The 57,671-nt window shown below is 44.6% G+C and carries 52 protein-coding genes (1 of these 52 running past the window's edge); 25 read left to right on the plus strand and 27 right to left on the minus strand.

Features of this window, described 5'->3' with window-relative positions:
• Positions 1-316 precede the first annotated feature (316 nt).
• Together DN752_RS11860 and DN752_RS25345 are read left to right on the plus strand one after the other, a co-directional pair.
• Positions 317-982: a class I SAM-dependent methyltransferase gene (locus tag DN752_RS11860; protein WP_112784140.1), complete on the plus strand. Its 666-nt coding sequence runs from the start codon at positions 317-319 to the stop codon at positions 980-982.
• Between the two features lie 101 nt (positions 983-1,083).
• Positions 1,084-1,182, plus strand: coding sequence for a DUF418 domain-containing protein (locus DN752_RS25345; protein WP_112786521.1), 99 nt, complete (start codon positions 1,084-1,086; stop codon positions 1,180-1,182).
• 71 nt (positions 1,183-1,253) lie between these two features.
• Here the strand turns inward: DN752_RS25345 and DN752_RS11870 are convergent, their stop codons facing one another.
• From DN752_RS11870 to DN752_RS11920, 11 genes are all read right to left on the minus strand, one after another.
• A complete protein-coding gene (locus DN752_RS11870) occupies positions 1,254-1,511 on the minus strand; it encodes a hypothetical protein (RefSeq protein ID WP_112784141.1) in 258 nt (85 codons plus the stop codon).
• A gap of 202 nt (positions 1,512-1,713) precedes the next feature.
• Complete coding sequence (locus DN752_RS11875; RefSeq protein ID WP_112784142.1) at positions 1,714-2,046, minus strand: hypothetical protein; 333 nt, start codon at positions 2,044-2,046, stop codon at positions 1,714-1,716.
• Positions 2,047-2,061: 15 nt separating this feature from the next.
• On the minus strand, positions 2,062-2,532 hold the full coding sequence (locus DN752_RS11880; protein ID WP_162633198.1) for a hypothetical protein: 471 nt from the start codon (positions 2,530-2,532) through the stop codon (positions 2,062-2,064).
• Positions 2,533-2,742: 210 nt separating this feature from the next.
• Positions 2,743-3,558, minus strand: coding sequence for a GNAT family N-acetyltransferase (locus DN752_RS24915; protein ID WP_245949518.1), 816 nt, complete (start codon positions 3,556-3,558; stop codon positions 2,743-2,745).
• Positions 3,559-3,640: 82 nt separating this feature from the next.
• Complete coding sequence (locus tag DN752_RS11890; protein ID WP_112784144.1) at positions 3,641-5,320, minus strand: N-acyl-D-amino-acid deacylase family protein; 1,680 nt, start codon at positions 5,318-5,320, stop codon at positions 3,641-3,643.
• A 104-nt stretch (positions 5,321-5,424) separates the two neighbouring features.
• Positions 5,425-5,832: a hypothetical protein gene (locus DN752_RS11895; protein ID WP_112784145.1), complete on the minus strand. Its 408-nt coding sequence runs from the start codon at positions 5,830-5,832 to the stop codon at positions 5,425-5,427.
• A gap of 1 nt (position 5,833) precedes the next feature.
• Positions 5,834-6,163, minus strand: coding sequence for a hypothetical protein (locus DN752_RS11900; protein ID WP_112784146.1), 330 nt, complete (start codon positions 6,161-6,163; stop codon positions 5,834-5,836).
• Between the two features lie 439 nt (positions 6,164-6,602).
• Positions 6,603-7,187 carry a sugar O-acetyltransferase gene (locus tag DN752_RS11905; protein WP_112784147.1) on the minus strand — a complete coding sequence of 195 codons (585 nt, stop codon included), beginning with the start codon at positions 7,185-7,187 and terminating at the stop codon, positions 6,603-6,605.
• An 84-nt stretch (positions 7,188-7,271) separates the two neighbouring features.
• A complete protein-coding gene (locus DN752_RS11910; protein WP_112784148.1) occupies positions 7,272-7,685 on the minus strand; it encodes a response regulator in 414 nt (137 codons plus the stop codon).
• Between the two features lie 14 nt (positions 7,686-7,699).
• Positions 7,700-9,469 (minus strand): PAS domain-containing sensor histidine kinase, encoded by a 1,770-nt coding sequence (locus DN752_RS11915; protein WP_112784149.1) that lies wholly within the window; start codon positions 9,467-9,469, stop codon positions 7,700-7,702.
• A gap of 232 nt (positions 9,470-9,701) precedes the next feature.
• Positions 9,702-10,175 carry a DoxX family protein gene (locus tag DN752_RS11920; protein WP_112784150.1) on the minus strand — a complete coding sequence of 158 codons (474 nt, stop codon included), beginning with the start codon at positions 10,173-10,175 and terminating at the stop codon, positions 9,702-9,704.
• Positions 10,176-10,396: 221 nt separating this feature from the next.
• On the opposite strand from DN752_RS11920, the gene DN752_RS11925 reads away from it, so the two are divergent.
• Both DN752_RS11925 and DN752_RS11930 read left to right on the plus strand, forming a co-directional pair.
• Complete coding sequence (locus tag DN752_RS11925) at positions 10,397-11,110, plus strand: ZIP family metal transporter (protein WP_112784151.1); 714 nt, start codon at positions 10,397-10,399, stop codon at positions 11,108-11,110.
• Positions 11,111-11,136: 26 nt separating this feature from the next.
• The gene (locus tag DN752_RS11930; RefSeq protein WP_112784152.1) at positions 11,137-11,706 is read left to right on the plus strand and encodes a pentapeptide repeat-containing protein; all 570 of its coding nucleotides are present in this window, start codon (positions 11,137-11,139) and stop codon (positions 11,704-11,706) included.
• Positions 11,707-13,032: 1,326 nt separating this feature from the next.
• Here DN752_RS11930 and recG read toward each other — a convergent pair.
• Positions 13,033-15,126 (minus strand): ATP-dependent DNA helicase RecG, encoded by a 2,094-nt coding sequence (gene recG, locus DN752_RS11935; protein ID WP_112784153.1) that lies wholly within the window; start codon positions 15,124-15,126, stop codon positions 13,033-13,035.
• An 87-nt stretch (positions 15,127-15,213) separates the two neighbouring features.
• Complete coding sequence (locus tag DN752_RS11940; RefSeq protein WP_112784154.1) at positions 15,214-16,401, minus strand: RsmB/NOP family class I SAM-dependent RNA methyltransferase; 1,188 nt, start codon at positions 16,399-16,401, stop codon at positions 15,214-15,216.
• A gap of 1,567 nt (positions 16,402-17,968) precedes the next feature.
• Between DN752_RS11940 and DN752_RS11945 the strand changes: the two genes are divergently transcribed.
• Complete coding sequence (locus DN752_RS11945; protein WP_112784155.1) at positions 17,969-20,023, plus strand: alpha-L-fucosidase; 2,055 nt, start codon at positions 17,969-17,971, stop codon at positions 20,021-20,023.
• Positions 20,024-20,235: 212 nt separating this feature from the next.
• Here DN752_RS11945 and DN752_RS11950 read toward each other — a convergent pair whose 3' ends face one another.
• Positions 20,236-20,922, minus strand: coding sequence for a peptidoglycan DD-metalloendopeptidase family protein (locus DN752_RS11950; protein WP_112784156.1), 687 nt, complete (start codon positions 20,920-20,922; stop codon positions 20,236-20,238).
• Between the two features lie 57 nt (positions 20,923-20,979).
• On the opposite strand from DN752_RS11950, the gene DN752_RS11955 reads away from it, so the two are divergent.
• From DN752_RS11955 to DN752_RS11980, 6 genes are all read left to right on the plus strand, one after another.
• Positions 20,980-21,939, plus strand: a complete 960-nt coding sequence (locus tag DN752_RS11955; protein ID WP_112784157.1) for a pyridoxal-phosphate dependent enzyme — start codon at positions 20,980-20,982, stop codon at positions 21,937-21,939.
• Between the two features lie 456 nt (positions 21,940-22,395).
• A complete protein-coding gene (locus DN752_RS11960) occupies positions 22,396-22,656 on the plus strand; it encodes a hypothetical protein (protein ID WP_162633199.1) in 261 nt (86 codons plus the stop codon).
• Positions 22,657-23,422: 766 nt separating this feature from the next.
• Positions 23,423-24,691: a serine hydroxymethyltransferase gene (gene glyA, locus DN752_RS11965; protein ID WP_112784159.1), complete on the plus strand. Its 1,269-nt coding sequence runs from the start codon at positions 23,423-23,425 to the stop codon at positions 24,689-24,691.
• 16 nt (positions 24,692-24,707) lie between these two features.
• The gene (gene tatC, locus DN752_RS11970; protein WP_112784160.1) at positions 24,708-25,550 is read left to right on the plus strand and encodes a twin-arginine translocase subunit TatC; all 843 of its coding nucleotides are present in this window, start codon (positions 24,708-24,710) and stop codon (positions 25,548-25,550) included.
• 12 nt (positions 25,551-25,562) lie between these two features.
• Complete coding sequence (rpiB, locus tag DN752_RS11975) at positions 25,563-26,000, plus strand: ribose 5-phosphate isomerase B (RefSeq protein ID WP_112784161.1); 438 nt, start codon at positions 25,563-25,565, stop codon at positions 25,998-26,000.
• Between the two features lie 748 nt (positions 26,001-26,748).
• Positions 26,749-27,081: a hypothetical protein gene (locus DN752_RS11980; RefSeq protein ID WP_162633200.1), complete on the plus strand. Its 333-nt coding sequence runs from the start codon at positions 26,749-26,751 to the stop codon at positions 27,079-27,081.
• Positions 27,082-27,393: 312 nt separating this feature from the next.
• Here the strand turns inward: DN752_RS11980 and DN752_RS11985 are convergent, their stop codons facing one another.
• The 3 genes from DN752_RS11985 to DN752_RS11995 form a co-directional block, all read right to left on the minus strand.
• Complete coding sequence (locus tag DN752_RS11985; protein WP_317048532.1) at positions 27,394-27,828, minus strand: outer membrane insertion C- signal; 435 nt, start codon at positions 27,826-27,828, stop codon at positions 27,394-27,396.
• Between the two features lie 181 nt (positions 27,829-28,009).
• Positions 28,010-28,642: a uridine kinase gene (gene udk, locus DN752_RS11990; RefSeq protein WP_112784164.1), complete on the minus strand. Its 633-nt coding sequence runs from the start codon at positions 28,640-28,642 to the stop codon at positions 28,010-28,012.
• A 174-nt stretch (positions 28,643-28,816) separates the two neighbouring features.
• Positions 28,817-29,395 (minus strand): non-canonical purine NTP diphosphatase, encoded by a 579-nt coding sequence (locus tag DN752_RS11995; protein WP_112786523.1) that lies wholly within the window; start codon positions 29,393-29,395, stop codon positions 28,817-28,819.
• 521 nt (positions 29,396-29,916) lie between these two features.
• Between DN752_RS11995 and DN752_RS24480 the strand changes: the two genes are divergently transcribed.
• From DN752_RS24480 to DN752_RS12035, 9 genes are all read left to right on the plus strand, one after another.
• Positions 29,917-30,159, plus strand: coding sequence for a hypothetical protein (locus DN752_RS24480; protein ID WP_162633201.1), 243 nt, complete (start codon positions 29,917-29,919; stop codon positions 30,157-30,159).
• Positions 30,160-30,418: 259 nt separating this feature from the next.
• The gene (locus DN752_RS12000; protein ID WP_245949519.1) at positions 30,419-30,775 is read left to right on the plus strand and encodes a hypothetical protein; all 357 of its coding nucleotides are present in this window, start codon (positions 30,419-30,421) and stop codon (positions 30,773-30,775) included.
• A gap of 102 nt (positions 30,776-30,877) precedes the next feature.
• Positions 30,878-33,847, plus strand: a complete 2,970-nt coding sequence (secDF, locus tag DN752_RS12005; protein WP_112784166.1) for a protein translocase subunit SecDF — start codon at positions 30,878-30,880, stop codon at positions 33,845-33,847.
• A 734-nt stretch (positions 33,848-34,581) separates the two neighbouring features.
• Positions 34,582-35,247 carry a hypothetical protein gene (locus DN752_RS12010; RefSeq protein ID WP_112784167.1) on the plus strand — a complete coding sequence of 222 codons (666 nt, stop codon included), beginning with the start codon at positions 34,582-34,584 and terminating at the stop codon, positions 35,245-35,247.
• Positions 35,248-35,332: 85 nt separating this feature from the next.
• Complete coding sequence (locus DN752_RS12015) at positions 35,333-35,740, plus strand: hypothetical protein (RefSeq protein ID WP_112784168.1); 408 nt, start codon at positions 35,333-35,335, stop codon at positions 35,738-35,740.
• 207 nt (positions 35,741-35,947) lie between these two features.
• Positions 35,948-36,508 carry a hypothetical protein gene (locus tag DN752_RS12020; RefSeq protein WP_245949520.1) on the plus strand — a complete coding sequence of 187 codons (561 nt, stop codon included), beginning with the start codon at positions 35,948-35,950 and terminating at the stop codon, positions 36,506-36,508.
• A 1-nt stretch (position 36,509) separates the two neighbouring features.
• Positions 36,510-37,268, plus strand: coding sequence for a sensor histidine kinase (locus DN752_RS12025; protein ID WP_112784170.1), 759 nt, complete (start codon positions 36,510-36,512; stop codon positions 37,266-37,268).
• A 155-nt stretch (positions 37,269-37,423) separates the two neighbouring features.
• Positions 37,424-38,050, plus strand: coding sequence for a response regulator transcription factor (locus tag DN752_RS12030; RefSeq protein WP_112784171.1), 627 nt, complete (start codon positions 37,424-37,426; stop codon positions 38,048-38,050).
• A complete protein-coding gene (locus tag DN752_RS12035) occupies positions 38,051-39,082 on the plus strand; it encodes an oxidoreductase (RefSeq protein WP_112784172.1) in 1,032 nt (343 codons plus the stop codon). It abuts the gene before it with no gap.
• A gap of 65 nt (positions 39,083-39,147) precedes the next feature.
• Here the strand turns inward: DN752_RS12035 and DN752_RS12040 are convergent, their stop codons facing one another.
• Positions 39,148-39,471, minus strand: a complete 324-nt coding sequence (locus DN752_RS12040) for a Rieske (2Fe-2S) protein (protein WP_112784173.1) — start codon at positions 39,469-39,471, stop codon at positions 39,148-39,150.
• Between the two features lie 132 nt (positions 39,472-39,603).
• On the opposite strand from DN752_RS12040, the gene DN752_RS12045 reads away from it, so the two are divergent.
• Positions 39,604-40,374: a hypothetical protein gene (locus DN752_RS12045; protein WP_112784174.1), complete on the plus strand. Its 771-nt coding sequence runs from the start codon at positions 39,604-39,606 to the stop codon at positions 40,372-40,374.
• Positions 40,375-40,918: 544 nt separating this feature from the next.
• Here DN752_RS12045 and recF read toward each other — a convergent pair.
• Entirely contained in the window at positions 40,919-42,031 is a 1,113-nt protein-coding gene (gene recF / locus DN752_RS12050; RefSeq protein ID WP_112784175.1) for a DNA replication/repair protein RecF, read from the minus strand.
• A gap of 316 nt (positions 42,032-42,347) precedes the next feature.
• Here recF and DN752_RS12055 point away from each other — a divergent pair, with 316 nt between their 5' ends.
• The 4 genes from DN752_RS12055 (at position 42,348) to DN752_RS24485 (ending at position 45,416) form a co-directional block, all read left to right on the plus strand.
• Entirely contained in the window at positions 42,348-42,752 is a 405-nt protein-coding gene (locus DN752_RS12055) for a DUF4783 domain-containing protein (RefSeq protein WP_245949521.1), read from the plus strand.
• Between the two features lie 89 nt (positions 42,753-42,841).
• Positions 42,842-43,699, plus strand: coding sequence for a carboxylating nicotinate-nucleotide diphosphorylase (nadC, locus tag DN752_RS12060; protein WP_112784177.1), 858 nt, complete (start codon positions 42,842-42,844; stop codon positions 43,697-43,699).
• 27 nt (positions 43,700-43,726) lie between these two features.
• Positions 43,727-44,497 carry a LytR/AlgR family response regulator transcription factor gene (locus tag DN752_RS12065; RefSeq protein WP_112784178.1) on the plus strand — a complete coding sequence of 257 codons (771 nt, stop codon included), beginning with the start codon at positions 43,727-43,729 and terminating at the stop codon, positions 44,495-44,497.
• Between the two features lie 637 nt (positions 44,498-45,134).
• Positions 45,135-45,416, plus strand: a complete 282-nt coding sequence (locus tag DN752_RS24485) for a hypothetical protein (RefSeq protein ID WP_162633202.1) — start codon at positions 45,135-45,137, stop codon at positions 45,414-45,416.
• 233 nt (positions 45,417-45,649) lie between these two features.
• On the opposite strand, the gene DN752_RS12075 is transcribed toward DN752_RS24485, so the two are convergent.
• The 8 genes from DN752_RS12075 to DN752_RS12110 form a co-directional block, all read right to left on the minus strand.
• Entirely contained in the window at positions 45,650-47,437 is a 1,788-nt protein-coding gene (locus tag DN752_RS12075) for an ABC transporter ATP-binding protein (RefSeq protein ID WP_112784180.1), read from the minus strand.
• Between the two features lie 123 nt (positions 47,438-47,560).
• On the minus strand, positions 47,561-47,884 hold the full coding sequence (locus DN752_RS12080) for a DUF6787 family protein (RefSeq protein ID WP_112784181.1): 324 nt from the start codon (positions 47,882-47,884) through the stop codon (positions 47,561-47,563).
• 388 nt (positions 47,885-48,272) lie between these two features.
• Positions 48,273-50,270 (minus strand): RagB/SusD family nutrient uptake outer membrane protein, encoded by a 1,998-nt coding sequence (locus DN752_RS12085; RefSeq protein WP_112784182.1) that lies wholly within the window; start codon positions 50,268-50,270, stop codon positions 48,273-48,275.
• Between the two features lie 31 nt (positions 50,271-50,301).
• A complete protein-coding gene (locus DN752_RS12090; RefSeq protein WP_112784183.1) occupies positions 50,302-53,811 on the minus strand; it encodes a TonB-dependent receptor in 3,510 nt (1,169 codons plus the stop codon).
• Positions 53,812-53,929: 118 nt separating this feature from the next.
• A complete protein-coding gene (locus DN752_RS12095; protein ID WP_112784184.1) occupies positions 53,930-55,000 on the minus strand; it encodes a FecR family protein in 1,071 nt (356 codons plus the stop codon).
• Between the two features lie 153 nt (positions 55,001-55,153).
• Positions 55,154-55,726, minus strand: a complete 573-nt coding sequence (locus DN752_RS12100; RefSeq protein ID WP_162633203.1) for an RNA polymerase sigma factor — start codon at positions 55,724-55,726, stop codon at positions 55,154-55,156.
• A 658-nt stretch (positions 55,727-56,384) separates the two neighbouring features.
• Positions 56,385-57,470, minus strand: coding sequence for a pectate lyase (gene pelA / locus DN752_RS12105; RefSeq protein ID WP_245949522.1), 1,086 nt, complete (start codon positions 57,468-57,470; stop codon positions 56,385-56,387).
• Positions 57,467-57,671, minus strand: the final stretch of a protein-coding gene (locus tag DN752_RS12110) for a glycoside hydrolase family 28 protein (protein ID WP_112786525.1). It continues 1,412 nt past the right edge of the window; the window shows 205 of its 1,617 coding nt (coding positions 1,413-1,617); the start codon falls outside the window, past its right edge; its stop codon occupies positions 57,467-57,469. Before DN752_RS12110 ends, pelA begins: the two co-directional genes overlap by 4 nt.

Below are 57,671 nucleotides of genomic sequence, written 5' to 3' on the forward strand. Positions count from 1 at the left end.
GCTGTTCCACGACGCGAGCTAATTCATTTTTTTAACGGCCTGCTCATTTTTCTTAAACCGGTCTCACCAAGGGACCTCCTTAACCTTCGAAATCATATTATGTAATTGTTCCACTACGTGCAAAATCACGGATAGTCATTTAATAAAAAAGGATAAAGTTCATCAAAACAATCAACGTTCCGCGACAAGAATCAAACATAAAAAAGAACTCCTTGCACGAAAAAGGGGAAATGCCCTTAACTAAACGGTATTGCACTCGGTTTATGGGCTAGTGCTATGCGCTATAATCAACTTTATTTTCTAACTTTATTCACCTATGGAAAAGTCATTTACCGAAGAAGAACTCAAGGCCATTGCTTCCCAGCTGAGCCACCCAAAAGGGGAGATGGGCATCGATGTGGCCGCAACCATGCATGAGTCGAACATTTCCATGACTGAAAAGGCCATTGAGCTGCTTCATTTGGAAAGTGGTGACAGGGTGCTGGAGCTGGGACATGGGAGTGCAATGCATGTGAGCCAGCTTTTGGAGGAGCAGGAAAACCTGCATTATACCGGTCTGGAAGTTTCAGAACTCATGCACCTTGAAGCCAAGAAGCATAACGCCCGGTGGGTTGATAGGGGAAAAACGGCTTTTCACTTGTATGATGGAGAGAGTGCTCCGTTTGAGTCGGGTATTTTCGATAAGATTTTTACGGTCAATACCATTTATTTTTGGAAAGATCCTGTGAAGACGGCAAAGGAATTGGAGAGGCTATTGGCTGATGAGGGGAGTTTGGTGATTGCTTTTGCGCAGAAGCAGTTTATGGAAAACCTGCCTTTTGCCCAGTATGGTTTTACCTTTTACGATGACGAAGATGTCATGGAGCTGATGGGAAAGGTTGGCCTGGTGCCTTTGGAACAATCCGATGTGACCGAAACCGTCAAGAGCAAAGCCATGGAAGAGGTGCAGCGGGAATTTACCGTGATGCGTTTTTCTCGATAGGATTTCTTGTAGTACGAGTACTGAGCTTTTTGTTTTTTTTATGAGCACCCAATGAAATTAGACCACTTGGTAACCCCCACTTCTGACCGTTCGCGCATTGAATTGATCGATGTTTTAGGCTTCAGTATTTCAGGTATGGTCCGCTGGAGTGGTTGTGGAGAGTGCTGAGTTACGGAAAATGGATGAGGATAAAACGTTAGCTGATATGCTTTCTTACAAAATAGGAAAAGCTGCTCTAACGCACTCTAGAGAGAAAAAATGGCCTTGACAATTAACTTATAAGTCCGATAATCATTATCACCATTATTACCAAAAGCACTACGATCTTTAGGACCAAAAACCCTTTCCATTCGAATAAACTACGCACGCGGCTTTTATGGAGGACTTCATCCTTGGTGAGTTGAGGGGCATTTTGGTCATGCTCGATGAGTGTATGGTCATTGCCATATACATCTTTGTAAAGTTCCAGTGTTTTTCTGGGCTTGCGCTTGTAGTCCTCTTTGCGCATCCCAAACCCCATATATCCCATGTCCGTTCATTTAATTGGTTAAAAAAAGTACCTACCTCACGATCTTAGCGGACAGAATTGTCAGCAGTACTCCGCTATGGTGATATCGAAAACAGCCTGATTTTGTCCGCCGCGGCGGATCAGACCGCAATAGATAGGCTAATGCCTATTCCGGGTTACACCTAAGGCTATGGAATATACAAAAAATAAATGGTAGTTGGACTTATATCAATTTCCAACCCAGTGCTGTATTGACCGTGGCCTTGACCACGTCCAAGGCGGCATTGATCGCACCTTCTACGGCCAATATGCCCAGGCCTTCGATGGTAAGTAAAACGATGCGCGCACTGCTTTTTTGGATTTCCAAGTAGTGCTTGGCTTGTTCCTCGGTGATTTTTCCTTGGAGTTTCAGCTCCCCGATGAGTTTGATATTGTTGGCCAGTACTTTCAGCTCATTTTCTGCAAAAGGTTGGGCTTCTTCCCAGTGATTGGTCAGGACACTTTGGGCAGCCGTGACCATTTTTTCGAATATTTCCTCTGTGTTGATCTCGGGCATAATGGGATGGGTTTATCAGTTTTCGTACTTTTCTCCACGTTTGAGGGCCATTTGCAGTCGGATGATGGCCGTAAAGGCTGAGTTAAAGGCGGATTTCAATGGAGGCAGTTGTTCGGCAGATGCAAATCCCATCTTGTGCAAAGCCTCAAGGTTGGACAGCATGTTTTGCAATTCCTTCACCTGCTCCTGGACAATGCGGTTTTTATCCACTGCAGCTGCTCTTACTGACAAGGTGTTCAGGTCCACTTTGGCTTCATCAAAGAATGTTTGGTAATGTTCATAAGCTGCCTCATCGGTGCCGATGGTTCGCTCCAACTGGACAAAATACGTTGCTACTTTTTCTTCAAGTTCCGTTACCTTTTCATCTGTAATGGGATCGTATTCACTGATCAGGCGCACAGAGGTACAGGCATACCCACAAGACAATACTAGCAGGAGTAAGCCTATAATTTTCCCTTGTACAGAAACTACTTTGGATAATTTCATGTCGTTGTCTTCTAAAAACAATTATGATTATCCGCAATGATACTAGTAATAACAGGAAAATTAAAAAAGTGCTCACAGAAAACATGGAAATCTCAGAAAAACCTTATTTCATTCTGGGAGTTCTGTGCCTTCCGTGAGCAATAAAACCTACTGGCAATAAAGCGTATAATCAAAAAAACAATTTTTGACTATCTCATTTTCTTGCAACCTTCAGTGTTCCTTTCCCTCGTATTTCCACATCGGTACCGTTTTACCGGCATGTTCAAAGCCCATTTTTTCGTAAAATGACACTGCCTGAAACTCGGCAGTAAGCATTTGCATGTGGAATCCCGTATATTTTTCGAGCATCCTTTGCATTATTTTGCGGCCGATGCCTTTACCTTGGTGACTGGGCAAAACCAACAAATGCGGAAAATATACCACCAAATACCCATCAGAAATGGCATTGCCCAACCCCACCAGCTGATCGTTTTCCCAAGCAGTGACCAAACTATCCGAATGGGTAAGGCCATTGTAGAGAACGTCAGGTTTATTGGCGGCACTCCATTGGTTTTTTTGGTAGAGAGGCAGTAGGTCTTCCAAGGTAAAATGGCGACTTTCTGAAATTTGCACTGTTGTTTTTTCCATGATGATATAATCAATTCCTCCTTTGACGAAGGTTTGCGGGGTTTTTTGAAGTCCAAATTTTTTGTAGAATGCTGTTTTGTCCGCACGTGCATTGCACCAGATGCGATGGACTCCTTCTTTTTCCAAATACGAAACCACATGCTGAAGCAAGATGCTTCCCAAGCCTTTGCCCTGTTGGGATGTTTCAGTGGCAAATTTTCTAAACTGGGCCTCGCCATTTTTTATAAATACCGATATGACTGTGCAGAGTTTGTCCTCCTGTATCAAACCAAAATGTTGGCCTTGGCGGTCCTCTTCTAGTTTGACATAGTCAATCGGCTGATTTGGCCACATCACGCGGTGGCGAAGGTCCCAAGTGTCTTCCGGGCGGATGGTGATGATTTGGTAACTATGTTTCATTGACTGCTTTGATCTAAGATGGATGATAGGTGTTTACTAATTGATAATGGATAACACCAATTTAATTACTGAACAACGAATGCTAATGATGTCCTTTCCAACCGGGGCCACGGACGACCCTGCCGGGAAAAGCACCTGTGTGTTCACCATGGCGAAGTACTAGCTGGCCATTTACCAAAACATGGACCATTCCTTCCGCATATTGGTGTGGCTGGTCAAAGGTCGCCTTGTCCTGGATTTTTGCTGGATCAAAAATAGCCAAATCTGCGTAAAAACCCGCTTTTAGCAATCCCCTTCCCTTGATGTTGAGATTGGTAGCGGGCAAGTGGGTCAATTTATAAATGGCCTCTTCTAAGGGGATTACTTTTTCCTCACGGACGTATTTTCCCAATAGCCTTGCGAAGTTGCCATAGGCCCGTGGATGTGTACTGGACTTGAGGAAGATCCCTTCAGCAGCCATCGATTGGGCATCAGAGCCAAAACTCATCCAAGGAAGCTGCAGTTGTTGTTGGACATTCTTTTCGTCCATCAGAAAATAGACTGTTCCTACACGGCTGCCGTCTTCCACTACGAGATCCATGGCCGTTTCTTCGGGAGATTTACCTCTTAGTTTGGCCACTTCTGCCAGCGTTTTGCCAGTGAGGTGTTTTAGACTATCGTTTTTAAAACCGACTAAAATCATCTTTTCTGCTGAGCCGGCCGCTTGCATGAGGCTTTCCCAAGTGATGGCGGGGCTTTTCATTTCGTCCAGGACTTTTTTGCGGATCTTAGGATCTTGGAGCCGCTTTGCCCAAGCATCATATCCGCCTTCTTGTACCCAAGGCGGCATGGCCGCATCCAGACCGGTGGCACCTGCCGTGTAGGTGTACATATCCGTGGTGATGTGGAGGCCGGCACTTCTGGCAGAATCGATCTTGCTGATCACCGCATCCAGCTTGCTCCAGTTGGCAGCACCGCTTTGTTTGAGGTGGTAGACTTCTGCGCGGATCGATGCTTCACTAGCAATTTTAATCAATTCATCCAAACTTTCCAACAGTTTGTTTCCTTCACTTCGCAAATGGGAGATATACATCCCATCGTACTCGGAAGCCACTTTGCAAAGTGCGATCAACTCTTCGGTACTGGAATAAAAAGCCGGAGCGTAGATCAGTGATGACCCGATACCCAGCGCTCCTTCTTCCATCGCTTGACGTACCATCATTTTCATGGAGTCGAGTTCTTCTGGACTGGGAGCGCGGTCTTCATAGCCCACCGTATTGACCCGCAAGGTGGTCGCTCCTACGAAGGAGGCAACATTAGTGGAGACACCTTTGTTTTCCAGAAATTCCAGGTACTCACCCAAGGTGGTCCACGGAATATCATAGGTGATGTGGCCTTGATCTTCGATCATTTCTCGACGGGTAGCAGGTGTCAGTGGTCCCCAGGAGCTGCCTTCACCAAAAACTTCGAGCGTCACACCCTGCTTGATATCACTCATGGAGCGGCCATCTTCGATCAGCGACTCCACGGCCCAGCTGAGCATATTGATAAATCCCGGAGCGACCACTAGCCCTTCGGCATCGATTTCCTGTGCCGCGGTCTGATCAGATAGATCACCAAGGGCTGCGATGGTGTCTGCATTGATGCCGATATCTGCCATGAATGCGGAATTTCCACTACCGTCCACGATTTTACCATTCCGGACGATGGTGTCAAAGTCTTTTGGATGGCTACAAGAGAATAGAAGGATAAGAAGGAAGAAGAACGGAGGTTTATGCGCCATAGGGATAAGGTTAAAAGCTTAGGGTAAGTTAGGGGAAAAGCAGAAACGCACCAAATGGCCCATAACGCTGATTTTTAACGAAGCATTGTCAACTACTTCCAACGCTAAAAATCTATTGGAACGTTTAAGGCTGTCAATACTGCCGTTAAATCGTCCGTTTGATAACCTGGCCAAACGGTAAATAGGGAGTTCTTTCTACCATCTTGGGTTACTAATTTGAAAGTCCCGAATCCCAGAAAGGATGTGACGTATATTTTCTTAATATCCTTAAGATAGAAATATAGTTTGTGTTCTTTATGTATAAAGAAGCTCCAGAAAAGAAACAAGGCACAAAATCTACCCAAAATAGTCCAGAGCAATATTTCGACGGTTCCATATTGATCAGCAAATAACACATTGATGGTGGCGCTCACAAGGACCAATGCAACTTGTATCTGCGGCATATGTCTATTGACGGTGCCTGTGTTATCAAAGCTGATGGTATCGCTCGATTGATCATGATATGCTTTCATCTCATTGAAAGGGATTGTGGGTTACTTCTGGCTGATCCTCGATTTCTACTTCGATTCCTCCGATCCATTTGGCAATCAGGTTATAAACCAAGCAGCCAATGGCGGTCATCACAAAGGCAATTCCGGCGTAAATAAATGGCAAAAGCACGAAGAAGATACCTCTTGCACCTAATCCATGAAGAAAATGGCTGTGATCTGAAAACCCGCTTAACCCGACTACGGTCATTATGAGCCCAAAGGGTATCATAATAATGGCCATAAAGACAAAATAAATAATGGCGAACATGGAGGCGGTCTGTACCACCCCAAAACGTTTGATTCTTTTTTTCATGATAGCAATAAATAATATCTATATCCGCAATGACACCAGTAATCATAGAGATATTGAATAGGTTCTTACAGAAACCACGGAAACTTAAGAAAAGCCTTATTTTATTCCGGGTATTCTGAGATTTCCGTGAGAAATAAAATCTACTGGCAAGAACAGCCTATAATCAAATAACTAATAAAAATTGTTCTCTACTGTTAATATACAAAATATTCTGTTAATGACGAGGGGATCGAAGCGATGCTAAATGTATCTCATTTCGTGATGGAAAAAAATACACATAGTTTAAGTAAATTATATTAGATACTTATTAAAAATCACCATACATTATTTACAGTATAATGGCATTTTTTGTCAATTAGTTTACAAAAATATACAGTTAGTTTTCATTTATACACGATTTAGTCTTTATCAAAAGAAGTTTTGCTATAAACAGCAATTATCAAATATCCTTGATCACCTTGCAGGGATTGCCAAAGGCAAGTACATCACTTGGAATGTTTTTGGTCACCACCGAACCGGCGCCAATGGTCACATTATCGCCAATGCTTACACCGGGCATGATACAGACATTTCCACCGATCCAGACATTATCGCCTATCGTCACTGGCTTGCTGGAGGTGCGATAGATGGGCTCGCCCTCTTTTCTTTCGGAGGGAGTTTTTATTCTTTCAGAAGCCTTTAGTGGGTGAGTGGCGGTGTAGATTTGTACGCCGGGTGCGATCAGGCCATTTTTGCCTATTTTGATGAGGTTGTCATCCAAGAATGTACAGTTCATGTTTACAAAAGTCTCGTCACCGATATGGATATTTTCACCGTAATCGCAGTAAAATGGCGCTTCTATCCAGACGTTTATTCCTTTAGCGCCCAAGAGGCTGGAGAGAATGGCCTTTCTATCATCCATTTTTTCAGAATCCAGGGCATTATAACTCTTGATCAATTTTCTGGCCCTGTGGTACTGAGTGATCAGTTCTTGATCGAGTGTGTTGTACAGCTGGCCGGCGAGCATTTTTTCTTTTTCTGTCATAGTTATTAGTAATACGATAATGTGACGTTTCGCCCCTAATGACAGTGCTGGATCTCTCGTTATGAGTAGATAGAATGCCAGTGCTTAGCGATCAGAGAAATGCTTTTTGATGATATCATTGATTTTTTCATAAGTGAGTGGTTTGCTATGGTATTCACTTATTTCCTGAAAGGTTTTGGCTTTTTCGTCATCATCAGGGTTAAGGCTGGTTGTGAGCATTACAATAACGTTCTTTGCCTTTTGGTGATGGGGGAGTTTTTTATATTCTTCCAAAAAATCCCACCCACTGATTCCTGGCATATTGATGTCCAGAAAGATGAGCTCAGGACGAGTATTTTCGTCACTATTGACATTATTCAGGTATTCTAGCGCTGCCATGCCACTTTGTACGGCTACGATGCTTTCTACCTGCCCAGTTCTTTTTAGGATGATTTCATTGATGAAATTGGTGGGTTCATCATCATCAATGAGCAATACACATTTGATTTTTCTGTTCATGGATTTCTAATTTGTTAGTTGGGTATAGTAAAATAAAATATACTACCCTTACCTACTTCGGACTCTACCCAGATTTTACCTCCGTGAAGTTCTACAATTTTTTGACAATGTGCCAATCCAATGCCAGTGCCTTCATAGGAATTTCTGTTGTGAAGGCGTTGGAAGATAATAAAAATACGCTCTTTGTATTTTTTTTCAATGCCTATTCCGTTGTCTTTGACAGAAAAGAGCCAGTGTCCCTTTTCACGTCTTGCATCGATCCATACTTCTGGAGGGGTTAGGTTTTGATGAAACTTGATGGCATTGGTGATCAGGTTTTGGAACAGCAATCGTAACTCGGTGGCATTTCCTTTTATATGCGGGAGTGTGGTACTATGGATGGTAGCATTTTCATTTTTTATCTGGGAACTAAGGTCGATTTTGATATTGTCCAAGAGCTCATTGCAGTTGACCTCGACAGCTGTACGCTCTCTTCCTATCCGACTATAATCCAATAGACCCTTGATGAGCTGTCGCATTCTTCCGGTGGCCTCAGTGATGTACTGCATACTTTTGATACCTGTCTCGTCAAACTGATGGGAGTAGTTTTCGGCTAGGAAGTCGGTAAAGCTCATTACGGTCTGCAAGGGTTCTTGCAGGTCATGTGAAGCTACGAAGGCAAATTGCTCAAGCTCTTTGTTTTTGACCTGTAGCTTTTTGTTGAAATCCTGAAGTTCTTTTTTGACAGCAGCTTTTTCACTGGTATCACGAATTACGGCGATGGCAAGTGCTCCATCTTCGGTTTCTAGTGGGCTGAGGGATATCTCTACTGGAAATTCCTCGCCGGATTTCCGTACGCCGGAAAGCTCCAATCCTGATGCCATGGGCCGGGTTTCTGCTGAGTGGAAGAATTCATCGCGATGGTTGGTGTGGCGATGATGGTAGCGCATGGGTACGAGGATTTCTATTTTGTTGCCGATCAGTTCTTTTTTGCTATAACCAAAAATGTTTACCACCTGCTCATTGACCAGCTGGATATCTCCGTGCTTGTCGGCGAGGATAATCGCATCAGGAGCACTTTCCAGCAATCCTTTAAACTTGTTTTCTGCCTTTTTCCTGTCGGTGATATTTCTGATGGCTGCCGATACGAAAAGCCCATCATCTGTTTTCAGCGGGCTGAGAGAAATTTCTACCGGAAAGGTAGACCCATCTTTTCGCTTGCCATAGAGCTCTGTAACTTGCCCCATACTGACACAGTTTTCTTGGTTTTTCTTAAGCAGGCTAATGTATTTATCAGGAATGAGCATTTCCAATTCGCATCCCAAAAGCTCGTCTTTTGTATAACCAAACTGGTTTTCAGTTTGTGCATTCACCAAGACGATTTGACCTACAGTATTTATAATGACCATAGCATCTGGAGCTGTCTCTACCAAGGCTTGTGCCTTGCTGGCGACTTTGTCCGATTGGGTGAGTTTTCTGAGAATGGCAGAAATAGAGGTGATTTTGCCCGATTGATCAGTAACGGGAGAATACTGGACGGACACCAATTCCTTTTTGCTGTCCCTTCGGTCAATTTCCTGAATGTATGGAGGCAGTTGCTCATTGAAGAGGATGGATTCCCGTAATTGGTCAAAGCCTACTTTATGGGGATCAAATGTGGTCACACTTTGGTAATCCATTCCTACCAAGGAAGACCCTTCACGGTCAAAAAGTTTACTTGCGGCTTTGTTGCAATAAAGGATGATCCCTTTTAGATCAAGACAAATGATAGCATCCTGGGCATTGTTAATTAGTTGTTCGATCACTTATGGTATTGGTAATTATTACTATTTAAATAAACACTTCATCCTATAGTTATTTCATATATACCTTAAATGGCTATAGGAAGAATTGGAGAGGAAGAAGTTTATAATTACCAATATTAATTATTATTTATCGATTTTTTTGCCGCTTATATTTTTTTTTAACCAGTTTACAGTCATTTATGTGTAAATGATGTTACTTAGAATCATCCATTATCAAGTATATTTTGATAGGTTAATGCTGCAATTTTTCCTTGCCGTTTTTAATGACAAACCAACTTGTCCAAGCTATTAGCAGCAGTTGGAAGGGAACTCGAAACCATAGATAATTTACTCCAGGGCCATCGTATTGGCCAGTTTGATAGTTGAGTTGATCCATAGACGCCTTGATATTGGCAGGCAAAACCAACAGAAAGAATAGGATCAGTAGAATTCCTGTTGATTTTCTGTATTTATGTAGGTGAATACCTACAGCCGCAGCCATTTCGATTAGTCCTGTGAAGTAAACCACAAAGGCCTTTTGGGGAATGAAGTGAGGTAGCATTTTGGACATTCCTTCGGTGAACATAAAGTGTCCCATGGCCGTCAAACAAAGCATCACTGAAAGCGCAATTCTACCAGATATAGCCCACGCGAAAGTTTTGGTCCTCCAATAGTGAACAATAACGGCCAAGACAAAAGTGAAAATCAATACATAAAAGGGCAACATGTTGATGTAGGATTTTGGTTGTCTACAAATCTCCTCATTTATGATAAAGCAATCAATGAACCTAGGTTAACTTCATCTATATGTGGTTCCTTTTACATGGCTGTAGCGGAACCTTCTTAAGAAACCCGAAGCATCTAGCGGCCAGTCTAATTAGCCGTGTTTATAGTATGACCACGTGGTTTTTTTTATATTTATCATCTGTCAATCAAATCTTAGTGATTATGGACACATTGGGCAAAATTTTGATTTACGCTGGATTTTCTGGTATTACGGTTTTTATCGGAGCCCTATTGGGCAATGCGTTCAATAATCACATAAAAAAAAGAGTACTAAAATATGAGATTTCACATGCTGCAATTGCCTTTGGAGGAGGAATTATTCTCTCAGCCGTGGCGTTGGTGCTGGTCCCAAAAGGCTTGGAGGAATTGAATTTGTGGCCGATGTTGCTTTCTTTTGGTGCTGGATCGGTGATCTTCTTTGTGATCGACAAGTACCTACAGCAAAAAGGGGGCAAGATGGCTCAATTGCTGGCGATGCTAATGGATTTTGTCCCTGAATCCATTGCGCTGGGAGCTTTGTTTGCCAGTGATCCTTCCACCGGCACGCTATTGGCCATTTTTATTGGTTTACAAAACCTCCCTGAAGCATTCAATTCATTCAGGGATATGGTCCTCAGCGGTTTTACTGCTAAGAAGACACTGATGTTGATGTTTATGCTGAGTTTTGCAGGAATCGGGGGAGCTCTGATCGGTCATTTTTTCCTAAGGGATTACCCGGATGTGACGGCACACCTGATGGTTTTTGCGAGTGGAGGGATTTTGTACCTAATATTTCAGGATATTGCTCCCAGTAGCAAAATGAAGCACCATCATTGGGGAGCTATAGGAGCTTGTGTGGGATTTATGGTAGGGATGATAGGAGAAAAGGTGATTTAGACCTAAATAATTTTTTAAATTCGGGCATGGAAACAGCCTATTTTGAAGGGAAGGAATATCGAGACGAAGATTTTACCTTGTCATTTACTTCGGGGGAATACGAAGAATGCACTTTTGTGGGATGCAAGTTTGCTGGAGTGGATCTCCGTGACGTGGTTTTTTCAGAATGTACCTTTGAGCGCTGTGATTTTAGCAATGCGCAGTTGCTAAACACCAGCTTTAGGGACGTGGAGTTTTCTACTTGTAAGTTGCTGGGCCTCCGGTTTGACAAGTGCAATCCCTTTTTGTTGACATTTAATTTTATCAATTGCCAGCTGGATTTTTCATCCTTTTATGGCTTAAAACTAAAACAGACCAAATTCAAAGCTTGCAAAATGCAAGAAGTAGAATTTGTGGAGGTGGACTTGACCGCTTCTACTTTCCAAAACTGTAACTTGCTACAGGCGGTGTTTGACGGTGCCAATTTGGAAAAAGTGGATTTCAGAACTGCTGAAAATTTTTCCATTGATCCAGAAAGGAACCGATTGAGGAAAGCAGTATTTTCGCTTACCAATGTGACAGGCTTATTGGATAAATACGATATTTCTGTGAAGTGAATATATATCTGCCGTTCCTATGGGCTAAAAATGAGTGGATCTCGCTTGTCCACTGCACGAGTTAACTCATTTTCTTAACACTCCCATCAACTGTCCTAAAATCGAATGCTCCAACGGTCGAATAATGGACTCACATCGAAGCAGCTGATTTTGTCCGCCGCGGCGGGTCAGGCCGCAATAGATAGGCTAATGCATATTCCGGGCAATGTCGTTTAGTTAGTGTGTATCTGGAAATACTGGTTTAATTATTTTTCATGCTAAATTCCAAGATAGTTTTCATCTCATTACCTTTGTTACTTTTTTGCTGCAGGTCAAAAAAGTAACCAAAAAACCCCGCCGCTGTGCATCTATTGGCCTAAAATTAAAACCTTCCCTCATGCAGGCAAACTCCTCCTTTTTAACTGCCAACATTCTTTTTGGCCAGCATTTCGTCAAACCTGTCTAGGCCGCCAGGCTGGCCTGTCTAGCAGCGAGATAGACAAGCCTGCCTTCTTGCCCCCGCTTTTTAATTTCTTAACGCCCAATATCTGCAAGGCGGATCCATTTTATACAATGGACGATCCGTATTGGAAAACCTTCTTAACTAAACGACATTGATATTCTGGGTTAAACTTATCTAAATCATTCTCCCCACTGGGCAGACAGGTGCGATGCTTTATTCGTCCTCTAAACCAACTGGTGTCCTTGCTCTTTCAGCATTTTCTGCGATAGGCTGCTGCTATTCTATTGTACAAACTTGGAGAAAGTGCCAGCGGCACGATGGATTTAGTAACCTGCGGATTCATCCGCTGGATGTTAAGGCCTCCTCCACCTCCAGAAGGAGTGCCAGCGGCACGGATGATAGCTGCCCTACACGAAATTAATGTTAAATGCGTTTGCCCTGGATCTGAACCACAATAACGGTAAATTCATCCAATCGGGTAATAAAAAGAGCTGCTTCGATGAGAGGCAGCCCTTTACAATTAGGGGTTATTAATTAATGTTAGGTAGTATCTTTTTGATCAGGCCGGTACAGGCCTGATCGTTGGTGTGTCGATCAAATAATCCAAATCCATGGTTTCCAGTATGGCCATTGTCCCAGTAAAACGGCACTAGGGAATGGTCCAGCATCGTTTAATTGAACTTTTTCAAAGCTATGGAAAAAGCTGTCGTCATGGGGTGTTCAAATGTTAAGGGAATGGGTGATGTTTGTTTAATTGAGCGGGCAAGGGATGAAAATCCTTTGATGTAGCTTTCAGTGTTTAAATCTGAATGTTAAGGTTTAGCATCCGCATTTAAACCTTCCAACCTTCCAACTTTATCACCTTCAAACCTCCCAAACCCCCTCTAACTGATCCTACTCCAATTGACGGCGTGTTTCTTTTGGTTGTTGATTTGGCGGAGGACCATGGCATGCTGTGGAAGGGTGATTTCGGGATCTTCGGCGATCAGCTGTTGGGCGGCATCGCGGGCCATGGTGAGGATAGGAGCGTCCTTGCTGAGATCGGCGATGATCAGGTCAGCGACGCCGCTTTGTTGGGTGCCCATCAGGTCACCGGGGCCGCGGAGTTTGAGATCCACGTCCGCAATTTCAAAGCCGTTATTGGTGCGCACCATGGTATCCAAGCGTACACGGCTGTCTTTGGACAGTTCGTATTTGCTCATCAGGATACAGTAGGATTGTTCTGCACCTCTACCTACTCGTCCACGCAGCTGGTGGAGCTGGGAAAGTCCAAATCGCTCGGCATTTTCGATCACCATCACAGAGGCGTTAGGGACATTTACGCCCACTTCGATCACCGTGGTGGCCACCATGATTTTGGTTTCGCCCTTGACAAAGCGCTGCATTTCGAAATCCTTATCGGCAGGCTTCATATTGCCATGGACGATGCTGGTGGGGTATTGCGGAAATGCCCGCTGGATGCTTTCATAGCCGTCCATAAGGCTCTTAAGGTCCATTTTTTCGGACTCTTCGATCAAGGGATAGACCACATAGATCTGCCTGCCCAGTTCGATTTCCTTTTTCATAAAGCCAAAGACCTTCAGCCGGTCCTTGTCGTAGCGATGGACCGTTTGGATGGGCTTTCGCCCAGCAGGAAGCTCGTCAATGACCGAAATGTCCAGGTCACCATAAAGAGTCATGGCCAAGGTCCTAGGGATAGGCGTGGCTGTCATGACCAGCACATGGGGATAGTAATTGGGGTTTTTTGCCCATAGTTTTGCCCGCTGTGCCACGCCGAAGCGGTGCTGCTCGTCCACGATGGCGAGTCCGAGATTATGAAACTGGACGATGTCTTCCAGCAGCGCATGTGTACCGATGAGGATATGCAGCTGGCCATTGAGCAGTTCACCATGGATGCGGGTGCGGGCAGATTTTTTGGTGGAGCCAGTGAGTAGGTCGATGCGCAAGCCCATCATGTCCGCAAACTCCTTCAGCCCTTCAAAATGCTGCGTGGCCAAAATCTCCGTGGGAGCCATCAGGCAAGCTTGGGTGCCGGAACTTATGGCGATCAAGGCACAGATAAACGCCACAATGGTCTTCCCACTGCCTACATCTCCTTGGATGAGGCGGTTCATCTGCTTGCCGGAGCGCATGTCCGCAAAGGCTTCTTTGATCACCCGCTTCTGGGCATTGGTCAGGTCAAAGGGCAAGTGATCGGTGTAGAATTTGCCAACAAGCTCCGTTTGGCCAAGTACTTGGCCGCGGTATTTCTCGGTACGGGTAAGTTTTAGCTTTAGCAAGCGCAGCTGGACGAAGAAAAACTCCTCAAACTTTAGCCTAAACCTTGCCCGTTTGAGCCTTTCAGGGTCATCAGGAAAGTGTATCTGTCGGATCGCCTCTTTTTTGGCAATGAGGTTATATTGCTCAATGACGGCATCAGGGAGGGTTTCCTGTATCTGGGGATAGGCATTCTGGAGGAGTAAGTCCATAATGCGGGAAATCCCCTTGCTGTCCAGGTATTTTGCGCGAAGCTTTTCGGTGGTAGGGTAGACGGGCTGGAAGAAGCTCTTTTCCTCTTGGGCAGCCGTCAGTGGTTCCATTTCCGGATGGGCGATGCTGAATTTTCTGCCATAGCGGTTGGGCTTTCCGAAAAATACGTAGGTAGCACCGGTCACTAGGTTTTTGGCCACCCACTGGATGCCTTTGAACCAAGTGAGCTCCATCTCACCCGTTTCATCTTCGATATAGGCCACGAGCCTCTTTTTGCGCGCCATTCCGATGGTCTCCAGCCGTCGGATCTTGCCGATGACCTGCACATGCTCCAAGTGTTCGGAGATTTGGTTGATCTTATAGAATTTGGTGCGGTCTTCGTAGCGGAAGGGATAATGCTGCAGGAGCTCACCAAAAGTGAAAATGCTCAGCTCCTTATTCAGCAATGCTGCTTTTTGGGGGCCGACGCCTTTTAAAAACTCAATTTTGGTATCAAAGAATCCTGGCAATTTTCTGCTTTATTGATGGTCAGAATAAATTTGGCACAATTTAATTTTTAATGAGATGAATTGCTACACTTGTGGTCGTTTACTGCCTTACTTGCGCTGAAGGCGAGCAATGTAGAAGCCATCAAAACCACTTTCATAGGCCAATACTTTCTGGTCCTCCAGTAACTCAAAATCCTGTCCTTTTTCAGATTGCAGGAATTTTTCTACTTGATGCTGGTTTTCAGTGGGCAAAATGCTGCAAGTGGCGTATACCATGATACCGCCCGGCTTGACCATGGAGCAGTAATTTTGGAGGATATCCTGCTGGATGGTTTGTACATTGGAAATGGATTCTGGGCTAAGCTTCCACTTGGTGTCCGGGTTTCTTCTGAGCACGCCCAGACCTGAGCAAGGCACGTCCAGCAGTAGCCGATCGGCAGATTCCTTGAGGCGCTTGATGGTTTTATTATCTTCGATGGTACGGGTTTCGATGATGCTGATGCCATTTCTTCTGGCCCGTAGCTTGGTGTTTTTGAGTTTCCAGCTTTCGATATCCATGGAGAGGACGCGGCCTTTGTCCCCCATCAGGGTGGCAAGGTGAAGGGATTTTCCTCCAGAACCTGCGCAGGCGTCGATGACGCGCATGCCTGGCTCCACCCCGAGTGCATAGGCGACCAATTGGGAAGAGGCATCCTGGATTTCATAAAGGCCTTCTTTAAAAGCCGGGTTGCGGAAGATATTCTGGCGTTTGGCCAATACCAGTGCATCGGGATAGCCTTTTGGAGCGTACGTCTCCACGCCATCTTCTTGGAGTTGGTTCATTAAGGCTTCACGGGTGGTTTTGAGGGTGTTTACCCGGAGGACCACTTGGGCCTGTTCGTTCAGGGCATTGATCTCATCATCCCATTTGTCATCGAGGAGTTCAGCTCCCATTTGGTCCAGCCAGTCCGGAATGGATTGGAGGGTGGCACGGGAAGTAAGGGCTTCGTATTTTCTTTTGACAGTATCGACTTTCACTCCCTCAAACTCATGCCAAGGCGGAAGGATATTGCCTTGGAGCAGCCAGTAGGTTCCAAAAAGGTGGTAAAGATCTTCTGAAGGGCTTACTTCATTGATCAATCGCCACCACCTGACCATTTCATACACAGATTCGGCGATAAAGCCACGGTCCCTAGCACCCCACTTCTTGTTGGATTTTAAGGTTCTTTCGATCACCTTGTCCGCATACTGCTGATCATAAAAGATTTCTTCTATGGCACTGACCACGCCTTTGACCGTATTGGAATATAGCCTCATGAGTTTTTGAATGGTTAAGACAGCAAAGATAGGGAATTTAGAGGACGATGTAGCAAGAAAAAAGTAGGTAGATGCAAGTAGCTAGTAGTGAGTAGTGAGACGTGAGATATGAGTCTTGAGTCTTGAGACAACACGTTTGTCACCCTGAGCGGAGTCGAAGGGTAGTGTAGGACCTCGACCCTACCTGTGGAGGATAGACCATAGCCGTCAGTTTAAATGGATATAGGCAGACCAACTGTCATAATTTAGCTGTTCGGGATTTGAAATCCCGAACCGAGATAATGGGGATTTGAAATCCCCCTAGACCATTTGTGAGGAGCATCGAAATCAATAGGGGGGATATAGATTTTAAGCAACAACATGCGTTAGCCTGACGGTTATGGGAGGATAGACAGGACCGCTCAGCCTGGCCTCACTTAATTTCATTGTAGGCGAGTTTAGGACGAGTAGGCTGGTGACAAGAGGAAAGAAAACATACCGAGTTACTCTCTGCCGAGACGGGAAGGTATAGCCAAGCAATCCCGCTTCCAAACGGCAGGTGGCTATTTTCCACTGTTGCTTTGTTCGCATGACGGATTGATATTGAATATGCGTTAGTAACTGAGCATCCTGCCTAATCCGCCTTTGGCGGAGGGTCATATAGAAGGTGCAGGTGACAACAAAAAATGATTACACACAAAAGGGTAAGTTCCGTAGGAACGGTAGATATAAATGCAAATAGGAACATTTTTTTTAACTGCGTTTGCCCTGCAGCAGGGATGCTCCATTAGGAGCATTAGCTTGGTAATAGAAAGTGGATATAGCATCCCAACAGTGCCGTAGGTACTGGACACTGGGAAGGAAAGTAAATACCCATAGCCTAATCTGCCGAAGCAGTTTTTCGAAAAACCTAACTGCTCAAATGTGATGTACCTACGGCACATTAACAGAGGACTGATGGACATGGCTGTTACCAAGCTTTCATACCTACGGCATGATGCTTTTAAGCCAATAGTAAAAATTTGGTGGTTTTGAGTTTAACCAAGAATAGACATTAGCCTACCTATTGCGGTCTGATCCGCGGCTGACAAAATCAGTCGCTTCGCTGCTGTTTTCGATATCACCATCCGCCGCGGCGGATGCCTCAATCTCCAAACAACCTGATTTTTTTGCTGTTTCAAATCTTCCCGATAGCTGTCGGGACAGGCGATAACAATTCCTAATGCATAAACCGGGTTTAAAAACTCAATGCGAGTGGTTCCGCAGCATAGCTGTCGGAACAACGAGGAAAAGGATAAAATTAACCAAGAGAATCGTATCGAGTATGGACACCGTGCGGGTGGGGCTGCTAGGGGGCAGTATTTCATGTGGTGTTGGTTCTCTGGTCCAGCACCGGCAAGCATATAGTAGCTGTGGGTGGTCTTCGGCTATGTTCAGGTGCCCTTGGCTGTTTTGAGCTGTTACCCAACGGATCTTTCTGATACCATTTTTGCTTGTTCTAATCGTTATTTTTCATTGTTGGTAAAAATTCACTATTCATCATGATCAAATCCTTATATTGGTGGATTAATCTAATATAAAACCCACAATGAAAAGATACTTAGCATTATTACTGGTGGCTATTTCCTGCCAGCAAAAGGAAGTGGCGCCTCCTGCACCTGTGGAGCCCGTGCCCTCAGCTAGGCAATTGGCTTGGCAGGACCTGGAATTCTACGCTTTTGTGCATTTTAATATGAACACCTTTTCCAATATGGAATGGGGGATGGGCGATGAGGATCCGGATACTTTTAATCCCACAGCACTGGACTGCCGCCAATGGGCCAAAGTGGCCAAGGATGCTGGCATGAAAGGCATCATCATCACCGCCAAGCACCATGATGGGTTTTGCCTTTGGCCGACAGCAACTACCGAGCATTCCGTAAAAAATTCCTCTTGGAAAGACGGAAAGGGCGATGTGATCAAAGAACTCTCCGAAGCCTGTAAAGAATATGGGCTTAAATTTGGCGTGTACCTGTCGCCTTGGGACCGGAACAATGCCCACTATGGAACACCGGAATATATTGACATCTTCAGGGCCCAGCTAAGAGAGCTCCTGACCAATTATGGAGAAGTCTTTGAAGTGTGGTTTGACGGGGCCAATGGCGGAACCGGCTACTACGGCGGTGCCAATGAAGAGCGCCGCGTGGACAAAAAGAATTATTATGACTGGGAAAATACCTATAGCATCATCCGCGAACTCCAGCCCAATGCGGTGATCTTTTCGGACGGAGGCCCTGACATTCGCTGGGTAGGAAACGAAGAAGGCCATGCCTATAAAACCACTTGGTCCAATCTCAAGCGGGACGAAGTGTACGGAGGTATGCCGGAATACGCTTCTGAATATTCGGCAGGTCAGGAGGATGGTACCCACTGGGTGCCTGCAGAAGTGGATGTGTCCATTCGTCCAGGTTGGTATTACCATACTTATGAAGACCATAAAGTAAAATCTTTGCCAAAACTCTTGGACATTTACTATGAAAGTTTGGGCCGGAACGGCTCTCTTTTGCTCAATTTTCCCGTGGATCGCAGAGGCTTGATCCACGAGAGGGATGCGGAGCAAGTGCAGAAATTGGCCGATAAGGTCAAAGAGGATTTTGCGCTCAATTTGGCCAGTGAGGAAGGCGAGATAGCGGCATCTGGGACGCGAGGCAATGGATATGAAGCAGCCATGGCCATCGATGATGATGCATCCACCTATTGGGCCACTGCGGATGGGGTTGTATCAGGGGCAATGACGGTTACCTTTGACGAGCCCACTACCTTTAACCGCTTTTTGGCACAGGAGTATATTGCTTTAGGGCAACGTGTGAAAGCCTTTACCGTGGAGGCAGAAACTGAAAGCGGCTGGAAAGAAATTGCCAGTGAGACCACCATTGGATATAAGCGGATTTTGAGATTTCCTGATGTGACGGCCACCGCCGTGCGTTTTACCGTAACGGATGCCAAGGCCTGCCCGACCATCAGTGAGATAGGTGTTTTTAATGCTCCAAAGGTGATTTTGGCTCCATCAATCTCCCGCTCTGTGGCGGGGAAGGTGAGCTTGGAGGCAGTTGATGAAGGAGTAGACATTTATTATACCACGGATGGCAGCACACCGAGCAAGGACAGTAAAAAATATGAAGAGTCCTTTGAGGTGATTACACCAAAGACGGTTCAGGCGATTGTCAGTGACCAAGCTTCTGGCAAGACCAGTGAAGTGGGCCGTGTGGATTTTGATCTGGCCAAGGCAAACTGGAAAGTGGTAAATGGAGCCGATAAGGCGAATCAAGTAATGGATGAAAATGTCCATACCAACTACACCAGTAAGGATGACGAAGTCGTGATAGACCTGGGAGCAGTGGTACCACTGAAAGGCTTTACCTACATGCCGATGCAAAACAGGTACATGTCTGGTGTGATCCAGCAGTATGAGTTTGCTGTAAGCACTAATGGAGCCAATTGGAAGACGGTTAGCAAGGGAGAGTTTGGCAATATTGCGGCTAGTCCAATAGAACAGAAAATTACTTTTGGCTCAGAAAGCGCCCAGTTTATCCGCTTAAGAGCCATCAAAACCGTGGACGGCAATGATGCTTCATTTGCCGAAATTGGAGTGATGACCAAATAAGTTGATGAGCAAATAATAGAAGCCCATCTTCAGCAATGGAGGTGGGTTTTTTGCTGGTACATACTTGAGTGTTTTCAGGCTGTATGGAGATAGCGGCGTCCGCATCGGTGCATCAGGTTGCCATACCTTTGCAAACCTAAAGGCCGTGGCGTAGATAGACCAATGTATAATCCGGCTTTACGTGAAGGTACTTGATTACCCAAGATAGTTGGCTACAGAATGCCACGCATGCCCAACAGCAGTTCAGGGTTAGGGCAGTTGTTTTGGTAATAATCCAGATCCTTTGGTGCACATACTCCCGGATAGTCGCCCCAGTGGTTTTCTAGGTTCTTTATCAGTTGGAAATGAAGATGCGGTGGCCAGTCACCGTTTTCTGGAAAAGGGCCAATGTGGGCAAATTCCTGTCCTTGATGGATGGTTTGGCCGACTTTCAGGCCCTTTAAGTCTGTTTTGGTCAGGTGGCCATAGAGTGAATAGAAGGTAAGTTCTTTGTGTTGATGTGCTAGAATAATGGTGGGGCCGTAGTTGCCAAAGCCTTCGTTGTCTTGGAAGCTATGTACACGGCCTGCCAATGGCGCATAGATGGGATGCCCAGCATCGGTCCAAATGTCCACTCCCAAGTGGAGGGATCTTCTCTCTTGGTCTTCTTTTCCAAACACCTCACTTCGATGGTATATGGCCCTTGGTTCCAAGTATCCTCCTACCCCAAAACGCTTGTTTGGCGCCTCCAGTTGTCTATAAATATATTCGTTAAATACTTCGGTACTAGTGATATCCAAAGTGGCCAATTCTTCGTTTTTGGCAGTAAAATCCAGCAAAACACAGTTCTCCGTATTCAAATTGACCCCTAGAAGTGGGTGAATATCAGCGGTTGTTAGCGAATCTAGTAGTTTTTTCATCTTGGATAATTTGGCGAAATATACACAATTTGGGTTCAAAATGTTAACTTTATACACATGCAACAAACCTTTAGAATACCACAGCTCATTGATATCAAACAGGCCTATCAGCGGATCATGGCCTATATTCACCATACACCGATCATTACTTGTGAAGCCATAGATAATATATCGGGTAGTCAGCTTTATTTTAAATGCGAGAACTTCCAAAAGGTAGGTGCCTTCAAAGCCCGTGGAGCGACCAACGCTATCTTGAAATTGCCTCCTGAGCTGAAGCAAAACGGGGTGGCCACGCACAGCAGTGGTAACCATGCCGCTGCACTGGCACGTGCGGCCAAAGAGACGGGAACCAATGCCTACATCGTGATGCCTTCCTCTGCTCCTGCCATCAAAAAAGCAGCGGTAAAGCATTATGGTGGCAAGATCATCGAATGTGAACCTACGCTAAAAGCACGCGAAGCCACCCTGGAAAAAGTGGTGGAGGAAACAGGCGCTGCATTTATTCCTCCTTATGACTATATGGATGTCATCGAAGGCCAAGCCACTTGCGTCCTCGAGATGTGGGACGAGGGGATTCCTTTTGATGCCATCATCACGCCCGTGGGCGGCGGAGGGCTATTGGCTGGGACGGCTTTGACGACCCATTACCTATCCCCAAAGACTCCTGTGTACGGTGCAGAGCCCAAAGGAGCAGATGATGCCCATCGCAGCCTAAAGGCCAATCGCATCATGCCCATGGATAATCCAGATACCATAGCTGATGGACTGCTCACTTCCCTAGGACAGCGGAATTTTACCATTATATCAAAGCATGTGGAAGACATTTTCACCGTTTCGGATGAAGAGATCATTGCGGCGATGAGGCTGGTCTTTGAACGGATGAAGATCGTCATTGAGCCCAGCAGTGCGGTGCCCTTGGCAGTTGTATTGGCGAATAAGGCGCTTTTTGAAAATAAACGGGTAGGGCTGGTCTTTTCTGGAGGAAATGTGGATGTCAGCAAACTGCCTTTTAAATAAAGGGGAGGTTGTTGGCGTTACCGCTCGGGAATGTACAGGTCCCGATGGATTCAGTGATCAATTGAAAGATTGGAATATTATAATATTTCTACGGGAAACATCATCGGCTCCGTTGTTCCGACAGCTGAGCTGCGGAACCGCTGGTATTGAGTTTTTAAACTCAATACCAGCTATTCGGTGATTTTACGGGAAGCTTGGTACAGAGGATCACCAGACAGGGAGAACGCATTTAAAAAAGTATCCCATTTTGAATATATAGCTGCCGTTCCTATGGGCTAAAAATGAGTGGATCTCGCTTGTCCACTGCACGAGTTAACTCATTTTCTTAACACGCCCATCAACTGTCCTAAAATCGAATGCTCCAACGGTCGAATAATAGACTCACATCGAAGCGGCTGATTTTGTCCGCCGCGGCGGATCAGTCCGCAATAGATAGGCTAATGCATATTCCGGGCAATGTCGTTTAGTTATTGTGTATCTGGAAATATTGGTTTGATTATTTTTCTTGCTAAATTCCAAGATAGTTTTCATCTCTTTACCTTTGTTACTTTTTTGCTGCAGGTCAAAAAAGTAACCAAAAAACCCCGCCGCTGTGCATCTATTGGTCTAAAATTAAAACCTTCCCTCATGCAGGCAAACTCCTTCTTTTTAGCTGCCAACATTCTTTTTGACCAGCATTTCGTCAAACAAGCCTGCCTTCTTGCCCCCGCTTTTTAATTTCTTAACGCCCAATACCTGCAAGGCGGATCCATTTTATACATATAAAAAAAGGCCATGGATTAAAACCATAATTCTCTCAAAGGACGATCCGTATTGGAAAAACCTCTTAACTAAACGACATTGATATTCCGGGTTAAACTCATCTAAATCATTCTCCCCACTTGGGCAGACAGGTGCGATGCTTTATTCGTCCTTTAAACCAACTGATGTCCTTGCCCTTTCAGCATTTTCTGCGATAGGCTGCTGCTATCCTAATGTACAAACTTGGAGAAAGTGCCAGCGGCACGATGGATTTAGTAACCAGCGGATTCATCCGCTGGATGTTAAGGCCTCCTCCACCTCCAGAAGGAGTGCCAGCGGCACGGATGATAGCTGCCCTACACGAAATTAATGTTAAATGCGTTTGCCCTGGATCACCAGACCTTTACTATTGTCTTTAGCGCATCATGATCGTGCCTTAGGTATGAAAGCTTGGTAACCACCTCGAACATCAACCTCTCATCATGTGCCGTAAGTACATCACATTGGAAGACGTTCCGAGAGGAAAATTTGATCAATTAAATTTTTCAAAAGCTATTTGCCTAAGCAATTTCCCAATCAATTGGATAATACATTGTTTCGAACTAATTTTGGGCAGCCAAAAATACATTCGATTTTCCGGAAGTGGTCAGTGGAAGTGAGGTGAAAAGCGAATCATTTCCGATACCCATCGGAAAAGGCCTAAGCACAGACCAAAAAAGACTGTAAAAACAAGATCATACTCATGAAAAGAGACCAGGTAATATTTGACCTTATCCAAAAAGAAGAAGACCGTCAAAAGAGAGGCATCGAGTTGATTGCTTCTGAAAACTTCACCAGCAAGCAGGTGATGGAAGCTGCCGGTAGTGTCCTTACCAACAAATATGCAGAGGGACTTCCCAAGAAGCGTTATTATGGAGGTTGTGAAGTAGTGGATGACATCGAGCAGATAGCCATTGACCGTGCCAAGGAGCTTTTTGGAGCTACTTGGGCAAACGTGCAGCCTCACTCGGGTGCCCAAGCCAATGCAGCGGTATTTTTGGCCTGTCTGAATCCTGGTGATCCTATTCTTGGTTTTGACCTTTCCCATGGTGGGCACCTCACCCATGGCTCTCCGGTAAACTTCTCCGGTAAGAACTATAAGCCGCACTTCTATGGAGTGGAGGAAGAAACCGGTATCATCGATATGGACAAAGTGGCCGAGAAGGCCCGTGAGGTAAATCCCAAACTGATCATCTGTGGTGCTTCTGCCTATAGCCGTGACTGGGACTATGCCCGGTTCAGGGAGATTGCCGATGAAGTAGGCGCATTGCTGCTGGCGGATATCTCTCACCCAGCTGGACTGATAGCCCGTGGTCTATTGAATGATCCATTGGATCACTGCCACATCGTGACCACTACCACGCACAAGACACTCAGGGGTACTCGTGGTGGACTCATCATGATGAGGGATGATTTTGAAAATCCATTTGGTGTCAAGAATCCTAAAGGAGAGCTGAGAAAAATGACCCAGCTATTGGATTCTGCAGTATTCCCAGGCATGCAGGGCGGTCCTTTGGAGCACATCATTGCCGCTAAGGCGGTGGCTTTCCAAGAGGCCCTTTCAGACGAATACATGGAGTACATCCTACAAGTAAAGAAAAATGCTTCCGTGATGGCCGAGGCCTTCGTGGAAAAAGGTTATAAGCTGATTTCTGGTGGCACAGACAATCACCTGATGCTGATCGACCTGCGCAACAAGGACCTTTCCGGTAAAATCGCCGAGGAGACCTTGGGCAAAGTGGACATCACCATCAATAAAAACATGGTGCCTTTCGATACCCGTTCGCCATTTGTGACGTCCGGGATGCGTGTGGGTACCGCCGCCATTACCTCCCGTGGCCTGAAAGAACAAGACATGACCAAGATCGTGGACTTGATCGACAGGGCACTGATGAGCCATGAAGACGAGGCTGCCCTTGCTGAGATCAAGCAGGAAGTCAACGATTGGATGGTTCAATTTCCATTGTATTAAGTAAAGAAGAAACTACGTGGCATTAGATCAATATCGGGAAGAAGAGGAAGAAGACGGCATGTCCTTTTTGGACCATCTGGAGCAACTGCGTTGGCATTTGGTCCGGTCAATAGCTGCCGTGCTGATTTTCTCCGTACTGGCCTTCCTTTCTAAGAGTTTTGTTTTTGGACAGGTGATTTTGGGACCATCCAAGGTGGATTTTTTCACCTACAGGATGCTCTGCAAAGTTTCCGATGCGCTGGGCATTCCGGCGCTGTGTATCCAAGAGCTCCCCTTTATCCTGCAAAGTAGGCAGATGACGGGGCAGTTTTCCATGCACATGACCTCCAGTTTGGTGGTGGGCTTGATCGTGGCTTTCCCTTATGTGTTTTGGGAAGTGTGGCGATTTATCAGCCCAGGGCTCTATTCCAAAGAAAGAAATGCTGCTCGGGGAGCAGTGTTCTTTGTGAGCTTGCTGTTCTTTATGGGGGCTGCTTTTGGATATTATATCCTGTCGCCACTGTCCATTAATTTCCTGTCACATTATCGACTGGATCCTTCCATTGCCAATGAATTTGATATCACTTCGTATATCTCCACCTTGGTGATGTTGGTATTGGCTTCAGCGGTGATGTTCCAGCTTCCGGTGGTGATTTACTTCCTGTCCATGTCGGGACTGGTAAGTGCCGCCATGCTGAAATCCTACAGAAGACATGCCGTGGTCACCATTCTGGTACTATCGGCGGTGATCACTCCGCCAGATGTAATCAGTCAGCTGTTGATCGCCATGCCGATATTGGTGCTGTATGAAGCGGGAATTATGATCGCCAAGCGACTGGAGCGACGACGACGGGAAGAACGAGCAGCAGAAGACTATTAATCCATATCAATCATGTCAAAGAAAATAGCCATCGGCGGAGACCACGCCGGATTCGATTATAAGCAGCAATTAGTAGCCTTTTTGGAAGCGGAGGGTTATGAAGTGAAGGACTTCGGGCCTTTTTCGGATGCTTCCGTGGATTACCCGGATTATGTGCATCCATTGTGTGAGGCCATCGAAGCAGGTGAATTTAAGCTGGGTATCGTGGTTTGCGGTAGTGGTAATGGTGTCGCCATCACTGCCAACAAGCACCAAGGCATCCGTGCCGCCATCTGCTGGAATAAGGACCTGGCCGCCCTCAGCCGCCAGCACAATGATGCCAACGTGATTTCTATTCCCGCGAGGTTCGTGCCGTATGAACTGGCCCAGGAAATGGTCGGCACCTTCCTCAGCACGGAATTTGAAGGCGGAAGGCATGCCAATCGAGTGAATAAGATCGCTTGTAGGTAAAGGGACGATAACTTACGCTTACGAATGAGTAGAATTATAAAAACAATAAAGAAGCCTTGCAGCGGTTAGTTGCAAGGCTTTTTAGTTTTCGGTTCTATCTGGCAGCTAGGCCATAGCAGTCAGTTTAAGCTGTTATCGGTACACTAACTGCCCCAAATACACGAACTTAGCTGTTCGAGATTTGTAATCTCGAACCGGGATAATGGGGATTTGAAATCCCTTTAGACCATTGGTGAATAACACAGACACCAATAAGTATATAGCCTTTCAACAACTTACATTAGTCTGACGGCTATGGGGGCAACTAGGCAGGGTAACCGTCCGCCGTGGCGGACGCTCACACCTCCAAACCAACTGATTTTCTTGCTAAATTCCAAGATGGTTTTCATCTCTTTACCTTTGTCACTTTTTTGCTTCAGGTCAAAAAAGTAACCAAAAAACCCCGCCGCTGTGCATCTATTGGCCTAAAATTAAAACCTTCCCTCATGCAAGCAAACTCCTCCTTTTCTAGCTGCCAACATTCTTTTTGGCTAATATTTCGTCAAACAAGCCTGCCTTTTTGCCCACCCGCTTTTTAATTTCTTAACGCCCAATACCTGCAAGGCGGATCCGATTAATAAGTTTCTTATGGATAAATTATCATCATTATTCCATGTAGTGGTATATTTTCTTAAGTAACCAAGTTGAGCGAGAACTATAAGCCCCCCTGAGCCAAAAAAGGTATGGCTTCCTTATTACGGCCCTTGGTATGCCTGTTTTCCAGCCGATGGTGGCGGCCGTTAAGAAAGGGAGTTGGCTTGCGTCGTGGAACAGCGAGACCCACTCGCTTTTAGGCCGTAGCCATCGGCTGGAAATTAAAATGGGTGACGGATCTCGGTCGCAGGGTAAATCCATGTTCCATTTTAAAAGGCATACCACCGGCCTAGATTTTTTTCTTTCTTTTTTCATCAATAGCCTGCCCCGAAGGCTTTCGGGGGAAAAAAGGAAAAGGATAAGATCCACCAAGATGATCAGGTTTCCCCAGCCAAAGTCAATCAAAAAAAGGGCTTTTAGGTATATGAAAAGAAGGAAATCCCCTTAACTAAACGGCATTGAACCCGGAATATGCATTAGCCTATCTACGCCACGGCGCACAGGTATTGCGACCTTAAACTGCTTAAAAATCAGCCGTTTCACTTTAGTTTTCGGCATAACCGTAGCGGTGCTACGCTAATGCCTCCAAACTAACTGATTTTCTTGCAATTTCAGCTCTCACTACGATTCCTAACGCATAATCCGGGTTTAATCTCGAACAGCTAAGATGGGGTAGGCTTTCCTACTGAGGAAAGTATAAATAAAAAGAGCCTTGAAAATCAAACTTCAAGGCTCTTTTTATTTGATATTCATTTTACGTTTAACGGAACGTGTATTTCAGGCCGATGCCTGCACGTAGATAGGCTGTGTCTGCGTCAGGGATAAACAGTGGACTGGCCTCTAGCAGGAAGCCAAAATTTCTGGTGGAGGGAAATGGCTTTACCAATACGCCCAAAGGAACGCCAAAATAGCCAGAGCTTCCTTCACCAACGTTGATAAGTCCGGCATGGACACCGCTGTAAAAATTCACCTCTTCTTTTTGGATAAAATTGTACCCAAAAGTACCTTCAATATCCACCTCGTTGCCACCTTCCAGTCGGCCTTCGCCAAACATTTTCTTGTCCGGATCACTACCGATGGATAGGTACGTACCGAAATTTTGCTGGTAAATACCGACACTTACTTGTGCCTTGGACTCTTCATGTTGCAGTAATAAAAATACTGTCAATGCTGCGAATAAAAACTTTTTCATCATAGTAATTTATAACTTGGTTTAAAATTGGAGCCAAAAGTACAAACACTTTGCCATTTTTTCGAGGATTACAAATACTCTGCTATTGATGGTTCGGGATTGCAAATATCGAACAGCAGAAACAATAGAAAAATACCAAATAGGTGCTACCGAACAGCGGAACGGATAAAAGTTTGGCTTTTGCTCAAATGCAAGGCTGGTTGTTGATTTTTTCCTTGAGGAAAATCTTGACCATTTCCAGGCCATTGTCGAAGCTGTCGTTGTTAGGAATGATCAGGTCAGCATCGTGCTTGGACGGGTCGATGTATTTTTCATAAGTAGGCATGACGTGCTTTTCGTAGCGGTAGAGCACATCATCTAGGTCATAGCCCCGCTCTACTTTGTCCCGTACGATCCTCCGCTTCAGCTTGATATAATCCTTGGCATCGATAAACACCTTGAGGTCCAGTAGATTGGTCAGTTTGGGCGAATACAGCACGAAAATGCCTTCTACCACCACCACAGGAGCGGGCTTGAATTCCAGCATCTGCGGAGTCTTTGCGGGGTTGTTAAAGGTGTATTCCTGGCGAAAAACATGCTCTCCATGCTGGATTTTCTGTATATCTTCTGCGTAGGCATCAAAATCAAACGAAAAAGGCGTATCGTAATTTTCTATCCCTTCTTCATCCAGCGGCTGCTGGTCGATTGGCTTGTAATAGTTGTCCTGAGAAATCAGGCAGACCTCACCAGGGTCGAAGCTTTGTAGCAGCCTGCTCAGGAAAAGGGTTTTGCCGGAAGCACTTCCCCCTGTGATGCCAACGATATAAGGTTTTCTCATGGTGTATACAATTTCGTGCGTAGGAGTTTTTCTAAATTTATATAACCAGGACTACAAATTAATCCCACAAAAGGGAAATGGCACTGGTGGAGTGAAGCCTGCCTTCCGGTAGGCAGGCCATCTGTGCCCATTAAACGAGACTGCCGCGTCGTACCTCCTCGCAGTGACGGAGGCTTAGCGATAGCTGTTCAAGAAGTGAGTCAACTTGCGCACGGCCTTTCCGCGGTGGCTGATGGCGTTTTTCTGCTCCATGCTGAGCTCCGCAAAGGTTTCCTTATGATCCTCTGGACGGAATATAGGGTCATAGCCAAACCCTCCATCACCTATTCTTTCTTGGATGATCTCACCCTTTGCCGCTCCTCCAAAGCTGTACTCCTCGCCATCGAGGATCAGCGCAATTACCGTTCTAAATTGGGCTTTTCGATCCGTTTTACCTTGCATGTTGTTGAGCAGGAGCTCGACATTCCGTTCATCGCTGCGCGGCTCTCCGGCATACCTGCCAGAATAGACACCAGGTGCCCCGTCCAGTGCGGCCACTTCCAGTCCTGTGTCGTCGGCAAAACAGCTCACCCCGTAGTTATCGAAGACATGCCGGGCTTTTTGGAAGGCGTTGAAGTCCAAGGTGTCACCCGTTTCGGGCAATTCCTCCCGGCAGCCGATTTCCTCGAGTGAGACAATGGTAAATTCCTCGCCCAAAGCGGCCTTTACCTCTTCGATCTTCTTAGGGTTGTTGGTAGCAAAACAAATCTTCATGTTGCAAAAATAAGTAAATTTTTTCCGATGCGAAGAGAGGTACTGTTTAATCTTAAACCCGGAATATGCATAACCCGGGTCTAAGGTGTATTGGAGCCAGCGCATGCCGTAGGCATAAATCGGGTTAAACCCGGAATTAATGCCGTTTAGTTAGTGCGTATTTGGAAATATTGGTTCTATTATTTTTCTGCTAAATTCCAAGGTGGTTTTCATCCCTTTACCTTTGTTACTTTTTTGCTTCAGGTCAAAAAAGTAACCAAAAAACCCCGCCGCTGTGCATCTATTGGCCTAAAATTAAAACCTTCCCTCATGCAGGCAAACTCCTCCTGTCTAAAGCCAAGCAGTCCTATCTAAAGCCAGGTACCTTCTTTAGCTGCCAACATTCTTTTTGACTAGTATTTCGTCAAACAAGCCTGCCTTTTTGCCCACCCGCTTTTTAATTTCTTAACGCCCAATACCTGCAAGGCGGATTCAGTTAATAAGTCCCAAAAAGGTGTTGTTTCCATATGACGGCCCTTGGTATGCCTGTTTTCCAGCCGATGGTGGAGGCCGTTAAGGAAGGGAGTTGGCTCGCGTCGTGGAACAGCGAGACCCACTCACTTTTAGGTCGTAGCCATCGGGTGGAAATTAAAATGGGTGAGGGATCTCGGTCGCAGGGTAAATCCATGTCCCATTTTAAAGGGCATACCACCGGCCTAGATTTTTTTCTTTCTTCATCAATAGCCTGCCCCGAAGGCTTTCGGGGGAAAAAAGGAAAAGGATAAAATCCACCAAGATGATCAGGTTTCCCCAGCCAAAGTCAATCAAAAAAAGGACTTTTATGTATATGAAAAGGAGAAAATCCCCTTAACTAAACGGCATTGAACCCGGGTTAAACAATTCCTTTGTGCCTTAGGGACTTCGTGGCTGAATTTGTTGACTTGACTTGATTGGGATAGCGTCCTAACATTTTTTGTTAAAAAATGCTTTTCTTTTAAAAAATGGCTACATTTGCTGTCTATGAATGGTAAGAAAGGCACAAATATGAAAATTGTTCGCGAAAGGATGTCCGTCCTTTTGGTGGCTATTTGCTGCTTTATCATCTCCAATTCACAGTATTTTTTGAGCACGACGGAGGACAACCCATCCGATAGTGACTGCATCGAATATTCACAGCATTCTGGGGATGAAGATCAGCATGACCAGACATTTTTGGATGTAGCGACAGATGCTGTGGTGGTTCCATTTGCCAGTTTGGTGGCAGAGAGTACCATGAAGTTGATCTATGAGATTATTGGCTTTGAAGAGCAACGTGCCTTGCCACAGGTGACAATGGCACGATATCCCAGTCATTTTTTAGAAATACTCTTGGAGCAGATAGTGGCTCCAAATGCACCGTAAAGTTACTTTTTCTTTTCGCTATTGGTAGGTTTGGACATCAGCCTATCATTTCCATTGAATTTCAATCAACATTAATTAATAGTTATTTCATTTAAGTAGATCATGCAAAACAAAGGGATCATTGTGTTTTTGACAGTGATTGTTACAGCATTGTGCTTGTACTATCTGTCATTTACCTACGTATCGAGTACTGTCCAAGAGGACGCGATTGCCTATGCCACAGACGCAGACGGCAATCTTGATTTCGCAAAGAAGCAATCTTACCTGGATTCGGTCTGGCGTGAGCCGGTGTATAACTTCCTAGGAATAGAATATACCTTTAAGGAAGTAAAAGAAACCGAGCTTGGGCTAGGACTGGACCTTCAAGGGGGTATGCACGTTACCTTGGCTGTTTCTCCGGTGGAGATTGTAAAAGGACTTGCCGGAAACAGCAAAAACGAAGCATTCAATGCCGCTGTGGACGAAGCAGAAGAATTGGGCAGAACTTCCAACGAGAAGTTTGTAGACCTTTTCTATAGCGCTTGGAAAGAAAAGTCTGGCAACAAACAACTGAACACCGTCTATGCTACTGCTGCCAATCGTGGCAGGATTTCGCTGGAATCTTCCGATAGTGAAATCCTCGGCATTATCGATGAAGAGGTAGAAAATGCCATTGACCGTTCTTTTAATATCCTGAGAACGCGTATCGACCGTTTTGGTACTTCCCAACCAAACATCCAGCGGATCCAAGGAACTGGCCGAATCCAAATCGAGCTGCCAGGAGTGGATAACCAAGAGCGGGTAAGGAACCTCCTCCAAGGAGTAGCAAAGCTACAGTTTTGGAGAGTGGCCGAAATCAACGAATATGGTGATGCCCTACAACGCATCAATGCGGCATTGGTCGCTGAGGCCAAAGCCAACAAATCTTCTACTTCCGTAACAGCAGACGAAGATGCTACCGGTGCGGAGTCGGATACCACTAAGACCTCTTTGGAGCAGCAATTGGCTGAAGGAAGTGGTGAGACAGATTCACTTTCTTCAGAAGTGTCTCCCTTATTTTCTCTATTGAAGGCCAATTATGGCCTAGTGTACGATGTGAAGGACACCGTGGCGATCAATAGAATCCTGAACAGGGAAGATATCAAACCGTTGATTCCACGTGGGCTGACCTTTATGTGGTCTGTGAAGCCTCGTGAGGTAGATGGTGAAGAGCTGTTGGAGCTTCATGCCATGGAGACTCCACGAGGTACCGATCAGGCGCCATTGGAGGGTGATGTGATCACCGATGCCAAGCAAGTACTTGACCAAAGCTCCAATCCTGCAGTAAGCATGAGCATGAATGCAGATGGTGCGAGAAAATGGAGAAAAATGACTGCCGAAAATATTGGCAGAAGAATAGCTGTCGTACTTGACAATTATGTCTATACAGCACCCAACATCCTAGGTGAAATCCCTAGTGGACAGTCTGAAATTACCGGTAACTTTACCATGGAAGAAGCCAAAGATTTGGCCAATATCCTAAAGTCAGGTACACTTCCAGCACCAACAAAAATCGTAGAAGAAGCGATCATAGGTCCCACATTGGGTAAGGAGGCACAGTCCCAAGGTATCAATTCCATGGTAGCCGGTCTGGTGATCGTGGTATTGTTCATGATTGCCTATTATGCCAAAGGTGGTTTTGTAGCCATTGCGGCATTGGTGTTCAATATCTTCTTTATCCTAGGGATTCTTGCCCAGTTGGGAACGGCACTCACCTTGCCAGGTATCGCCGGTATTGTATTGACAATCGGTATGTCTATCGATGCCAATGTACTGATCTTCGAAAGGATCAAAGAAGAACTCGCTGCTGGAGCTGGTTTGCTACAGGCGATTTCCAGTGGTTATAACAAGGCATTCAGTGCCATCCTTGATTCCAACGTAACGACCTTCTTGACAGGTGCCATTCTATACGCCCTTGGTCAAGGCCCTGTAAAAGGTTTTGCGATCGTATTGATGATCGGTATTGCTTCCTCTTTCTTCTCTTCTGTATTCATCACGAGAGTGATCGTATACTGGATGAGCAAAAAAGGTGAGCAGAGCAAAATTTCATTTGCTTCTCCATTTGCTAAAAACCTGTTCAGTAACCTGAACATTGACTTCTTGGGCAAGCGAAAAGTAGCGTACCTTATTTCTACAGGTATCATCGTCATTGGTCTTGCCTTTGCTGCGATAAACGGATTGAAATTTGGCGTGGATTTTACTGGTGGTAGATCATATATTGTAGAATTTGCCGAGCCAGTGGCTGCCTCTGAGCTAAAAACCGGTTTGGATAAGTCCTTTGATGGATCAGTGGAAGCCAAAACTTACGGCTCCAACAACGTGGTAAAGATCACCACATCTTATCTGATCAATGATGATTCTGATGAAGCCAATAGCGAAGTGGCCACTAAAGTACGCGAAGGAATTGCCAGTGTGACTGGGCTTAGCTTTGTCGGAGATGTGACGCAGCTCAATGACAGTAACTTTGCGATCACCGGCTCTTCCAAGGTCGGGGCCACAGTGGCAGACGATATCAAAAACTCTTCTTTGGAGGCGATGTTCTTTGCCTTGGTTGCTATCTTCTTGTACATCCTCTTGAGGTTCCGTAAATGGCAATATTCCTTGGCTTCCATCATTGCGTTAGGACACGATACCTTGTTTGTGGTGGCGGCTTTTGCGATTGCCAGCGCCTTTGGAGCTACTTTTGAGATCGACCAAGTATTTATCGCGGCAATGCTTACCGTAATCGGTTATTCCATAAATGATACCGTGATTGTGTTTGACCGTATTCGGGAAAATATCTCCAACCGCGGTACTTCCAAGTTGGTAAAAATGTTCAACGATGCCATTAACCAAACTATGGCCAGAACATTGATCACTTCATTCACTACTATGATCGTAGTGATCGTATTGCTGATCTTTGGTGGTGAAGTGTTGAGAGGATTCTCTTTTGCCCTATTTGTAGGGGTATTGGTGGGTACTTACTCATCTATTTATATCGCTACGCCGATCGTAGTAGATCTAATGAAAAGGGAGATTGCCCAAGAAAAAGAAGAAGGCCAAAAAGTAACTTAATCGAGTTATCGACTTTCAAGATTTTTAGAGCACCCTGTCTATTGACGGGGTGCTTTTATTTTTGACTATATTGAACCCGGAATATGCATTAGCCTATCTGTTGCGGACTGATCCGCCGCGGCGGACAAAATCAGCCGTTTCACTTTAGTTTTCGGTATAACCGTAGCGGTGCTACGCTAATACCTCCAAACTAACTGATTTTCTTGCAATTTCAGCTCTCACTACGATTCCTAACGCATAATCCGGGTTGAAGCCGATAGAGGAGTGAAGCCACCTTTACTTTGGAGAGGAAATTATTTCGTCATACTTCTCTGCGTGGCGGCAGACCATGGCCGTCAGGCTAACGTATGTAAGGTGATGAAAACCTATATCCTTATTGATCGCTGTCTTATTCACAAATGGTCTAGGGGGATTTCAAACCCCCATTATTTTGGTTCGCGATTACAAATCCCGAACAGCAAAATGCTCGCCGCGGCGAGTTGCCACACCCTTTTCCAACCCCCATCCTCCTAAAAAGGGTATGACGTTTTTAATTTGGATGTCTTTGTATACAGCAAGGACATCGTTCTAGTCAAGGAGTAATGTAGGATGGCAGGGCGTACGAATCAGCTAAAAAATACCATGATTAGGGTATTTCCTCCTAAACCCTGAACGCTTAACTTAGTATATTGAAAAAATCACTATTTGATGTCATCCGGAGTTGTTGCTTTGGGTGTTAATGTAGGGAGAATTTTATGAGTCAAATCGCATATTTAGGAGTCATTCTTTGTAGTTTGGTAGGAGGAGTGATCTGCTATTTCTATAACAAGCCAACTTACAAGTCTACCCATAAGCTACTACTGATTACTCTTTTGTTTGTGTTTTTGTTGGAAGCAGTAGGAGAGTATACGGCGAGTAAACAAATCAACAACCTATTGCTTTACAATGTTTGTTGGATCTATATTGAGTCCTATCTCATCGTGTATTATTTTGCCTTACTGGAGCATAGGAAGAAGCTGAAGAGACTGTATTTTGTTCTTTTCGGGGTATCGTTGATTTGGGGAGGATATAATTCACTATTTATCCAGCCGATTTCAGGTGTCTTCCAATATTACAGTTTGCTCCCCATGGGCTTGCTTATCTTAGGCCTGTGTGCAAGATTTTTCTACAGTGTCGTACGTTTGGAAAAATACCCGCAATCCGATTTGCTAAGTATCCCACATTTATGGATTGTGGCATTTATAACCTTCTTTTATGCAGAGGCCCTTACCTTGTTTGGGTTTATGGAGTTTTATGCTGCTGCCCATATTGAGATAGTCATAGCTTGGACAAAGCTGAACAGGATTATAGCGGGAGTGATGTATCTTTCTTTTGGGCTGGCTTTTTATACGCCACATCTATTTGAGGAAAAGTATGCCTGATAAGGTGGATTGCCATGGTTAATTATTTAAAGAAATGATATAATTTCGGATTCTAGTTATTTATCACCTATAAACATTATAAAAAATGAAGGACAAGAACAAGCTAACCAAAAAACAGTTTAAAGCAGTAACGAGCAAGTACAAAAATGAAGTGGGCAGTGGCAAGCCAGGTTTGGGTGTGAAGGGTGAGATCACCGACCAAACCCGTTGGATCTGGTTTGAGAGAGAACTTATCGAGAAAGTACTGAAACAAACCGATGAGACTACTGGAGGCATCAAGTTTTATTTTGGAGAATATGATGAGAGTTTCTCAGAATCTTTGGGAGAAGAATATGTAGGTAGAATGATGCTGGCAATGGTGCCTTGTAATGAAGCAGACTTGGATAAGAAGGCTGCTGATGTCGAGCGTTTGGAGGCCGTAGCCCTTACCGAAGATGATGAAGAAGAGGAAGATGCCGAAAATGGAGGAAGGCTCTGTCCACCCCATTGTTAATCTGCCACTCACCATTGTGGGTTTATCGATCTTTAGAAGTGGATTGCCTGTTTCGGGCAATTCACTGTTTTAGTCGGATTCATTCATTTTCAACATCCATTTTTTATGGGGTTTAGCGTTTATCTAATTAGCATACTCTTGGGCTTAATTACCTGTGCAGGAGTTTTTTTCTTTCGTGATCTACAAGTAAAAAGCACCTCTTACAAATTGCTTTTTGTACTATTGCTTACCGTATTGGTATTTGAATATGTAGCCAATTATTTGGTAGAAAGCCATCACCTAACAAATTTGGTGGTGTATAATGTTTTTTTTGTCTATGTGGAGACCATTTTCATTGTCCTGTATTTTTATCGGCTTATGACCCAAAAGGGCAAAAGATTGATCAAAATCGGATTGATTGGTTTTTTGGTGATAGGTGGGGTTAACAGTTTGTATTTTCAGAGTATTACCGAAAAATTCCAAAATATCAGCTTTGGAGTAGCGGTATTGCTGATCTTGTCGTGCTGCATTTGGTTTTTTTTCGACATTTTCCGTCTCAAGCGGTATCAAGATATAAATATCCTCTCCGTTCCAGAATTTTGGATTACGACCTCGATCCTGTTTTTCTATAGTTCGGGTTTTGTGTACTTTATGCCCATTAGGTATTTTGATACCATGGAGATGCAGTTGCTTGAATTGCTTGGCAACATAAATCGTTTTTTGGCTGGCTTGATGTATCTTATATTTGGGTTTGCTTTTTATGCCCCCTTGATATTTAAAAACGAGTGATATGAATTATGAGCCTACCCAGATATTTTTTATCGTTTTCAGCGGCATTATCCTAATGCTCCTGATGAGCGGTTTTATTATCGTGATGGTATTGCTCCATCGCCAGCAGCAGCTGCGCAATCGTCAAAAAATGGAGAGCCTCAAGGCGGAGTATGAAAAGACCATGCTAAAGGTAGAGAAAGAAATCCAGGACCAGACACTTTCCTTTATCGGCCAAGAGCTTCATGATAATCTTGGCCAAATATTGTCCTTGACCAAATTGACACTGAACAGCCCGGATGAAGAGAGCTACTCAGAGGGCAAGCGATTGATAAACCATGCCATCAAGGAAGTGCGCAGTCTATCAAAACGCCTAAACCTGGACTGGGTCAAGGAGGTAAAATTGCAGGATTTCATCAGCGGAGAGCTCCAAAAGATAGAGAAATCAGGTTATTGTAAGACCCAGTTTGAAACGGATGAGATTACCATTACGCTGGATCAGGACAAAAAACTCGTGCTGATACGTATTATCCAGGAATCCCTGAACAACATCATGAAACATGCTGAGCCATCGATGATTGTTATTTCCCTGCGGCAAGAAAAGGGCACGCTGAGCGTAACGGTCAAAGACAATGGCAAAGGGTTTGATGTAGCGGACAAATCCAAAGGAATGGGGCTTCACAACTTAAAATCGCGTATCGAGACCATCGGTGGTGAGCTGATGCTTTCGTCTATCATTGGAATAGGCACAGAAATCAAACTTTTATTGCCGTTTGAATAGATAAAACTTAACTTAGAAGTCGCAAACACCCTTGATTAGTATAAATCGATAACCACTAGTGCAGTTTTCCGGGCAGACTTTGGGAATGGAGGCTGTGATTTCCTATGAGCGGCAAGTTTGTAAAATAGATTCTAAGAGACCTCACCAACAGAAAGATGATTCGCGTAGTTTTAGCCGACGACCATAAAATGTTTGCCAAAGGCATAGCCAACCTTCTCGAAAAGGAGGAGGATATCCAAGTAATCGGGGTCTTTAACAATGGAAAGGACCTAGTGGAATTTTTAAAAAAGCAATCGGTGGACTTGATCCTTACCGATATGAATATGCCAGGAATGGATGGTCTGGCGGCCATCCAGCAGATCAGGAAGAATAAAATCCAGTCAAAAGTAGTGGTGCTGTCCATGTACGATGATGAGGACATTTTCAAAAAGTGCCAAAAGCAAGGAGTGGATGGCTATGTGCTAAAGGACGCCGATCCGGATGAATTGGTGTATACCATCAGGGAAGTCATCAATGGCCACCATGTGATGCATTTTCAGCGCGTGCTTAAGCAAGTGGATGAAGACCAATATTATGATTCCTTCAAACAGAAATTCAAACTTTCCCGCAGGGAGCTACAAATACTATCACTGATCAAAGATGGACATAGCAACCAGTCCATTGCAGATGACCTCTTCCTGAGCATCTACACCGTAGAAACCCATAGAAAAAATATTCATCATAAACTAGGCGTAAACACAGTGGTAGAGCTGATGAAGAAGGCCTTGGAAATGAACTTATAAATGACACAGCCCCTCAAAACAGGACTCGTAGGATTTGGGAAAGTCGCCCAGACCATGCATGCTCCATTGATCCATCAGGAGCCTTTGCTCGACCTTACAGCAGTGGTGGAAAGACACCGAGAAGCATCCAAGGAAAAGTATCCGGAGGTTACCGTGTATAAGAGCCTTGAAGAGCTACTGGACAAGGCAGAGGTAGACCTTATCGTGATATGTACCCCAAATGAACAGCATTTTCCCCAAGCTAAGATGGCCTTAGAGGCAGGAAAGCATGTCGTGGTGGATAAGCCTATCACCGTCACTTCTGCAGAAGCAGAAACCCTCCAAGCTGTAGCCCAAGAGCAAGGAAAGCTGCTTTCGGTCTTCCAAAACCGGCGATGGGATGGGGATTTTATGACCATCAGCAAATTATTGAACGAGGGTGTTTTGGGAAATATAGTACATTTTGAGTCGCATTTTGATCGATTCAGACCTGAGCCCAACGACAACTGGAGGGAGAAAGATGTACCTGGAAGCGGAATACTTTACGACTTGGGTGCCCATCTGATCGATCAGGCACTTTTATTATTTGGTAAGCCTTCTTGGGTATATGCAGAAATCCTCCAACAGCGCAAAGCGGTAGCGGCAGATGATTTTTTCGATCTTACATTGATGTATCCAGAAACAAAGGTGAGGCTGACTGCGAGTATATTGATGAATGCACCACTTCCCAAATTTCTGGTTCTTGGAGACAAAGGAAGTTTTAGTAAGTACGGATTGGATGTGCAGGAGGCAGCTTTCAAAGCAGGTGTTTTACCGGGAAGTGAAGATTGGGGCGTAGAGGATGCAGATGCTTATGGTAAGGTTTTTCTGGAGGGGGAGAGTTTTCCCTATCCCACTGAAAATGGCAATTATTTGGCCTATTATGAAAATATCGCCCAAGCTATCAGGGGTGTCGCGCCGCTAAAGGTAAGCCCAAGAGAAGCTATCGAAACGCTTAAGATCATAGAGGCTGCCCGACAAAGCCATGCTGAAGGCAAAAGGATTTATTTATAGCTGTGAAGAGACTTTACGTGGGTAGTTGATTTTCAATGGATCAGCTGGGTGGTTGGAGGAGCTTTTTATAGATGTATTTCCAGTCCGCCCTCTGTCAAAGAAGCTTTATACACTTCCAAATCTCCACAACTGCCACCAGAAGCAAGGCGGCCCGTTTTCAGATCAAAACGATAGGAGTGTAATGGACAGATAATTTCTTCGTGTCCATTGATATGGCCATCTTTCAAGAGCGCTCCACGATGTGGACAATGTTGTTCGAAGGCAAATACATTTTCACCATTTCTTACAACGCATACTTTTTTTGCTCCGAGTTGGGTGATTTTGATATTTCCTTCCGGCAACATTCCTTTTGCCTCTTCTTTTGACTTTCCCAGCGTAAATTTGCCCATTTTGATTGGTTTTTTTGATAGTTAGGTTTTTTTCATTGTACCATTAGTATAAAAAGTACCAAAGTTTCTTAAATTAAGAAAGGGTACTTGGTGAAATTTGTAAATTAGTGGTGTATTAACAAAATGTCAATCATGAAAAAGTTATTTCTATTTCCTTTCCTGTTGTTGGTAGTGAATGTGTTTGCCCAAGATTTAGATGGGGCGTGGAAGTTGACCCACTTGAATGGTGACCAGGTCACAGAGGAGGAATGGGTCAAGATATACCAGGACGGTTATTTTGCTTTCGGGGCAAAGACAGCCGATACGACGCATCATTTTATAGGTGCCGGAGGCGGTGTATATGAAAAGGATGGAGAGAATGGCTATTCGGAAACATTTGATTTCCATACCAAAGATCCTGAAAAAATAGGAACTACGACAGCGTACAATATGGACTTTGTCGGAGAAAAAATGGTGCTTACTTATAATCAAAAGGGCAGTAACGTTATTGAAATCTGGGAGAAAATATCCGATCGCGATGATGATTTGAATGGTACTTGGGTCATTACTGGCCGTAAGAGGGACGGTGAGCTCCGAACGATGACTCCGGGAGCCAGGCGTACTGTCAAGATTCTCGGAGGAGGTCGTTTTCAATGGATAGCCTTTAATTCTGAAACAAAAGAATTTAGCGGTACTGGAGGAGGTAACTATACGGCACAAAATGGAAAGTATACTGAGTATATTGAGTTTTTCAGTCGTGATGACAGCCGGGTAGGAGCTTCTCTAGGTTTTGATTATGAAGTAAAGGATGGAGAATGGCATCACAGCGGATTGAGCTCCAAGGGTGACCCGATTTACGAGATCTGGTCCAACTATCGTGATGCATATTTGGAACAGAATGAAGACATAAAAGACCAAAAATGACATTATTTAACGCTTCATACATGACTTTTGTCATGTTGCGTAGTTTTGAGTAGCCTACGTTGCAGGAATGATCCAGAAGTTCGCCTATCTTTCAATCATTAAGTACGATACTTTTTTGAAGTAGCGCTTGATACTAATGAAAACGTTGATTACTTCTTTTGGAGAATTTACGATCACCATGATGAGAATTATGGAATGCTTAACAGGCCATTAGTAATTTTTTGGAGATCAAGATGCAGGATAGGTTACAAGTCTCCCAGATAAGCGTTATTCTTTTTTTGGTCTATGGAAAAGCCCCTGATAGGTAACAGGGGCTTTTTTCTTGCCTTATTTTTAACCTGAGTGATTATCCCGGATTATGCGTTGGGAATCGTAGTGAGAGCTGAAAGTGCAAAAAAATCAGTTAGTTTGGAGGCATTAGCGTAGCACCGCTACGGTTATGCCGAAAACTAAAGTGAAACGACTGATTTTGAAGCAGTTTCAGGTCACAACACCTGTGCGCCGTGGCGTAGATAGGCTAATGCATATTCCGGGATTATAAATCTCATTCATCCTTTAATCTGCTGACATTGCCTTCTTCGATGTGGAAGTAGGCAATGTCTGCATTGATATCTTGCATGATTTTTTTGGTACGCTCGGGACGGGCATCTGTTATGAATAGTTGGCCAAACGCATGATCGGCTACCAGGTCCATCATCTTGCCAATCCGAAAATCATCCAGCTTATCAAAAATATCATCCAGCAATAGCAGAGGCTTGGTCCCCGTCTCCTCCTTAAAAACCTGAAACTGCGCAAGCTTGAGCGCGATCAGAAAGGACTTTTGCTGGCCTTGGGAGCCAAATTTCTTAAGAGGATAGCCGTCAATGGTGAACACAAAATCATCCTTATGAATACCCGCATTGGTACGTTTTAGTAGGAGGTCTTTTTTTAAACAGTTGTGGAAGTGGTTTTCAAAGTCTGATTGACGGACCTGGCTTTCATAGCGGATCGCTACTTGCTCCCGATTGCCCGAGATTTCTTCATAGTGGTGGAGTAAAAAAGGCTTGAAGCGATCAATGAACGCTTCCCGCTCTTGGAAGAGCCATTTGCTTAGCCCAATGAGCTCTAGATCGTAGGGTTCCAAAAGACTTTTGTCCATCCGATCTTGTTCTGCAAATTGTTTGATCAAAGCATTACGTTGCTTAAGAAAGTGCTGATAGCGCATCAGCTGTAGGAGATAATTTTTATCGAGTTGGGAAAGTAAACTGTCAAAGAATTTGCGACGCTCCTCACTACCTTCCTTGATAAGTGTAGTGTCATCCGGAGCGATCATCACTACAGGCAAAAGGCCAACGTGCTCGCTCATTTTGTCATATGCCTTACCATTATTAAGCACCTGTTTTTTCTTTTTGGCTTCGAGGATACATTGGATTTCTACCGTTTTTCCTGCTTTTTCAAAATGGCCTTTCATCGAAAAAAAAGATTGGTCATGCTGGATGTTTTGCATGTCCACTGAATTAAAGGCACTTTTGGTGAGGGAAAGGTAGTGTATCGCATCCAACAGATTGGTTTTGCCACTGCCATTGATGCCTAGAAAGCAATTGATTTCTCCACTGAAAGCCACCTGAGCCTTTTCATAATTTTTGAATTGGATCAATTGAAGGTGCTTTAAATGCATAGTGGACAGTTTGCTTACTGGTGAATAGTACAAATGTAAGGAGAAGTGTGTTTTATGAAAGCACTTTTAATAGGAGTCATGGGGGCTGTTTTGGTCAGTAGGTCCAAAAAAGGCTGAAAACCAATAACTTATTCAGCGTTATCATGGTGTGAAAAAATAATTTAAACTTGCTCTCTCTATTTTTCAAATTAATGAGGTAGTGATTTTCAATATGTTTTTTTCTGATTTAGGCAAAAAATACCTTTTTTTGCTTACTTTAAACATGTTCACCTACAACCACACACTTTGGCTTGGATTTTGAGCCACTATATTTATAATGAAACAATTATTGACTAAAACCTTCTGTTTACTAGTAGTTGGAATGATCCTTTGTGGCTCTTCGGCATGGGCACAGCGTCAAGATGCTGAGGAAATAGCGATTTCTATCAAAGCTGGCTCCAGCAAAGACTTGGCTGTCTACTTCGACAGGAATGTTGAGCTTAGTATTAATGGAAATGAAGGTGATTATTCTAAAAACCAAGCAGAGTTGGTCATAAGGGATTTTTTCAAGAAATTTCCTCCTAGTGATTTTGATATTGTACACAAAGGTTCGTCCGGGAGCCAGATAGAATATTTTATCGGTACTTATGATACTACTGGTACAAAATTCCGTATTTTGATAAAGTGTAAAAAGGAAGGCGGCGGCAGCTCTATTTACTCAATGGACATCACGAAGGAGTAACCGTCCACCAACGCAGCAATTCTGTAAAATCCGCGTGAAGTTGTCTACATGAAGAGGGGCGCTTTGTCGATTTTTCTTATTTTTACGGAGTGAAAGAAAACTACCTAACACGAGAAAATCTAGAGGCTTTTATCCAGTCAGCCTTTAAGGAAGATGTGGGAGAGGGAGACCATTCTACCCTAGCGGCCATTCCCAGAGGAAAGGAAGGCAGTGCACAATTACTCATCAAAGAAAATGGTATCATTGCCGGTTTGGAATTGGCTGAACTCATCTTTCATTCGTATGACAAGGAGCTGGAAGTGCACAGGCTGTTGGAAGATGGTCAGGAAGTAAAAAGCGGGGATATTGGGCTCACGGTGTCAGGGAATGCTGCTTCCATCCTTACGACCGAAAGGCTTGTTCTGAACTGTATGCAGCGCATGAGCGGTATCGCTACCAAGACGAACAAGTTGACACAGCTCATTTCCCATACCAATGCCAAGCTGTTGGACACGCGAAAGACGACGCCAAACTTCCGTATGCTTGAAAAATGGGCCGTGGCGATAGGCGGAGGCGAAAACCATCGCTTCGCACTCTATGATATGGTCATGCTCAAGGATAACCATATTGATTTTGCCGGAGGTATTGAGTCCGCTATATCAGCCACTAAAAAATACCTTAAAGAAAACCTGCTCGACCTTAAAATCGAGATAGAAACAAGAAATCTTGAGGAAGTAAAAGAAGTAGTCTCCTTAGGAGGGGTGGACGTTATCATGCTGGACAATATGGACTATGATATGATGCGGGAGGCAGTAAGGATCATTGACGGAAAAATGCTGACAGAAGCTTCAGGTGGCATTACCGAAGATACACTTGTTGACGTGGCCGAGTGCGGTGTTGATTATATTTCGGTAGGAGCCCTGACCCACCATGTCAAAAGCATGGACATAAGCCTTAAGGCGTATTGATATTTTTCTGGAAACTACGAAAACACCATGAAAGTCGAAAAGCAATTTATACAATGTCTGGTCGTTCACAAACCTGATGAGGGCTACCGGTTGAGTCACCAGATTCACCAAGTATGTGAGGATGCCAAAACTGTGGCCGTTTTGCCCTCTTGGGATGAAGCAATCCAGTATCTCGCAGAGAACGGAAAAGCAGATGTAATTTTTGGAAGCTATGAGCTGACCGATCTCCACCCTTCTGTTTTTGACAAAATGAACAAATTTATCCCTGTGGTGTTTACTTCTTCCAAGCCTTTCGTAACAGAGAAAGCCTTTGCACTCAATTGTCTTGATTTTATCAATGATAATTGCTCAGACGAGCGACTGACCAAGACCTTCCAAAAGTTCAAATTACTTTATCCCAAAGAAAATAATAAGGAAGCCAAGGAAAAGAACGTATCCGCTGATGTTGGTCAATCAAAGAAAACAAGGTTTTTGGTTAAATCCGGTGAACAGCTTTTCCAAAAAAACCAAGAGGATGTAGCCTTCTTTTTGGCTGATGGAGGGCAGACCTACTTAGTGGAAATGATAAGTGGTGAACATTATTTGGTAAGCAACAAACTGATGGACTTGGAAGAACAACTCGATCCCAGCCAGTTTTTTAGAATCAACCGTAGTATCATCATCAACGTAAAAGCCATCGGAGCCATCAAAAAACACCTGAATAGCCGGCTCAAAATAACGCCCAAAGTAGATTTTAACGACGAGATCATCGTCAGCCGCGAGAAGGTAAGTAAGTTCAAAAAATGGGTAAATCAGTAATAGTGGAATAAAGGATCAAGCGGAAAAGGAGGGGGTTGGAGCTAATAGAACGCTGATGGTGCAGATGATTAAGGTTTGCGCTGATTTTTTGCTTAAACTGGAAAAGCCAAGTTGTATAACAAAAGCCCTGAAAGGGCATGACATCCATAGCCATGGGCAAGGCCCATGGTGAACATCAAAAATCATCTCTTTGTTTTCGGCAATCATTTTCCTAGCGCTTATAAATTCACGCTAAAACCCAATACATATCCAACCCGAGTTCAACCCGGATTCAATGCCGTTTAGTTAGTTTGTATCTGGAAAATATGGGTTCTATATTTTTTCCTTGGGCAGTTATTTTTCTAGCTAAATTCCTAGGTGTTTTTCATCCCTTTACCTTTGTTACTTTTTTGCTTCAGGTCAAAAAAGTAACCAAAAAACCCCGCCGCTGTGCATCTATTGGCCTAAAATTAAAACCTCCCCTCATGCAGGCAAACTCCTCCTTTTTAGCAGCCAACATTCTTTTTGGCCAGCATTTCGTCAAACAAGCCTGCCTTTTTGCCCACCCGCTTTTTAATTTCTTAACGCCCAATACCTGCAAGGCGGATTCAGTTAACAAGTCCCAAAAAGGTGTTGTTTCCATATTACGGCCCTTGGTATGCCTGTTTTCCAGCCGATGGTGGAGGCCGTTAAGAAAGGGAGTTGGCTCGCGTCGTGGAACAGCGAGACCCACTGCCTTTTAGGCCGTAGCCATCGGGTGGAAATTAAAATGGGTGACGGATCTCGGTCGCAGGGTAAATCCATGTTCCATTTTAAAAGGCATACCACCGGCCTAGATTTTTTTCTTTCTTTTTTCATCAATGGAAAAAAGGAAAAGGATAAAATCCACCAAGATGCTCCGGTTTCCCCAGCCAAAGTCAATCAAAAAAAGGACTTTTAGGTATATGAAAAGAAGGAAATCCCCTTAACTAAACGGCATTGAGTTAGGAATCGTAGTGAGAGCTGAAATTGCAAGAAAATCAGTTAGTTTGGAGGCATTAGCGTAGCACCGCTACGGTTATGCCGAAAACTAAAGTGAAACGGCTGATTTTGAAGCTGTTTCAGGTCGCAACACCTGTGCGCCGTGGCGTAGATAGGCTAATGCATATTCCGGGTTAAATATTCCCCAAGACCTTATTCAGCAAACTGCAACTTCACCAAATTGGCATAAAATCCGCCTTCCTGTGCGGCCAAATCATCATGGCTACCTTCTTCTACGATTGCTCCATCCTTCATGACATAGATCCGGTCCACTTTACGTATAGTGGCCAATCGGTGGGCAATGACAATCGTCGTACGGTTTTTCATCAATTCGTCCAAGGCTTCCTGCACCAAAGCCTCTGACTCGGCATCCAAGGAGGAGGTGGCTTCATCGAGTATCAAGATGGACGGGTTTTTCAGAATGGCCCGGGCAATGGCGATACGCTGTCGTTGGCCACCTGAGAGTTTGATGCCCCGCTCGCCGACCAAGGTGTCCAAGCCTTCGGGGAATTTACCGATAAACTGCCATGCATTGGCCTTTTGGGCGGCTTCAATGATTTCTTCTTCAGAGGCAGTTGGTTTGGCGTAAGCGATGTTTTCCCGGATACTTCCCCCAAAGAGCAACACTTCTTGGGGAACGATCCCAATATTGGAGCGAAGTTGCTTGAGGTTCCAGTTTTTGATCGGTTTGCCGTCAATGGTGATTTCGCCGAAACTGATCGAGTAAAACTTCATCAAGAGCTGGATGATAGTGGATTTCCCTGCACCCGAATGACCAGCCAAAGCGATCTTATCGCCAGACTTAATGGATAAGTTGACATGCTTCAGCACATCCGCTTCGGGTCTGGTGGGGTAGTTAAAGCTGACATCATTGAAAGCAACATCACCTTTGATCGCCACTTCCTGATAGTCCGCCAAGGATTCTTCTGGGCTTTCGTCCAAGATCTCCAGCACGCGTTCTGACGAGCCGATGGCCTTTTGTACTTGCCCATAAATATCGCCCAATCCAGCAATAGAGCCTCCAATAAAAGTCGTGTACAGCACAAAGGACACCAAGTCACCAATGCTCATTGCGCCAGTGCTTACCATCATGGCACCGTACCACATGACAGCCACGATCCCTCCAAACAAGGCAAAGATGATGAAGGAAATAAAAGCACCTCTAAATCCGGCCGCTTTCAGTGCTACTTTCACCACTCTGTTCAGTCCTTTTTCGTAACGTGCCGCTTCATAGGCTTCCCCGGCAAAGGACTTTACGGTGCTGATGGATTGTAAGGTTTCTTCTACGATGACATTGGCAGAGGCCAGTTCATCTTGGGTTTCTTTGGAGAGTTTTCGGATAAATTTACCAAAAACCATGGCGATGATCACCAAAACCGGGAAAGTGGCCAGCATAAACAGCGTCAACCGTGGAGTGGTCACAAAGAGGAAAACTGTACCCGCCAATAAAGTAATGATCTGCCTAAAGAGCTCCGCCAAGGTGACGGAAAATGTATCCTGCAGCAAACTGACATCAGAGGTAATCCTACTGATGAGTTCACCTGTGCGCCGTCTGTCAAAGAAGCTCATCGGCAGGTGGACCAATCTATCGTAAAGCGAAAGGCGGATATCGCGCATGGACCGCTCACTTACCAAGGCAAACAGCCAAACCCTGAAAAAGGAGAATACACTCTGTACGAATAGGATTCCGACAAGCACCAAGGCGATGGTGTTGATATCCGAAAACATCCATTCCTTGCCCTGGGCCACGTCGATAAGCTTACCGGCGACATACGGAAAGGCCAATAGTGTAAGGCTCGAAAACAACAGGAAGATCAATCCTACCGTGAAAATTCCTTTGTACGGCAAGACAAAATTAAAAATGCCAATCAGCTTACTGAGGTTTTTCTTGTTCAGCTTCCTCTTTTCGTGTTCTTCCAGTGCTTTTTTCTTCTTTGCCATATCAGGTGGGCTACGTGTTCATTTGCGGCTACAAATGTACAAGATTTGGTTTATAAATGATAACGTTCGCTATATCAATAGAAAATGCGGAGCCAGTCGGTAAATGCTGTATGTACCTACGCTCTATTTACCTTTTCGGATGAACAATGCACCAATTCTTTTGAAGAATTTTTTCTCCTTCTCCCAGAAAAAAGAAAACTGGCCAAACAGAAAACCATAGGCCAGCAACATGATCTGGTAAAGTGGTAAGATAAGCAGCAGGTACAATACCGTTTTCCAAAAGCCTCCTGAGGACATATCCACTCCCAATAAATCGAAAATCGGCTGCTTGATAAACAGCACCGTAAATCCCGTACAGGCAAATGCCAAAAGCACCAGTAGAACTTGCCAGATGCTCTTGAGTTGCCATTTTTGTTGGAGTCTTTTCAGGAAGCCTTTTTCATTCATGCTACATTCTCTTCATTTGGACAAGGCAAATTATCCATAATTTAATCAAATGATCAATATACAAATTATATTGGTTCTACTTTACAGGCTAGCCGCATATAAAAAAAATGATTATCCGTGATTTTGTACCTATTGGAGCAATTGCAAAATTTAGGGAGAGCAAAGAGGCAGGCTTGCCTAGCGGTCTAGACAGGTTTGACGAAATGCTGGTCAAAAAGGTGAATGACAGCTGAAGAAGGTTTACCTGACTTTAGATAGGAGGAATTTTGCCTTAAATAAAAAAACCTCCCCGATCACCGGAATACCGGCTCGGGAAGGCTTTTGTTATCATTAAACCATTTTAATCAATAAGAATACCTCGATGGCTCTGCCTCGGGTAGTTTATTTTTTATTCAGCAAGTGGGTCAAAGGTGCCATCGCCGCTAAAGCTATTCCACCCTACAGTTTGCTCGAGATAAGGCGAAGAGCTAAGTACATCTTCATTTAGTCCGATGAAATAATACTCTGGATACCAGCGAAACTCCCAGTTATTATTGGTTGGATCCAAGTCATCTTTGATCTGAACTTCATAATAATTGTCATAGAGGTAATCCAGGTATTCCTCTTCTGTTTCTATACCGTCTGGATATTCCTCAGGAGAACGATCAATAATGGGAACATTGCCATCAGCATCAGCGATCATAGGATCAACTTCACCATTGTATGGATTTCCCGCTTGATCTTTAACCACCACATATATACCCATTCTTCTCATCCCATTGATTGGTTCGAAGCCCAATCTCTGAGCATATCCAAACTCATCGTCCATCAACAACCATCTTCTCAGGTCCCAAAACCTTCTGCCTTCAAAGGCAAACTCTACTTTGCGCTCTTCTATTACTTTTGCAAATGCCTGGTCTTTGCTCAATCCCGACCCCAGACCATAAGTACCGTCAAGGTTCTCTACGCCTGCACGCTCCCTTACTTCCATGATGGCATTCAATCCCTCTTGGATATTACCAATTCCAACGGCAGACTCTGCGATATTCAAGACCACCTCTGCAAATCGGATCTCCATGATATCCGTACCACTAAATGCAAAATTATCTGAGCTAGACGCACTTGGGTTAGTGGACTTTTTCATGTATATCCCACTTGAATTGGTTCCATTGGTTTCCGTAGTTTTGTTGGGAGTTTCATCACCCTCAGCACTGTACCACCTATAGCTCCAGTGTCTATAGTCACCATCTTCATCGTACGGCCAGAAGGCACCATTGAATGCGAAGGTATGGTAAAACCTAGGGTCTCTATTACGGTAGAAATGATTGAGATCATATTCATAGTTTGGCGACTCATCGATCGGGCGTCCATCTGCCATGGGAAAGGAATTGACCAGCTGTATAGTCGGCTCCATCCTGCCATCCCCTCCAAGGTTCCGTGGACGGCAGGCTTTTTCCCAACCATTATTTTTCTTGATTTGATCTGAAGAGGTATCATTAAATCCATAGATCATTACTGCTTCAGGATTATCCACTTCTTCAAACCACATCTTGCCCCAAGCTTCACCGTTTTCAAGGTTTCCTTTTTTGTACAGGCCAAAGCCATTTCCTTCAAGGATACTCCTAGCCTCTATTGAAGCATCATAGGCCATTTGCCATCTGGAAGCATCTTCATTTCTGTTAAATAGTGGGCTGGCCCATGTCACCAAAACACGGCTCTTGAAGGCCGCTGCAGCTCCACTGGTAATCCTGCCCCAGTCGTCTCCAGACCATCTTCCTGGCAATAGCTCCATCGCCATGTCCAGATCTGCCACGATCTGCTCGATACATTCTTTCGTGGTGCTCCTAGGTACTTGGGTCTCATCAGCATCTGCTATAATCGGATTCTGAGGTTCCAATACTAAAGGCACCCCGCCATAAAGCTTCACCAAATCAAAATACTGCCAAGCTCTCCAGAAGTACATTTGGCCCTTTAGTTCATTTCTCAACTCTTCGGGAAGCCCATGTTGGTCAATTTCTGACAAAAAGAGATTAATCTCTTTCATACGGGTCCAGGTATTGTTTCTAATGCTGGTACCCATGCGCTCTCCAAAATATTCCAAGGCGTGGTCTTCCGTAAAGGATATCTGGGAATACTCCTGGTTCAAGGCACTTCTACCAGGCATTTCATCGGTGTTTTTTGAAAACTCAAAACCTCCGAACAAATCCCATATCAAGTTCCTTCCATTATCGCTAGGGGAAAACAGGTAGTAAACATAATCCACATACGCTTGCGCCATATGGGGATCCTGAAAAACCTCTTCGTTCACACCTGTCAGGTCCTGCTTTTCTTCCAAGAAATCATCATTACATCCGGATAGCACCAAAAATCCCAGTGCCAGTGTCCATATATTTTTAAATTTATTCATCGCTCTTTAATTTTTTGGGTTAATAATCAAACTACAGGGAAAGGTTTAGGCCCAAAGAATAGGTTCTTAACACCGGATAATTATCCCATGACCCTCCAACAGAGCTTTTATAGCTGAACGGGTTATAGAAATTCACCGGGTTAAGGATATTAAAATAGATTCTAGCACTGCTGATTTTAAGTTTGTCCGCCACATGCTTGGGAAGACGATAACTCACATCCACATTCCTCATAGCCATTCTGAACCCACTGATTCTCCAAAATTCCGACCTAGGGGTCAAGCTTATGTCCTCCCAGTATGGATTAGGAAACTTGCCTGTTGGATTGAGTTCTGGATCGTAAATATCTCCCCAGAAGGCTGGGACACTTTCATAGGAATCTCCGATTTCTTGTTCCATGGCATCTCTGGCATCATATTCAGACCATCCACCAAACGAACCTGCAATTACTGCATTCAAGCTAAACTGCTTATAACCCAGCTTGATGGTCATGCCATATCCGTAGTGATTGGATTCCCTTTTGGCCAATTGAACTTGGTCGTTATCGTCAATAATCCCATCAGGCTCTGCAAACGTACCATCTGACTGCAATTGGCCCCTCACGTCGCGATAGTAAAGCATCCCGGGCTTAAGCTCATCTACTACAGTACCAAACACCTGGGTGATGTCATATTGCTCGACGTAAGCATCGATATCCTCTTGGCTTTTGAACATTCCCAAGTAGTCCATTCCCCAAACACCCCTATCTGTCGAAGCGTTAGGCTGAGCATTCCATGGATATAAAACATCGATCTCATTGAAGTTGCTGACTTTTACTTTGTTGTCATACCAAGAGAAACGACCATCTATACCGTAACGGAAATCTCCCACTTGGTCATCCCATCCTACAGATAATTCATACCCAAAGAAATCAATTTCACCAAAGTTTTCAGCAGCCACCGTTCCCCCAACAGTTACAGGAACATTTCCTGTACGCTCCATCAAGAGGTTGGTGCCTTTGTTATAAAACGCTTCCACCGTAGCAGAAAGTCGACTATTAAGGAACCTGGCATCTATACCAAAGTTATTTTTGAAATCATCACTCCAAGTTGCATTCCTGTTAGGGGAAGACTCCATCTTCATCCCGATTCCAGCATCGTTATCGCCACCAAATACGGCACCTTTGCCATTTTGGAAAGTATAGCGTTGTCTCCATTGCCAAGCTTTGGTATCATCCTTTCCAAGGAGGCCGGCGGAATACCTAAACTTCAAGAAATCTATCCAAGAGGCCGTAAAAAAGTCTTCATTGGAAATGATCCACCCAGCTGATAAGGAGTAAAATTTACCCCAGTAATTTTCTGGAGCGAATTTGGTAGACGCATCGGATCGGAAAAGAAACTCCGCCAAATATTTATTGGCAAAACTGTAATTCATCCGACCGATATAGCCCAAGGATCCAGATTCAGAGCCTCTGGTCCAACCATCTATTTCACCAAATGCCGAACTAAATTGCCCATTGGTAAAGCTGGCAGGTTCTTCCTTCCTTACCCATTCATTGGAACTCTCTGCCTCAGCACGTTCTATACTGAACAATGCACTGACAGAATGAAGGCCAAAATCATTGGCATAGTTTACTGTAAAATTGGTTTGGGTAGAAATGAAATTGTCATTGGAATAATAAAGCCGGTCCCCATTTTTATATTCCCTGCTTCCTGAAACTTCTGCTCCATCATAAATATGACCATACTCTCCTAATCCATCAAATTGGTACAATGTATACCGCGTACCTACTTGGGTGCCCCTGCTGCTTCCCATGTTTCTGCCATAAGAGATCCTCGCCTTTAAGCCTTCCAAGAAGGGCATTTCATACTCTGCAAACAGGTTTACACTCATATTCATATCGGTATCTGTCGCCAAGTTGTCCAGCTTCTGAATTTCGAAAAAGTGGTAATCACCTGTACCACCATCCGGCAGATCCACGGGATAACCATCGACATAAGGGGGAATATAGCGTGGAGTTAATAACAGGTTCTTATAATCGTTTTCGTCATTTTCACCGCCGATTTTGTTAAAGGTTTTGGTCTTGTCGGAATAATACCCTGCCACTTGCAAGCCTGCCTTGAGCCCATCAGCCACTTCGATATCTGCCCCAGCACGGAAGTTCCATCGATCATAGTCCAGTGTACTCATATTACCTTCTTGGGTGAAGTAAGAAGCACTAGCAAAATAATTGGCCTTAGCTGTTCCTCCACTTACATTTAAGTTATGACGCATGTTAGACGCTGAAGACCACGCTTCTTCTAACCAGTCATAATTGATGGTCCTGAAATGATCAAGCTCGTCCTGTGAAAATACAAACTCCCTAAAATCACCATCATCACTTTCTCCTGAACCATTAGGCCCATTCATTATATTATAGTACATCCCAAAATCATAGGCACTGAGCATTTTGGTTCTATAAGCTTCGTCATTGACACCATAAGAACCACTATAGCTAAATCTTGGCTTTCCATCTCTGCCTCTCTTGGTGGTCACGATGACAGCACCATTAGCACCTCTGGAGCCATAAATAGCAGCTGATGCATCTTTCAAAAATGAAATACTTTTAATCTCAGCAGGATCCAAATTGTTAAATCTAACATTATCATTACTACCATCAGCAGCAATCTGGATCACTCCATCAATCACGTACAGGGGAGAGTTATTTCCACCATCCTTAGAAAAAGACTGAGGATTTCGAATGGTCAGGGAAGCGGCTGTACCTGGACGGGTATTTCCTCCACTTACGCCTACACCCAATACCCTACCTGCCAAGGCTGCACTTAAATTGCCCGTAGGAAGGTCTTGGAATTCTTCTGGATCGATCGTTTCCACCGCACCAGTGAGGTGCTCTTTTTTTACTTCACCATATCCAGTAACGACTACTTCTTCTAAGGCATTATCGTCTAACTCCAAGGAAACGTTTATGACAGATTGGTTACCAACAACCACTTGCTGTTTGGTAAAGCCAATAAAGCTAAACTGCAGCGTAGCTCCTTCTTCTACATCCAGTGAATACTTGCCATCTGCATCCGTAACAGTTCCCTTAGAACTACCTACTACTGTCACTGTGGCTCCTGGGAGCGGGTCACCTTCTTCGTCGGTCACGGTACCGGTGATGGCCACCCTAGCTGCTGCACGGGTTACTTCGGCTTCATTGGTTGCTGCTGCCTTGACGCTGATGCGGTCATTTACCTGCTGGAAGGAAAGCTGGTGCGATCCCGCCAATTGCAGCAGTACACTCTCCAAGCTTTCATTGGCCACATTCAATGTCACTGGAGCCAATTTGCTGACCATTCCCTTGTTGTACACAAAGGAAAAATCCGTCTTGGCCTTCAAGGTCGCCAGCACATCCTCCATAGAGGCATTATTGACATCTAGGCTCACCATAATTTCATTTAGGTCTTTTGGGTCTTGGTCTGCATGCCCCTCAGCATGCAAGGTGCTGATCAAGAACACCTGCATTACAAACCCCACCAGGCATAGCCTGCCCAGGCTGTAAAGGCTGTATAACATTTTCTTCATAATCATTGGTATTTAGGTTAATTGTTAATGCTGTCGTTCGGGCACTTTATGCCCATACCATCAGCTTTTTCATTGGGATAAATTGTTGTATTGGGTTATGTTATCATACTGACGAATGCTATTTAAAATGTATCGAAACCTGTTTGTGATCAATGTTAAAATCAAAATCAAACGAGTAAGAAATGCTCTGAAGCACATTTTCCAGATTATCCCGGTGAAACTCCCCCGAGACCCGTAGCGAGGAAGGCTTTTGTCCTTCCGATTCTATCGTTACACCATACCACCTTTCCAGTGCTTTCATAACATTGGCAAATGGCTGGTCATCAAAATACAATGTCCCTTCTGTCCAAAGCAGCGCCGTGCGAGGGTCAAATTTCCCTTTGGCAAAAGTCCCTGCAGATGCCATTGCCTGCTCCCCCGGATCCAGATAAATTCGGTCTACTTCTGTATCGTCCTTGGGATGTAGCTCCACCTTTACTTTCCCTTCCACCAACTGCACTTGAGCTGCTTCCCCTTCAAAGGCGCTGACATTAAATGCCGTCCCCACCGCCTCGGTCATCAGCTCACCCGTGTACACCCTAAATGGCCGCAAGGAATCTTTGGCCACATCAAAATAGGACTCCCCAATGAGGGTAACATCCCGGTGACTGACCCCGAAATCCGTCCGATACCGAAGTGTACTCGCGGAATTCAGGATCACACTACTTCCGTCAGGCAAGGATACCTTCTTCTTTTCTCCAGGCAGGGCCTCCCGTATTATCCAGGCTACCTCTTCCTTACTTGCCGGTGAAGGCCCGCGGAACACTCCCAGATGGCTGAGAATAACAGCGCTCACCACCATGACCAATAAAATCATCGACACTTTTAACCAAACATATTGGTGGCTCCTGATGAAATAGTGCTCTCTGACCTTACCTTCGAGAGGCTGCTGATCGGGCAAATCAATGGCAGCACTGATCGTATCCAACAGTCTCGCCTGATCAGCCTCCTGCCACTCCTCGCCTTCTTCATTCTCCTCTTCCAGTGCCAGTAATATTTCCTTTGCTTCAAATAACATCGCCGAATCGCCGGGATGGGCCTTCAGCCAATTTTCCCAGAACAAACTCCTCGTATTCCCTTTGCTGAGCACCCAAGTGCGAAAGGAATCATCCTCTAGGAAATCTTCTATATGTCGAAATGATTTGTTCAAAATCTATTGCCCTTTAATCTAAAGGGGAGCATATGGCAAAATTCTCATCACCATTTTGTAAGAAAAATTTGATTTTTGCGGAAAATTTAAAATTTTCACCTCTTCATTAATATTTGTACTGCTCAAACAGGCTACTCATTAAAAAATCACCAACTATTTTGTCTGAAACTGTACACGCTCACGCATAGAAGCCTTGAGCACTTTGATAGATTTAAAGATCAGGTTATACAATGCCTCCACGCTGATCCCCATCATCCCTGAAATTTCCTTATAGGTCAAATTGGCAAAATACCTAAGATAAACCGCCTCCCGTTGTCGCTCTGACAAGTTTCTGATAGCCCTATACAGTTTCTGGTTGGACTCAATTTCACCTTGCTGCGCAATGACACCTTCTAAGTAAGAATCCTCCATCATGTGGCCAGACGCAAAATAATCCATTGGCTCCTGCACTCTCAACCTAGACAGCTTTCTGATAATTTCCCTTCTGAAAGCCGTAAAGAGATAAAACTTAATGGACTGGTCTATGCTGGTAGTTTTACGCTTGTTCCAAAGGTCCAAAAACACATCCTGGATGACATCTTCCACTACTTGCCGGGCAGTAGTAAATTTCTGACCGTATCGAAAAAGATCCTTGGAATACAGGTTAAATGAATAGCCAAAAGCTTTCCTGTCATCCGCCGAAATCAGCTTCCATAATTGCTTGTCATTTAGTCCTTCATAATTCATTGCTTCTGGGTTTTGATTCAGCATGGTCTCTTCTGACCCCATCCTACACTTCAGATCAAGCGGCAAGACTCTTAGTTGAAAGAACTACAGTTCATTGGGTTTTTGTAGCTAATACAAAGTTATTTTCCTCCAATAAAAAACCTCCCTGTACTTACCTGCTGCCACAAGCATGCTTCCGCTTAAATGCAATTTTTTCCAGAAATCATAAAACTTGTAGGTTGCTTCAGCTGATAATCAAGCCCATGGGTGCCAGTGCGGTTCAGGGTTTGTAGCGCTGTTCGGGATTTGTAATCTCGAACTGGGATAATGGGGATTTGAAATTCCCTAGGCCATTTTGTGAATAGCACAGCCATCAATATGGATATAAACTCAGTAGGATTATAAACCTAAAGGAAGCCAAAGGCAGGCTTGTCTAGAGCCAAATAGGGCTTAGGGAGAGATTTGAGGGTCGGACCGCCGCGGCGAGTTGCCACACCCTTTTCCAACCCATATCCTCCTAAAAAGGGCCTGCCTGGGCAGACCGGTTCGTATGACGTTTTTAATACTAAAAATAAGTCGAGATCAGGTTGGTAGGTTTTCAACAACTTACATGCATTAGCCTGTGGGCTATGGTTGATTACCAAGCCCTTAAAAAATCTCAGATTCTCAAACTAAAAGCCTACAACCCTTCCTTCCACCGAGGGTACTCCTTCTCCAACAAAGGCCCAGCATAATTGCCCAGATAGCTATAGCCTACACGCCGCTCATATTCGATGTCTTGGAGCCGGCTTTTTTTGATACCATCACGGCCGACAAAAATTGGCTGCTGCGTCTCCAAATCATAAAATCGTGCCCATAGCGGTGATGCCCCAGGCTGATCTACCACTTTCAGGTCATAGCCCTTTGCCAAGCTGGCATCTTGTACCTTTTTGATAGCCGTATCCTCAATTTTATGATCTTCAAACCACGCTATGGCGCTTTCTACAGCGGTGACCACTTCAGGGCTTGGATTAGGAAACTGCATCAGGTAACGCACGATATTGACACTCTCCGATCCACTGAGGGAGGGAAGCTCATAGGCCCGGGCCTTAGCGGGAGCTAGGCTGACCTCATCATGCTGGGCACACCAGATGGTACGTTGGCCATCGACCTTTACCTGTGTCGCCAAGATGATTTCGAGGCCTTTATCGATAGCTTTTTTTGCAGCGATTCTCCTTTTGGCATCCACAAAACCATAGGGCGCACTTGCATCTCCCACCTCTCGGAGCAATCGCATCACACCGATCATGGCATTGTCGTTATAGGTGATATGCTGATAGTAACCCTTGCGGATAGGATAATACTGCGGCCAGCCACCATTTTCATACTGTGCTTCCAGGAGGTAGTCGATGCCTTCTAGAAAAGCTGTTTTGTATTTTTCCACTTGCGTAGCACGGTACACTTTCCCCAAATACGTTAGTTGCGAAATAGTCGCTCCATTATCAATGGTCGTGCCTTTATCTTTCTCCTCTAGCAGCTGCTCCTTTTCATTTTTGCTGAGCGGACTTGCCATGTCGATGTTTTTATACCAGCCACCATTTGCGTGCTGATAGAGCAGTACATTATTGGCAATTCTCTTGGCCTCATCAGTGCTATACCAAGCTTGGTCTTGTCGCTGGGCGGCTCGCCAGGACAAGGGCTTTTCACTTTGGGCCTTCGCCGCTGTGAAAACGGCCAGACAACAGGCCACAGTGATAAGGATGGTTTTCGATAAGTCTTTCATCATTTCAAGTAAGTTGGAGTTTCCCAGTCTTTTGGCTGCTGTGGTTGGGTATTGTCGAAGTAAATGCTATCGGTCAAGTCGCCTTTGGTCTGAGTGTAAATCTCACCGCCTGGCACATGAAAAACCGCGTCTTCAAAGACCACATTCCTCGTATCCAAAAACTTCATCAACGAATCCTGACTGGTGACCTCGACATGCTTAAAT

The organism is Echinicola strongylocentroti (assembly GCF_003260975.1).
Lineage (GTDB): Bacteria > Bacteroidota > Bacteroidia > Cytophagales > Cyclobacteriaceae > Echinicola > Echinicola strongylocentroti.

Excerpts from the sequence above, each read along its gene's own strand:
- DN752_RS11860 (WP_112784140.1), top strand. The coding sequence starts at position 317 with ATGGAAAAGTCATTTACCGAAGAAGAACTCAAGGCCATTGCTTCCCAG.
- DN752_RS11870 (WP_112784141.1), bottom strand. The coding sequence starts at position 1,511 with ATGGGATATATGGGGTTTGGGATGCGCAAAGAGGACTACAAGCGCAAG.
- DN752_RS11875 (WP_112784142.1), bottom strand. The coding sequence starts at position 2,046 with ATGCCCGAGATCAACACAGAGGAAATATTCGAAAAAATGGTCACGGCT.
- DN752_RS11880 (WP_162633198.1), bottom strand. The coding sequence starts at position 2,532 with ATGAAATTATCCAAAGTAGTTTCTGTACAAGGGAAAATTATAGGCTTA.
- DN752_RS24915 (WP_245949518.1), bottom strand. The coding sequence starts at position 3,558 with ATGAAACATAGTTACCAAATCATCACCATCCGCCCGGAAGACACTTGG.
- DN752_RS11890 (WP_112784144.1), bottom strand. The coding sequence starts at position 5,320 with ATGGCGCATAAACCTCCGTTCTTCTTCCTTCTTATCCTTCTATTCTCT.
- DN752_RS11895 (WP_112784145.1), bottom strand. The coding sequence starts at position 5,832 with ATGAAAGCATATCATGATCAATCGAGCGATACCATCAGCTTTGATAAC.
- DN752_RS11900 (WP_112784146.1), bottom strand. The coding sequence starts at position 6,163 with ATGAAAAAAAGAATCAAACGTTTTGGGGTGGTACAGACCGCCTCCATG.
- DN752_RS11905 (WP_112784147.1), bottom strand. The coding sequence starts at position 7,187 with ATGACAGAAAAAGAAAAAATGCTCGCCGGCCAGCTGTACAACACACTC.
- DN752_RS11910 (WP_112784148.1), bottom strand. The coding sequence starts at position 7,685 with ATGAACAGAAAAATCAAATGTGTATTGCTCATTGATGATGATGAACCC.
- DN752_RS11920 (WP_112784150.1), bottom strand. The coding sequence starts at position 10,175 with ATGTTGCCCTTTTATGTATTGATTTTCACTTTTGTCTTGGCCGTTATT.
- DN752_RS11925 (WP_112784151.1), top strand. The coding sequence starts at position 10,397 with ATGGACACATTGGGCAAAATTTTGATTTACGCTGGATTTTCTGGTATT.
- DN752_RS11930 (WP_112784152.1), top strand. The coding sequence starts at position 11,137 with ATGGAAACAGCCTATTTTGAAGGGAAGGAATATCGAGACGAAGATTTT.
- DN752_RS11940 (WP_112784154.1), bottom strand. The coding sequence starts at position 16,401 with ATGAGGCTATATTCCAATACGGTCAAAGGCGTGGTCAGTGCCATAGAA.
- DN752_RS11945 (WP_112784155.1), top strand. The coding sequence starts at position 17,969 with ATGAAAAGATACTTAGCATTATTACTGGTGGCTATTTCCTGCCAGCAA.
- DN752_RS11950 (WP_112784156.1), bottom strand. The coding sequence starts at position 20,922 with ATGAAAAAACTACTAGATTCGCTAACAACCGCTGATATTCACCCACTT.
- DN752_RS11955 (WP_112784157.1), top strand. The coding sequence starts at position 20,980 with ATGCAACAAACCTTTAGAATACCACAGCTCATTGATATCAAACAGGCC.
- DN752_RS11960 (WP_162633199.1), top strand. The coding sequence starts at position 22,396 with ATGTCGTTTAGTTATTGTGTATCTGGAAATATTGGTTTGATTATTTTT.
- glyA (WP_112784159.1), top strand. The coding sequence starts at position 23,423 with ATGAAAAGAGACCAGGTAATATTTGACCTTATCCAAAAAGAAGAAGAC.
- rpiB (WP_112784161.1), top strand. The coding sequence starts at position 25,563 with ATGTCAAAGAAAATAGCCATCGGCGGAGACCACGCCGGATTCGATTAT.
- DN752_RS11980 (WP_162633200.1), top strand. The coding sequence starts at position 26,749 with ATGCCTGTTTTCCAGCCGATGGTGGCGGCCGTTAAGAAAGGGAGTTGG.
- DN752_RS11985 (WP_317048532.1), bottom strand. The coding sequence starts at position 27,828 with ATGATGAAAAAGTTTTTATTCGCAGCATTGACAGTATTTTTATTACTG.
- udk (WP_112784164.1), bottom strand. The coding sequence starts at position 28,642 with ATGAGAAAACCTTATATCGTTGGCATCACAGGGGGAAGTGCTTCCGGC.
- DN752_RS11995 (WP_112786523.1), bottom strand. The coding sequence starts at position 29,395 with ATGAAGATTTGTTTTGCTACCAACAACCCTAAGAAGATCGAAGAGGTA.
- DN752_RS24480 (WP_162633201.1), top strand. The coding sequence starts at position 29,917 with ATGCCTGTTTTCCAGCCGATGGTGGAGGCCGTTAAGGAAGGGAGTTGG.
- DN752_RS12000 (WP_245949519.1), top strand. The coding sequence starts at position 30,419 with ATGAAAATTGTTCGCGAAAGGATGTCCGTCCTTTTGGTGGCTATTTGC.
- secDF (WP_112784166.1), top strand. The coding sequence starts at position 30,878 with ATGCAAAACAAAGGGATCATTGTGTTTTTGACAGTGATTGTTACAGCA.
- DN752_RS12010 (WP_112784167.1), top strand. The coding sequence starts at position 34,582 with ATGAGTCAAATCGCATATTTAGGAGTCATTCTTTGTAGTTTGGTAGGA.
- DN752_RS12015 (WP_112784168.1), top strand. The coding sequence starts at position 35,333 with ATGAAGGACAAGAACAAGCTAACCAAAAAACAGTTTAAAGCAGTAACG.
- DN752_RS12025 (WP_112784170.1), top strand. The coding sequence starts at position 36,510 with ATGAATTATGAGCCTACCCAGATATTTTTTATCGTTTTCAGCGGCATT.
- DN752_RS12030 (WP_112784171.1), top strand. The coding sequence starts at position 37,424 with ATGATTCGCGTAGTTTTAGCCGACGACCATAAAATGTTTGCCAAAGGC.
- DN752_RS12035 (WP_112784172.1), top strand. The coding sequence starts at position 38,051 with ATGACACAGCCCCTCAAAACAGGACTCGTAGGATTTGGGAAAGTCGCC.
- DN752_RS12040 (WP_112784173.1), bottom strand. The coding sequence starts at position 39,471 with ATGGGCAAATTTACGCTGGGAAAGTCAAAAGAAGAGGCAAAAGGAATG.
- DN752_RS12045 (WP_112784174.1), top strand. The coding sequence starts at position 39,604 with ATGAAAAAGTTATTTCTATTTCCTTTCCTGTTGTTGGTAGTGAATGTG.
- recF (WP_112784175.1), bottom strand. The coding sequence starts at position 42,031 with ATGCATTTAAAGCACCTTCAATTGATCCAATTCAAAAATTATGAAAAG.
- DN752_RS12055 (WP_245949521.1), top strand. The coding sequence starts at position 42,348 with ATGAAACAATTATTGACTAAAACCTTCTGTTTACTAGTAGTTGGAATG.
- DN752_RS12065 (WP_112784178.1), top strand. The coding sequence starts at position 43,727 with ATGAAAGTCGAAAAGCAATTTATACAATGTCTGGTCGTTCACAAACCT.
- DN752_RS24485 (WP_162633202.1), top strand. The coding sequence starts at position 45,135 with ATGCCTGTTTTCCAGCCGATGGTGGAGGCCGTTAAGAAAGGGAGTTGG.
- DN752_RS12075 (WP_112784180.1), bottom strand. The coding sequence starts at position 47,437 with ATGGCAAAGAAGAAAAAAGCACTGGAAGAACACGAAAAGAGGAAGCTG.
- DN752_RS12080 (WP_112784181.1), bottom strand. The coding sequence starts at position 47,884 with ATGAATGAAAAAGGCTTCCTGAAAAGACTCCAACAAAAATGGCAACTC.
- DN752_RS12085 (WP_112784182.1), bottom strand. The coding sequence starts at position 50,270 with ATGAATAAATTTAAAAATATATGGACACTGGCACTGGGATTTTTGGTG.
- DN752_RS12090 (WP_112784183.1), bottom strand. The coding sequence starts at position 53,811 with ATGAAGAAAATGTTATACAGCCTTTACAGCCTGGGCAGGCTATGCCTG.
- DN752_RS12100 (WP_162633203.1), bottom strand. The coding sequence starts at position 55,726 with ATGAATTATGAAGGACTAAATGACAAGCAATTATGGAAGCTGATTTCG.
- pelA (WP_245949522.1), bottom strand. The coding sequence starts at position 57,470 with ATGATGAAAGACTTATCGAAAACCATCCTTATCACTGTGGCCTGTTGT.